At 68.5% G+C, this 56,621-nt stretch carries 51 protein-coding genes and 1 riboswitch (2 of these 52 only partly in view); of the genes, 17 read left to right on the top strand and 34 right to left on the bottom strand.

Annotated elements, in window-relative coordinates; translation table 11 throughout:
• Positions 1-569, bottom strand: partial view of a CGNR zinc finger domain-containing protein gene (locus tag OG474_RS35555; protein WP_405058016.1) — the 5' portion only. Its footprint begins 58 nt before the window's first position; only the first 569 of its 627 coding nucleotides appear in the window; it begins with the start codon at positions 567-569; the stop codon falls past the left edge of the window.
• A 59-nt stretch (positions 570-628) separates the two neighbouring features.
• Between OG474_RS35555 and OG474_RS35550 the strand changes: the two genes are divergently transcribed.
• The gene (locus OG474_RS35550; RefSeq protein ID WP_405058015.1) at positions 629-994 is read left to right on the top strand and encodes a nuclear transport factor 2 family protein; all 366 of its coding nucleotides are present in this window, start codon (positions 629-631) and stop codon (positions 992-994) included.
• Positions 994-1,398 (top strand): SRPBCC domain-containing protein, encoded by a 405-nt coding sequence (locus OG474_RS35545; protein WP_405058014.1) that lies wholly within the window; start codon positions 994-996, stop codon positions 1,396-1,398. Before OG474_RS35550 ends, OG474_RS35545 begins: the two co-directional genes overlap by 1 nt.
• Here OG474_RS35545 and trxA read toward each other — a convergent pair.
• Genes trxA through OG474_RS35530 form a run of 3 tightly spaced genes read right to left on the bottom strand, consistent with a single transcriptional unit; the run spans position 1,381 to position 2,639 of the window.
• Positions 1,381-1,719, bottom strand: coding sequence for a thioredoxin (gene trxA / locus OG474_RS35540; RefSeq protein ID WP_405058013.1), 339 nt, complete (start codon positions 1,717-1,719; stop codon positions 1,381-1,383). The two genes, OG474_RS35545 and trxA, sit on opposite strands and share 18 nt — an antisense overlap.
• On the bottom strand, positions 1,716-2,081 hold the full coding sequence (locus OG474_RS35535; protein WP_405058012.1) for a MerR family transcriptional regulator: 366 nt from the start codon (positions 2,079-2,081) through the stop codon (positions 1,716-1,718). The genes trxA and OG474_RS35535 overlap by 4 nt, the downstream gene beginning before the upstream one ends.
• Before the next feature lie 51 nt (positions 2,082-2,132).
• The gene (locus OG474_RS35530; RefSeq protein ID WP_405058011.1) at positions 2,133-2,639 is read right to left on the bottom strand and encodes a hypothetical protein; all 507 of its coding nucleotides are present in this window, start codon (positions 2,637-2,639) and stop codon (positions 2,133-2,135) included.
• A gap of 62 nt (positions 2,640-2,701) precedes the next feature.
• Here OG474_RS35530 and OG474_RS35525 point away from each other — a divergent pair, with 62 nt between their 5' ends.
• The gene (locus OG474_RS35525; protein ID WP_405058010.1) at positions 2,702-3,142 is read left to right on the top strand and encodes an NUDIX domain-containing protein; all 441 of its coding nucleotides are present in this window, start codon (positions 2,702-2,704) and stop codon (positions 3,140-3,142) included.
• Here the strand turns inward: OG474_RS35525 and OG474_RS35520 are convergent.
• From OG474_RS35520 to dxr, 4 genes are read right to left on the bottom strand one after another with little or no spacing between them, the layout of a single operon-like run.
• On the bottom strand, positions 3,114-3,671 hold the full coding sequence (locus tag OG474_RS35520; protein ID WP_405058009.1) for a nucleosidase: 558 nt from the start codon (positions 3,669-3,671) through the stop codon (positions 3,114-3,116). The genes OG474_RS35525 and OG474_RS35520 overlap by 29 nt on opposite strands.
• Before the next feature lie 15 nt (positions 3,672-3,686).
• Positions 3,687-4,838: a flavodoxin-dependent (E)-4-hydroxy-3-methylbut-2-enyl-diphosphate synthase gene (ispG, locus tag OG474_RS35515; protein ID WP_405058008.1), complete on the bottom strand. Its 1,152-nt coding sequence runs from the start codon at positions 4,836-4,838 to the stop codon at positions 3,687-3,689.
• A gap of 26 nt (positions 4,839-4,864) precedes the next feature.
• The gene (locus OG474_RS35510) at positions 4,865-6,175 is read right to left on the bottom strand and encodes a M50 family metallopeptidase (protein WP_405058006.1); all 1,311 of its coding nucleotides are present in this window, start codon (positions 6,173-6,175) and stop codon (positions 4,865-4,867) included.
• Positions 6,172-7,383 carry a 1-deoxy-D-xylulose-5-phosphate reductoisomerase gene (gene dxr / locus OG474_RS35505; RefSeq protein WP_405058005.1) on the bottom strand — a complete coding sequence of 404 codons (1,212 nt, stop codon included), beginning with the start codon at positions 7,381-7,383 and terminating at the stop codon, positions 6,172-6,174. The genes OG474_RS35510 and dxr overlap by 4 nt, the downstream gene beginning before the upstream one ends.
• A gap of 108 nt (positions 7,384-7,491) precedes the next feature.
• Between dxr and OG474_RS35500 the strand changes: the two genes are divergently transcribed.
• From OG474_RS35500 to OG474_RS35490, 3 genes are all read left to right on the top strand, one after another.
• Complete coding sequence (locus OG474_RS35500) at positions 7,492-8,070, top strand: DUF1707 domain-containing protein (RefSeq protein ID WP_405058004.1); 579 nt, start codon at positions 7,492-7,494, stop codon at positions 8,068-8,070.
• A gap of 45 nt (positions 8,071-8,115) precedes the next feature.
• Entirely contained in the window at positions 8,116-9,279 is a 1,164-nt protein-coding gene (locus tag OG474_RS35495) for an acyl-CoA dehydrogenase family protein (RefSeq protein ID WP_405058003.1), read from the top strand.
• A gap of 134 nt (positions 9,280-9,413) precedes the next feature.
• Entirely contained in the window at positions 9,414-9,713 is a 300-nt protein-coding gene (locus tag OG474_RS35490; RefSeq protein ID WP_405058002.1) for a DUF6458 family protein, read from the top strand.
• Here the strand turns inward: OG474_RS35490 and OG474_RS35485 are convergent.
• A complete protein-coding gene (locus OG474_RS35485) occupies positions 9,692-10,180 on the bottom strand; it encodes a GNAT family N-acetyltransferase (protein WP_405058001.1) in 489 nt (162 codons plus the stop codon). The two genes, OG474_RS35490 and OG474_RS35485, sit on opposite strands and share 22 nt — an antisense overlap.
• Positions 10,181-10,391: 211 nt before the next feature.
• On the opposite strand from OG474_RS35485, the gene OG474_RS35480 reads away from it, so the two are divergent.
• Positions 10,392-11,213 (top strand): PIG-L deacetylase family protein, encoded by an 822-nt coding sequence (locus OG474_RS35480; RefSeq protein WP_405057999.1) that lies wholly within the window; start codon positions 10,392-10,394, stop codon positions 11,211-11,213.
• 501 nt (positions 11,214-11,714) lie between these two features.
• On the opposite strand, the gene rny is transcribed toward OG474_RS35480, so the two are convergent.
• The 3 genes from rny to OG474_RS35465 all read right to left on the bottom strand — a co-directional run bounded on the left by rny (position 11,715) and on the right by OG474_RS35465 (position 16,747).
• Positions 11,715-13,415, bottom strand: a complete 1,701-nt coding sequence (rny, locus tag OG474_RS35475; protein WP_405057997.1) for a ribonuclease Y — start codon at positions 13,413-13,415, stop codon at positions 11,715-11,717.
• Positions 13,416-13,859: 444 nt separating this feature from the next.
• Complete coding sequence (locus OG474_RS35470) at positions 13,860-14,228, bottom strand: antitoxin (RefSeq protein ID WP_405057996.1); 369 nt, start codon at positions 14,226-14,228, stop codon at positions 13,860-13,862.
• 140 nt (positions 14,229-14,368) lie between these two features.
• Entirely contained in the window at positions 14,369-16,747 is a 2,379-nt protein-coding gene (locus OG474_RS35465) for an ATP-binding cassette domain-containing protein (protein ID WP_405057994.1), read from the bottom strand.
• Positions 16,748-16,809: 62 nt separating this feature from the next.
• Between OG474_RS35465 and OG474_RS35460 the strand changes: the two genes are divergently transcribed.
• Positions 16,810-17,772, top strand: a complete 963-nt coding sequence (locus OG474_RS35460) for a helix-turn-helix transcriptional regulator (protein WP_405057993.1) — start codon at positions 16,810-16,812, stop codon at positions 17,770-17,772.
• Here the strand turns inward: OG474_RS35460 and OG474_RS35455 are convergent.
• The 3 genes from OG474_RS35455 to recA all read right to left on the bottom strand — a co-directional run bounded on the left by OG474_RS35455 (position 17,730) and on the right by recA (position 20,825).
• Positions 17,730-18,140 carry a hypothetical protein gene (locus OG474_RS35455; protein ID WP_405057991.1) on the bottom strand — a complete coding sequence of 137 codons (411 nt, stop codon included), beginning with the start codon at positions 18,138-18,140 and terminating at the stop codon, positions 17,730-17,732. The genes OG474_RS35460 and OG474_RS35455 overlap by 43 nt on opposite strands.
• Entirely contained in the window at positions 18,140-18,661 is a 522-nt protein-coding gene (locus tag OG474_RS35450; RefSeq protein WP_405057990.1) for a regulatory protein RecX, read from the bottom strand. Before OG474_RS35450 ends, OG474_RS35455 begins: the two co-directional genes overlap by 1 nt.
• 1,081 nt (positions 18,662-19,742) lie before the next feature.
• Complete coding sequence (gene recA / locus OG474_RS35445; protein ID WP_405057989.1) at positions 19,743-20,825, bottom strand: recombinase RecA; 1,083 nt, start codon at positions 20,823-20,825, stop codon at positions 19,743-19,745.
• A gap of 261 nt (positions 20,826-21,086) precedes the next feature.
• Between recA and OG474_RS35440 the strand changes: the two genes are divergently transcribed.
• Together OG474_RS35440 and OG474_RS35435 are read left to right on the top strand one after the other, a co-directional pair.
• Positions 21,087-21,878 (top strand): hypothetical protein, encoded by a 792-nt coding sequence (locus tag OG474_RS35440; RefSeq protein WP_405057988.1) that lies wholly within the window; start codon positions 21,087-21,089, stop codon positions 21,876-21,878.
• Between the two features lie 35 nt (positions 21,879-21,913).
• A complete protein-coding gene (locus tag OG474_RS35435) occupies positions 21,914-22,480 on the top strand; it encodes a GrpB family protein (RefSeq protein WP_405057987.1) in 567 nt (188 codons plus the stop codon).
• Between the two features lie 12 nt (positions 22,481-22,492).
• Here the strand turns inward: OG474_RS35435 and OG474_RS35430 are convergent, their stop codons facing one another.
• Both OG474_RS35430 and OG474_RS35425 read right to left on the bottom strand, forming a co-directional pair.
• On the bottom strand, positions 22,493-22,687 hold the full coding sequence (locus OG474_RS35430; protein ID WP_405057986.1) for a DUF3046 domain-containing protein: 195 nt from the start codon (positions 22,685-22,687) through the stop codon (positions 22,493-22,495).
• The gene (locus tag OG474_RS35425) at positions 22,684-23,745 is read right to left on the bottom strand and encodes an LppM family (lipo)protein (RefSeq protein ID WP_405057985.1); all 1,062 of its coding nucleotides are present in this window, start codon (positions 23,743-23,745) and stop codon (positions 22,684-22,686) included. Before OG474_RS35425 ends, OG474_RS35430 begins: the two co-directional genes overlap by 4 nt.
• Before the next feature lie 90 nt (positions 23,746-23,835).
• Here OG474_RS35425 and OG474_RS35420 point away from each other — a divergent pair, with 90 nt between their 5' ends.
• Positions 23,836-28,434, top strand: coding sequence for an ATP-dependent helicase (locus OG474_RS35420; protein WP_405064647.1), 4,599 nt, complete (start codon positions 23,836-23,838; stop codon positions 28,432-28,434).
• Positions 28,427-29,227 carry an Fpg/Nei family DNA glycosylase gene (locus OG474_RS35415; protein WP_405057984.1) on the top strand — a complete coding sequence of 267 codons (801 nt, stop codon included), beginning with the start codon at positions 28,427-28,429 and terminating at the stop codon, positions 29,225-29,227. Before OG474_RS35420 ends, OG474_RS35415 begins: the two co-directional genes overlap by 8 nt.
• Positions 29,228-29,241: 14 nt before the next feature.
• On the opposite strand, the gene OG474_RS35410 is transcribed toward OG474_RS35415, so the two are convergent.
• The 9 genes from OG474_RS35410 to OG474_RS35370 all read right to left on the bottom strand — a co-directional run bounded on the left by OG474_RS35410 (position 29,242) and on the right by OG474_RS35370 (position 39,376).
• Entirely contained in the window at positions 29,242-29,535 is a 294-nt protein-coding gene (locus OG474_RS35410; protein WP_391541924.1) for a helix-turn-helix domain-containing protein, read from the bottom strand.
• Between the two features lie 163 nt (positions 29,536-29,698).
• The gene (locus tag OG474_RS35405; RefSeq protein WP_405057983.1) at positions 29,699-30,190 is read right to left on the bottom strand and encodes a CinA family protein; all 492 of its coding nucleotides are present in this window, start codon (positions 30,188-30,190) and stop codon (positions 29,699-29,701) included.
• Between the two features lie 37 nt (positions 30,191-30,227).
• Positions 30,228-30,842 carry a CDP-diacylglycerol--glycerol-3-phosphate 3-phosphatidyltransferase gene (pgsA, locus tag OG474_RS35400; RefSeq protein ID WP_405057982.1) on the bottom strand — a complete coding sequence of 205 codons (615 nt, stop codon included), beginning with the start codon at positions 30,840-30,842 and terminating at the stop codon, positions 30,228-30,230.
• Entirely contained in the window at positions 30,839-32,509 is a 1,671-nt protein-coding gene (locus OG474_RS35395) for a MiaB/RimO family radical SAM methylthiotransferase (RefSeq protein ID WP_405057981.1), read from the bottom strand. The genes pgsA and OG474_RS35395 overlap by 4 nt, the downstream gene beginning before the upstream one ends.
• A 48-nt stretch (positions 32,510-32,557) precedes the next feature.
• Entirely contained in the window at positions 32,558-33,310 is a 753-nt protein-coding gene (locus OG474_RS35390) for a helix-turn-helix domain-containing protein (RefSeq protein ID WP_405057980.1), read from the bottom strand.
• Positions 33,311-33,435: 125 nt separating this feature from the next.
• Positions 33,436-34,014: a hypothetical protein gene (locus OG474_RS35385; protein WP_405057979.1), complete on the bottom strand. Its 579-nt coding sequence runs from the start codon at positions 34,012-34,014 to the stop codon at positions 33,436-33,438.
• Between the two features lie 2 nt (positions 34,015-34,016).
• The gene (locus tag OG474_RS35380; protein ID WP_405064646.1) at positions 34,017-36,434 is read right to left on the bottom strand and encodes a DNA translocase FtsK 4TM domain-containing protein; all 2,418 of its coding nucleotides are present in this window, start codon (positions 36,432-36,434) and stop codon (positions 34,017-34,019) included.
• Positions 36,435-36,712: 278 nt separating this feature from the next.
• The gene (locus tag OG474_RS35375; RefSeq protein WP_405057978.1) at positions 36,713-38,803 is read right to left on the bottom strand and encodes a DUF6351 family protein; all 2,091 of its coding nucleotides are present in this window, start codon (positions 38,801-38,803) and stop codon (positions 36,713-36,715) included.
• Between the two features lie 54 nt (positions 38,804-38,857).
• Positions 38,858-39,376 carry a DinB family protein gene (locus OG474_RS35370; protein ID WP_405057977.1) on the bottom strand — a complete coding sequence of 173 codons (519 nt, stop codon included), beginning with the start codon at positions 39,374-39,376 and terminating at the stop codon, positions 38,858-38,860.
• Positions 39,377-39,470: 94 nt separating this feature from the next.
• Positions 39,471-39,584: riboswitch (SAM riboswitch) on the top strand.
• A 16-nt stretch (positions 39,585-39,600) separates the two neighbouring features.
• Between OG474_RS35370 and OG474_RS35365 the strand changes: the two genes are divergently transcribed.
• Positions 39,601-40,965 (top strand): aminotransferase class V-fold PLP-dependent enzyme, encoded by a 1,365-nt coding sequence (locus OG474_RS35365; RefSeq protein ID WP_405057976.1) that lies wholly within the window; start codon positions 39,601-39,603, stop codon positions 40,963-40,965.
• Positions 40,966-41,150: 185 nt separating this feature from the next.
• Here the strand turns inward: OG474_RS35365 and OG474_RS35360 are convergent, their stop codons facing one another.
• Together OG474_RS35360 and OG474_RS35355 are read right to left on the bottom strand one after the other, a co-directional pair.
• The gene (locus tag OG474_RS35360; RefSeq protein WP_405057975.1) at positions 41,151-43,199 is read right to left on the bottom strand and encodes a prolyl oligopeptidase family protein; all 2,049 of its coding nucleotides are present in this window, start codon (positions 43,197-43,199) and stop codon (positions 41,151-41,153) included.
• An 82-nt stretch (positions 43,200-43,281) separates the two neighbouring features.
• Positions 43,282-44,811: an alkaline phosphatase D family protein gene (locus OG474_RS35355; protein ID WP_405057974.1), complete on the bottom strand. Its 1,530-nt coding sequence runs from the start codon at positions 44,809-44,811 to the stop codon at positions 43,282-43,284.
• A 187-nt stretch (positions 44,812-44,998) separates the two neighbouring features.
• Between OG474_RS35355 and OG474_RS35350 the strand changes: the two genes are divergently transcribed.
• From OG474_RS35350 to OG474_RS35340, 3 genes are read left to right on the top strand one after another with little or no spacing between them, the layout of a single operon-like run.
• Positions 44,999-46,066 carry a fatty acid desaturase family protein gene (locus OG474_RS35350; protein WP_405057973.1) on the top strand — a complete coding sequence of 356 codons (1,068 nt, stop codon included), beginning with the start codon at positions 44,999-45,001 and terminating at the stop codon, positions 46,064-46,066.
• 50 nt (positions 46,067-46,116) lie between these two features.
• Positions 46,117-47,187: a fatty acid desaturase family protein gene (locus OG474_RS35345; protein ID WP_405057972.1), complete on the top strand. Its 1,071-nt coding sequence runs from the start codon at positions 46,117-46,119 to the stop codon at positions 47,185-47,187.
• A 10-nt stretch (positions 47,188-47,197) separates the two neighbouring features.
• Complete coding sequence (locus OG474_RS35340; RefSeq protein ID WP_405057971.1) at positions 47,198-48,052, top strand: hypothetical protein; 855 nt, start codon at positions 47,198-47,200, stop codon at positions 48,050-48,052.
• On the opposite strand, the gene OG474_RS35335 is transcribed toward OG474_RS35340, so the two are convergent.
• The 4 genes from OG474_RS35335 to OG474_RS35320 all read right to left on the bottom strand — a co-directional run bounded on the left by OG474_RS35335 (position 48,006) and on the right by OG474_RS35320 (position 52,670).
• The gene (locus OG474_RS35335) at positions 48,006-49,037 is read right to left on the bottom strand and encodes a LacI family DNA-binding transcriptional regulator (protein WP_405057970.1); all 1,032 of its coding nucleotides are present in this window, start codon (positions 49,035-49,037) and stop codon (positions 48,006-48,008) included. The genes OG474_RS35340 and OG474_RS35335 overlap by 47 nt on opposite strands.
• Positions 49,038-49,062: 25 nt before the next feature.
• Positions 49,063-50,757, bottom strand: coding sequence for a ribonuclease J (locus OG474_RS35330; RefSeq protein ID WP_405057969.1), 1,695 nt, complete (start codon positions 50,755-50,757; stop codon positions 49,063-49,065).
• Complete coding sequence (dapA, locus tag OG474_RS35325) at positions 50,754-51,668, bottom strand: 4-hydroxy-tetrahydrodipicolinate synthase (RefSeq protein ID WP_405057968.1); 915 nt, start codon at positions 51,666-51,668, stop codon at positions 50,754-50,756. Before dapA ends, OG474_RS35330 begins: the two co-directional genes overlap by 4 nt.
• Positions 51,669-51,863: 195 nt before the next feature.
• Positions 51,864-52,670: a metal-dependent hydrolase gene (locus tag OG474_RS35320; RefSeq protein ID WP_405057967.1), complete on the bottom strand. Its 807-nt coding sequence runs from the start codon at positions 52,668-52,670 to the stop codon at positions 51,864-51,866.
• A gap of 107 nt (positions 52,671-52,777) precedes the next feature.
• On the opposite strand from OG474_RS35320, the gene argG reads away from it, so the two are divergent.
• On the top strand, positions 52,778-54,211 hold the full coding sequence (argG, locus tag OG474_RS35315; RefSeq protein WP_405057966.1) for an argininosuccinate synthase: 1,434 nt from the start codon (positions 52,778-52,780) through the stop codon (positions 54,209-54,211).
• A 1,340-nt stretch (positions 54,212-55,551) separates the two neighbouring features.
• Here the strand turns inward: argG and OG474_RS35310 are convergent.
• Together OG474_RS35310 and paaE are read right to left on the bottom strand one after the other, a co-directional pair.
• A complete protein-coding gene (locus OG474_RS35310; protein WP_405057965.1) occupies positions 55,552-56,229 on the bottom strand; it encodes an alpha/beta fold hydrolase in 678 nt (225 codons plus the stop codon).
• A 27-nt stretch (positions 56,230-56,256) separates the two neighbouring features.
• Positions 56,257-56,621 carry the 3' end of a 1,2-phenylacetyl-CoA epoxidase subunit PaaE gene (paaE, locus tag OG474_RS35305; RefSeq protein WP_405057964.1) on the bottom strand. Its footprint extends 733 nt past the window's final position, so the window shows 365 of its 1,098 coding nt (coding positions 734-1,098); its start codon lies off the right edge, out of view; the stop codon is at positions 56,257-56,259.

The raw sequence follows: 56,621 nt of genomic DNA, 5'->3' as shown, positions 1-56,621 counted from the left end.
ATCGAGCACCAGCGGCGGTTGCCGGGGCGTGAGGTGTCGTAGAACATCAGGGCGCAGTTGCCGCCCTCGCACATGCGCAGGCGGGAGACCCGGCCGCTCCCGATGATCTCGACCAGGTCCTGGGCGGCCGCGCCCAGGACCTGTCGGGTCGTGATCGGTGTCTGCCAGCGGATCGCGCCGTTCTCGTCGAGCTCCGGGCGCGGGGTCTCCCCCACAGTGGCGTTCAGGTACTCACGGTCCGCCGACGTCAGCTGCCGCGCAGCGATGCCGGGGACCTCCTTGGCGTCGGCGATCAGACCCGGTACGACGTGCCACAGCATCGTGCGGAATTCCTTCAGCCGGGCCAGCTCCGCCTTGCTGATCCGGACGTCCTCGGCGGCGAACGGCAGCTCCGCGGCCAGGTAGGACTCGGCCAGCCAGGCAGCCGCGTCGTCCGGGGTCTCCAGCTGCTCGTAGCGATCCCAGGGTGGCGGTCCGCCGCTGAGGATCAGCTCGAGGGCGAAGCTGCCCGGATCGAACGTGTGCGTGACCCCGTCACGCGTCCGCAAACGTCTTGCGCCTGGCTTCATGTAACCACTATAGTCGGTGTTGCACACCGATATAACCGGTTACACGCTGAGGAGATGTCATGACCGTCACGGAGACCCTGCTCGAGCTCGAGGACCAGATGTGGCGCGCGAACCGGGAAGGCGACGGCTCCTTCTACGCGCAGTGGCTCCGCGACGACGCGCTCGCGGTCAGCAAGTACGGGATCATCGACAAGGCGACCGCCGTGCCGGGCATCCAGGCCAACCACAATCCGTACCTGAAGACGCCGCGCACCGACGAGAAGGTGATCATCGTCGACGACAACACGGCGATCGTCACCTACCGCGTCGAGGTGACGGTGCTGCTGGACGGGCAGGAGGCGCAGTTCCCGTCGTACGCGAGCACGGTCTGGAACAACGGCTCCGGCGAGTGGCGCGTCATCTTCCACCAGCAGACGGCCCTCTGATGCCGACCGGGCAGACGAAGGACGCCGGCTGGAACATCGGCGTCTCGAAGACCTTGGAGTACGACGTCAGCGACGTCTGGACGTTCCTACTCAGCCCGGCCGGCGTCGCTCTCTGGCTCGGCGGCGGTGCCACGCTGGCCGACGGAGCGCCGTACGAGACTGATGACGGGACTGTCGGTGAGGTGCGCAGTCTGCATGACAACAACCGGGTCCGGTTGACCTGGCAGCCGGCGGATTGGGCGCATGAGAGCACGGTGCAGGTCGCGGTCTCCGCGTCGGGCAACAAGACGGTACTGCGCTTCCACCAGGAACGGCTGGCGAACGCCGACGAGCGCGAACGCCAGCGAGTTCACTGGGAGCAGGTCATGACTGCCGTGGTGCAGGGACTAGACGGCGGCGAGTAGCGCGTCGTCCAGCTCCTTGACGAGCTTGGCCTTCGGGCGAGCGCCGACGACAGCCCAGATCGGCTGACCGTGATGGAAGAGCATCAGGGTCGGCAACGCCATCACGCGGTAGGCGGCGGAGATTGCGGGGTTCTCGTCGGCGTTGAGCTTTACCACAGTCAGCCGATCGTGGCGCTCGGCGCCGATCTGCTCCAGGATCGGCAGGATCTGGTGGCAGGGCCCGCACCACTGGGCCCAGAAGTCCACCAGCACCGGCTTGTCCGCGCGCAGTACCAGTTCCTCGAAGGTGGTCTCGTCGACCACTTGCAGGTCACTCATCATTGTCTCGTCCTCCAGCTCTCGGCATCGGTCAGGAGGCCGGACAACCGGCTTCGCAGCGCGGTGAGCTCAGCGATCCGCTGATCCACCTCGGCGATCCGGATCCGGTACGCCGTCAGCGAGGCCGGGCACACGTCGGCCCGGTCGTTGCCGGCCCGCAGGCACTCGATGAACGGGTACGTCTGCTCGGCGGTCAGCCCGAGGCTCAGCAACGCCTTCACCTCGCGCACGATCAGCACGTCTTCGGCGTCGTACGCGCGGTACCCGTTCGGCTCGCGATGCGGCTTCAACAGCCCCTGCGACTCGTAGTACCGAACCGCCTTCACCGTCACACCGGCCGCTGCCGCCAGATCCCCGATCCGCATCCTGCCTCCTTGCCTAGACGCTAAACCCTGCCCCCAGGGTCAAGGTCAAGCCTAGGCTTCGCCGTCTCCCGGATCGAGATAGCCGCAGCGCGTACAGCGGTCGCCGCGACCGATGTCGTGGTGCGGGCGATCCGACCAGACGTAGTCGCAGCGCGTGCAGAGGTCGACGGTGTAGCAACTGGTGCGCTCGAAATCCTCGTTCGAACTGCGTGGCCGCGGCAGCTTGTCACCTGAGTAGCTGACGGTGTCGTGCGCCATGACCACCTTCTGATCACCGCAGTCCAGACAGGTCACCCGCGCCCCGCACGGATGGGGACTCTCGCCGATTCCTTGCGGCTCTCCCCAGTTGTGCCAGATCGACGAGTCCAGTTCCTGGCCACAGGCGCGGCAGTGCTGGATCTGCCGGCAGGGAGAGTCGGCGGCGACCTTCCACTTGACCTCGGGACGGTGGAAGCGCAGGCGGCACAAGACCGGCCGGCTTGCCTGAAGTTGGGCCATCAGGCATTCTCCGTCGCACCGAGCAATCACGTCCAGATCCAGGAGGACAGCTGAGCGCACATCTCGGCACCTTCACCGCACCAGGCCTCCCGACCGACGGCCGCGTCGTCGAACGGACGGCGGTGCGTGGCGTGCTGTTCGACGGGCCTCGGCTGTTGCTGCTGAGTTCGAGGCACGGTGACTTCAAGTTCCCGGGCGGTGGAGTCGAGGCAGGCGAGTCGTTCACCGAGGCCCTGGTGCGCGAGTTCCAGGAAGAGTGCGGGTACGGCGATGTCGTGGTCGGCGCGGAACTGGGCACGACCCGGGAAGAGGTAGCGGCCGAGGAAGCGGCGTACGACGTGTTCGGGATGACGTCGTACTACTTCGCCTGCACCGGCGGTGCCGCCCTGGGCGCGCAGCAACTGGAGGGATACGAGGCTGACCTACAGCTCGTGCCGCAGTGGGTGACCATGGCGGAGGCGTTGGCGGCCAACCGCGCCGTACTGGCGAGTGGTGTCGGCGTGATGCGCTGGCTGGTGCGGGAAACCGCCGTACTCAGCTGGCTTGACGCACGAACTCCGTGAGCCACTCCCCCAGCGCCTTCGCGCTCGTATCGACCATGGTCGGCCAGTCGAAGGCAGCGCCGTCAGCTGCATCCGACACGTGCTTGATGACCTTGACCGGTACGCCGAACTCACGGCAGGCGTAGACGACGCCGTAGGCCTCCATGTCGACCAGATGCGCCCGCTCAGCCAGCCGATCCCGTACGGCGGGGTCGGCCACGAACACGTCGCCGGAAGCCAGCACCGTCCCGTCACCACCGTCGACCGGCAACTCCTCCTGCGGGTCGAGCCCGATCGCCCGGATCGCATCGGCGTTCAGGTCGTGGTTGATCACGCTGCTCGGCAGATAGATCCCCGACAACCCGTCGCGCAACGCCCCCGTCGTACCGGCGTTGAGAACCACCAGATCCGACGTGTCCCGCCCAGCCAACCACCGGGCCATGGACACTGCGGCCTGCGTCTTGCCGACCCCGGTGATCAGGACCGGCAACCCCTCCGGCACATATCGAGCTTCCCCGCGAACAGCACTCGCCACGACGTAGTCGGTCACGGGGAAAGGCTACCGTCAGCCGACGGTGACCGTGGGCTCGCCGGTGGCGGTGGTCTCGCCCATCTCCTCGGCGATCCGCATCGCCTCCTCGATCAGGGTCTCGACGATCTTGGACTCGGGGACGGTCTTGATGACCTCGCCCTTGACGAAGATCTGGCCCTTGCCGTTGCCGGAGGCAACGCCGAGGTCGGCCTCGCGGGCCTCGCCGGGACCGTTCACGACACAGCCCATGACGGCGACGCGGAGCGGGACCTCCATGCCCTCGAGGCCGGCGGTGACCTGCTCGGCCAGGGTGTAGACGTCCACCTGGGCGCGGCCGCAGGACGGGCAGGAGACGATCTCGAGCTTGCGCTCGCGCAGGTTCAGCGACTGCAGGATCTGCAGGCCGACCTTGACCTCCTCGACCGGCGGGGCGGACAGCGAGACCCGGATGGTGTCGCCGATGCCCTTGGACAGCAGGGCGCCGAAGGCGGTCGCGGACTTGATCGTGCCCTGGAACGCCGGGCCGGCCTCGGTGACGCCGAGGTGCAGCGGCCAGTCGCCGCGCTCGGAGAGCAGCTCGTAGGCGCGGACCATGATGACGGGGTCGTTGTGCTTGACGGAGATCTTGAAGTCGTGGAAGTCGTGCTCCTCGAACAGCGAGGCCTCCCAGACCGCGGACTCGACCAGCGCCTCGGGCGTGGCCTTGCCGTACTTCTTCAGCAGCCGCGGGTCCAGCGAACCGGCGTTGACGCCGATCCGGATCGAGGTGCCGTGGTCCTTGGCGGCGGCCGCGATCTCCTTGATCTGGTCGTCGAACTTGCGGATGTTGCCCGGGTTCACCCGGACCGCCGCACAGCCGGCCTCGATCGCTGCGAACACGTACTTCGGCTGGAAGTGGATGTCGGCGATCACCGGGAGCTGTGAGTGCTGCGCGATCTCGGCCAGCGCGTCGGCGTCGTCCTGCGACGGGCAGGCGACCCGGACGATGTCACAGCCGGCCGCGGTCAGCTCCGCGATCTGCTGCAGGGTGGTGTTGACGTCGGAGGTCAGCGTCGTGGTCATCGACTGCACCGAGACCGGCGCGTCGCCACCGACCAGCACCTTGCCCACCTTGATCTGGCGGGTCTTCCGGCGCGGGGCCAGGACTGGCGGCGGCAGCGCGGGCATGCCCAGGGAGATGCTCATGATTCCTTACTCGTTGGGTGAGAGGGTCAGCCGTTGAACAGACGGATCGGGTTCACGATGTCGGCGATGACGAGCAGCACACCCATCACCGTGATCACACTCGCCATCACGTACGCGATCGGGAGCAGTTTGGCGACGTCGACGTACCCGGGGTCGGGGCGGCCGAACAGCCTCGCGAAGCCGCTCCGGACGCCTTCCCAGATCGCGCCGATCATGTGACCGCCGTCGAGCGGCAGCAGCGGGATGAAGTTGAACAGGGCAAGGAAGAGGTTGAGCGAGGCAAGCAGTGAGACCAGGAAGGCGATCCGCTCGCCACCGGTCAGCTCCTGGTTCGACGCGATCTCGCCGGCCACCCGGCTGGCGCCGACGACACTCATCGGGCTGTTCTCGTCGCGCTCACCGCCGACGATCGACTTCGCCACCCCGACGAGCTTGGCCGGGAAGTTGCCGATCGCCTTCACGGTGGCGACGGTCAGCTCGCCCATCTTGTCCACCACGAACGCCGGGCCCTGCCGCTCGAGCTTCATCTCCGGGGAGACGCCGAGGAACCCGACCGAGACGAACTTGTCCGACCCGGCCTCCTTGGGAACCTGGTTCAGGATCGTGTTGGTCCGCAGGGTCTGCTGCGCACCCTTGCGCTCGACAACGATCGTGGCGGGCTTGTCGGTGTTCGCGCGGATCAGCGGGGTGAGCTGGTCCCAGCTGGAGATCTGGGTGCCGTTGAAGGAGACGATCCGGTCGCCGATCTGGAAGCCCGCGGTCTTGGCCGGCGACACCGCGTCCTGATCGGTGCACTTGCGGTCCGCGGTGGCCTGGCTGGCCGGGATCACGCAGTCGGTGACCGTGGACACGGTCGTCTGCGCGACATTGGCGCCGTACAGCATGAAGAGACCGCCGAACAGGAGGAACGCGATCGCGACGTTGACCAGCGGGCCGGACGCCATCACGATCAGCTTCTTCCACCACACCTTCTGGTAGAACAGCCGGCCGTTGTCGGCGGGGTCGATCGTCTCGTACTCCGCGTTGCGCGCGTTCTCGGCGATCGACTGGATCGGGCCGGTGCTGGCCTTGCGGACCTTGCCCGGATCCTCGCCCTTGGCGGGCGGCAGCATGCCGATGATGCGGACGAAGCCACCGGCCGGAATCGATTTGAAGCCGTACTCCGTCTCGCCGCGCTTGACCGACCAGACGGTCCGGCCGAACCCGACGAAGAACTGGGTCACCTTCATCCCGAAGGCCTTGGCCGGAAGCATGTGACCGACCTCGTGCAGGGCCACCGACACGATGATGCCGAGGGCGAACACGACGATGCCGAGGGTGGTGAGCAGTACGGTCATGCGTTCGTGGTCTCCTGTACTCCGGTGATCTCGCGCGCCCGGGTCCGCGCCCAGGCATCCGCCGCGAGTACGTCGTCGACGGACAGCTCCTCGTACGAGGGTACGTCGTGCTCGGTCAGCACCTGAGCGACTGTGTCGACGATCGCCAGGAACGGCAGCCGGCCGTCCCGGAACGCCTGCACGCAGACCTCGTTGGCCGCATTGAAGACCGCGGGCGCGGTGCCGCCGCGGGTGCCGGCCTCGCGGGCCAGGCCGACGGCCGGGAACGCCTCGCCGTCCAGCGGGAGGAACTGCCAGTTGCTCGCCTTGGCCCAGTCCCAGGGCGGCGACGCGTCCGTTATCCGGTCGGGCCAGCCCAGGCCGAGCGCGATCGGAAGCGTCATGGTCGGCGGTGAGACCTGCGCGATCGTCGAGCCGTCGTGGAACTCGACCATCGAGTGCACCGCCTGCTGCGGGTGCACCACGACGTCCACCCGGTCCATCGGGATCCCGAAGAGCAGGTGCGCCTCGATCAGCTCGAGCCCCTTGTTGACCAGGGTGGCCGAGTTGATCGTGACGACCGGGCCCATCGCGAAGTTCGGGTGGGCAAGCGCTTGCTCCACGGTGACGTCCGCGAGCTCGGACCGCTTCCGCCCGAGGAACGGGCCACCGCTCGCGGTCAGGAGCAAGCGTCGTACCTCATCGGGGGCGCCGCCTCGCAGGCACTGCGCGATCGCACTGTGCTCGGAGTCGACCGGCACGATCTGACCGGGCTTCGCCCGCCGGGTGACGACGGGGCCGCCGATGACGAGGGACTCCTTGTTCGCCAGAGCCAGCGTGTTGCCCGCGTCCAGCGCGGCGAGTGTCGGCCGCAGACCGACCGAGCCGGTGATGCCGTTCAGTACGACGTCGCACGGGGTCGCGGCCAGCTCGCTCGACGCATCCGGACCGGTGACGATCTTCGGAATGCGGAACTCGCCCTGCGCGTACCCGTGGCGCTGCGCCTCGGCGTAGAACGCGAGCTGCAGATCCTGCGCCACTGTGGCCTTCGCCACCGCGACCACCTCGACGCCGAACTCCAGCGCCTGCTCGGCCAGCAGCCCGACGTTGTCGCCACCGGCCGACAGCCCCAGCACGCGGAACCGGTCGCGGTTGCGCCCGATCAGCTCGAGCGCCTGGGTGCCGATCGAACCGGTCGAGCCGAGGATGACGACGGTACGCGGGTTCACACCGCCATCATCCCAGGTGCCGCCCCGAGGTGACGACCCCGGTGTAAGTGACGACCCCGGACTATTGAACTCTCCGCCGGCACCCCCGTACGGCGTACCGTGGCCTGCATGAGTCTGGAGCAGCCGCCGCCCGGTCAACGGGCCTCTGACAACGACCGGGAACGCGCGGCGAGCGTGCTCCAGGAAGCCCACACCGACGGCCGCCTCGACTTCCAGGAACTGGACGAGCGGCTCACCCAGGTCTACGCGGCCAAGACCCAGATCGAGCTGCGCGACGCGACCGCCGACCTGGTCCCGGTCCGGGACACCAGCAAGCCGGCCGAGGTGATGATCCGGGCCACCCACAGTTCGCAGAAACGCGAAGGCGCCTGGCATGTCCCGGAGCGCGTCGCCGCCGAACTGGTGCACTCCTCGGCCCGCCTCGACTTCACCGACGCCGCGGTGCACTGGCCCGAGGTGACCGTCACCGCCAACCTCACCCACAGCTCGATGACGATGATCGTCCCGGTCGGCTGGTCGGTCACCCTCGACGACGTCGAGCTGCACGGCGGTTCAGCCAGCAACAAGACAGTCGGCGCCGGACCCAACGCCGTACACCTCATCGTGAAGGGCGGCGCCCGCTACAGCTCCCTGACCGTCCGCCACCCCCGCAAACGCCACTGGTGGTGGCCCTGGTACCGCAAGTGATCTAAACCTCGTTCGCGGTGGTCTGGTTGCCGATACCGTGAGCGCATGACCGTTTCGTTGGATCTGGTGGACGTCGACTCGTTGCTGACCGCTGAGGAGGTCGACGTGCGGGCGGCTGCGCGGCGGTTCGCGGACGAGCGGTTGCGGCCTTCGTTGCCGGAGTGGTTCGAGAGCGCGAGTATTCCGGCGCGGGAGCTGGCCAAGGAGCTGGGGGCGCTCGGGTTCCTGGGGATGCACCTGACTGGGTACGGGTGCGCGGGGCTCGGGCCGGTGGCTTACGGGCTGGCCTGCCTGGAGATCGAGGCTGCCGACTCGGGGATGCGGTCGCTCGTGTCGGTGCAGGGGTCGCTGGCGATGTATGCGATCTGGAAGTACGGCAGTGCTGAGCAGAAGGAAGAGTGGCTGCCCCGGATGTCCGCGGGTGAGGCGATCGGGTGCTTCGGGCTGACCGAACCCGACTTCGGCTCCAACCCCGGCGGGATGCGCACCAACGCGCGGCGCGACGGTGACGACTGGGTGCTGAACGGCTCGAAGATGTGGATCACCAACGGGTCGGTCGCCGACGTGGCGGTGGTGTGGGCGCGGACTGACGACGGCGTGCGCGGCTTCGTCGTACCGACGTCGACGCCGGGCTTCTCTGCCCCGGAGATCAAGGTGAAGATGTCGCTGCGCGCGTCCGTCACCTCGGAGCTCGTGCTGGAAGACGTCCGGCTGCCTGCTTCGGCTGTGCTGCCTGAGGCACGTGGACTGTCAGGCCCCTTGGGCTGTTTGAACGAGGCGCGCTTCGGCATCATCTTCGGCGCCATGGGTGCGGCCCGCGACTGTCTGGAGACAGCAATCGCGTACGCCGGTGAGCGGACCGTCTTCGACAAGCCGTTGTCCGGCTACCAGCTCACGCAGGCGAAGATCGCCGACATGGCCGTCGAGCTCAACAAGGGCATCCTGCTCGCCGTCCACCTCGGCCGGCTGAAGGAGAAGGGCACGCTCCGCCCCGAGCAGGTCAGTGTCGGCAAGCTGAACAACACCCGCGAAGCCATCGCGATCGCCCGCGAGTGCCGGACCATCCTGGCCGCCAACGGCATCAGCGGCGAGTACCCGATCATGCGGCACGCCAACAACCTCGAGTCCGTCCTCACCTACGAGGGCACCTCGGAGATCCACCAACTGGTCATCGGCCAAGCCCTCACCGGCCAGAACGCCTTCCGCTGACCGCATGCTCGCAGAACCCGCAGTCGACCGAGAAGCCACGACGCACTACGCATGCGGGGGTGACGCGATGGGTACTGGGAGTGAAATCCCATTACTCCACGTCACGGGGCCAGGAGTTCCGAGAGGAGTCAGGCATGCGTATCGGAGTCGGAATCGCGCTCGTCACGGTCGGGGCCATCATCGCGTTCGCTGTCCGGGACACCTCGGACAGCCTGAATCTGCACGCGCTCGGGATCATCATCATGCTCGCCGGCGCCGTCGGCATCTGGTTGTCGTACCGGCTGGCGAACCCGCGCAGCCGCGACGAGGCCACGATGCTCAAGCCGGAGGTCGAGAAGCAGTACAGCGTCGCGCCGCACGAGAAGGTCGCCGAGACCGTGATCGACGTGACCCCGACGCACCTCCGCGAAGGTCACAACGGCTTGAGCAAGTAGTCACACTCATCCGCATGTGACCGTACGACGGACCCGTCCGCAGCCTGCTCGGTCCAGCGGTCGATCACTCGCGGCCCGGACCACAGGTGGTAGCCCAGCCGCTCGTACAGCCGGCGGGCGCCGTCGTTCTCCGGTCCGACGCCTAGGCCGATCCACGCCCGCCCCCAGTCCCGCGCCAACACCTCGGCGGCGCGGACGAGCGCCGTACCGATCCCCTCGTTGCGCACGAACGCGTCCAGCCCGTTGATCTCGGCGGGGTCCTCGGCGGCCTGCAGTTCGGCGTACTTCGAACGCTTCAGGACCACCGTCTGCCCGACGATCACGCCTGCACGCCGCGCCAGCAGGTAGGCACCGTCCCCGGCCCGCTGCACCTCCCAGCGGCCCAGCACATGATGCTGCGCAGCCGGCGAGTCCATCGACCCGATCAGCTGGTCGACGTCTCCACGTGTAGCCGGCCCGATCTCCATCACCCGACCGTACGACGTACCGGCGGCGGGCGCAGCCGAGTTTCAAGGCTGGATGCGCTGATGGGCCACCGCGGATCGGCCGATGGGGCATCGTTGGCGCGGCGTCCGGGTGATCTCTTCGCTGCGGACCGGGTTCAGGCACTGCCACCGGATCAACTGGAAAGAAACCTTCCAGTTGCCGGAGGCATCGATGCACGCCGATAGACCGATCATGGTGATTTCACCTCATCTCGACGACGCTGTACTAAGCGTCGGTGCGAGCTTGGCTGCGCTGACCGCGCAGGGCCGCGACGTCACCGTCTGCACTGTGTTCGCCGGTGAACCGACGCCGCCGTTCTCGGAGTTCGCCCGCGAGCTCCACAGCATCAGCGGGCTGGGCGACGATGCGGTGGCGCAGCGACGTCAGGAGGACCGTGAGGCCACAGAGATCCTCGGGGTCCGGTCACTGCACCTGCCGTTCCTGGACGCGGTCTATCGGCAGGACGAGACCGGCTGGATCGTGGAGTCGTTTGATTCCTTGTTCGAACGCCGGACCGACGACGCACTGGTCGAAGAGATCGCTCAGGCCATCCACAAAGCCTTCGGCGACGAGTGGCCGGCCGAGCTGTGGACCTGTGCGGCCTTCGGCGACCATGTCGATCATCGGATCACCCGGGATGCGGTGGCCCGGCTGGCGCACGAGCACAACCTGAAGCTGGTGTTGTGGGAGGACTTCCCCTACGCGGCCGGGCAGGCGCACGCTGCAGTTGGCCAGCCTGCGTGCGTGCCCGACGTGACGCGGGCGCACCTGCAACAGAAGGTGGAGGCTGTCGCGCGGTACCCGTCGCAGCTCACCATGCTGTACGGCGCGGAGCGGGAGTGGCGCGACGGCAAGAGTCTGGACTGGCGCTCAGAGCTGCTCGACCACGCTGCCGACCGGGCCGAGCACGGCGGCTACGAGCTGCTCTGGCACGTTGCTCTTGGGCCGCCGAACTCAAGCGCCGTGGGACCGGCGGGCGTCGACCAATCGCAAGAGTTCCGGCCGCTGCCGTGAGTTGCGCCGAGGTGGCGATTCACGGAGTTGTGCGTCGTCTGCCGGCCTGTGGCATTTGGCTGGCTATCCGTTGAGATTGACCGTTCTCTGCTCAAATTTTGAGGGGAGAAGGGTCAACTTGCGGGGAGATCCCCTCGTTTTCTGGACGGCAACCGAAGCCCGGAAGCTCAGGCGACGGGCACCCGGGCGCCGACCTCGCCATCCACCTCAGCCACAGGATCGGCCAGCCACCCTGCTCGTTGACACCGGCCACGGCGGCGGACAACCACCGGGTACGCCGCCGGCCGCATCGCGACGCGCGGAAACGTGGTTTGCGGGGGTCTGCTGCCACCCAGCGGCAGCAGGTCCCCGCAAAGACGTCCGTGGATCGGTGGCTGGGCGGGATGGTGCGGCCGGTCGCCGAGGTTGCGGTTGCTTGGGCTTCCGGGCTGTGGTTGGTCCCGACGATCAGGAGGCTTGGTGGGTGACCCGACGCGGTAGTTGCTGACGCCGGACCAACTGCTACTTAGCGACCTCGGTCGCCCGCGACTCCCGTACGACGGTGACGCGGATCTGGCCCGGGTAGGTGAGCTCTTCCTCGACCTGCTTGGCGATGTCGCGGGCCATCACCTGGGCCGCGATGTCGTCGACGGCGTCCGGCAGCACCATCACGCGGATCTCGCGACCGGCCTGCATCGCGAAGACCTTCTCCACGCCGTCGTGGTGCATCGCGATCTCCTCGAGTCGCTCGAGGCGCTGCACGTAGGCCTCCAGCGATTCGCGGCGGGCGCCCGGCCGGCCACCGCTGACCGCGTCCGCGGCCTGGGTGAGCACGGCCTCGACCGTCCGCACCTCGACCTCGTTGTGGTGCGCCTCGATGCAGTGCACGACATCGTCGTTCTCGCCCCATTTGCGGGCCAGCTCGGCACCGACGATCGCGTGGCTGCCCTCGGACTCGTGGGTGAGCGCCTTACCGATGTCGTGCAGGAACGCGCCACGCTTGCACAGCTTCGGATCCAGCCCGAGCTCGGCCGCCATCATCCCGGCGAGGTGCGCGGACTCGATCAGGTGCTTGAGCACGTTCTGCCCGTACGACGTCCGGTAGCGCAGCAGACCCATCGTCCGGATCAGCTCCGGGTGCAGGTCGGTGATCCCCACCTCGGCCATCGCGTCCTCGGCGGCCCGCTCACACAGCTCGGCGACCTCGCCCTTGCTGCGCTCGTAGATCTCCTCGATCCGGCTGGGGTGGATCCGCCCGTCCAGCACCAGCGAATCCAGCGTCAGCCGCGCGGTCTCCCGGCGTACCGGGTCGAAGCAGGACAGGAGCACGGCCTCGGGGGTGTCGTCGATGATCAGGTTCACGCCGGTGGTCTGCTCGAAGGAGCGGATGTTGCGCCCCTCGCGACCGATGATCCGGCCCTTCATGTCGTCGCTGGGCAGATGCACCACCGACACGACGGACTCGCTCGTCTGCTCACTCGCCAGCCGCTGGACCGCACCAGTGATGATCTTGCGCGCCTTCGTCTCACCCTCGTCGAGCGCCTGCCGCTCGATGTCGCGGACGATCGTGTGCGCGTGCCGCTTCGCCTCGGCCTCGATGGCGGCGACCAGCTCGGCGCGGGCCTGCTCGGTGGTCAGATTCGCGACGCCTTCCAGGATCCGGCGGCGTTCGTCCTCGAGGTCCTTGATCTCCGCCTTGCGCTGGTCGAGCTCGGCCAGCTGGGCGGTCAGCTCGAGCTGCCGCTCCTCGCCCTGCCGGTGCTGCTCGTCGAGCCGCTCCTCGCGCTCGGTCAGCCGGTGATCGCGCCGCTCCATCTCCAGCCGCTGCTCGCGCAGGTCGTCGCGGATCGACTGCGCCTCCGCCTCGACCTCCCGCCGTACCTCCGACGCCCGCTGCTCGGCATCACGCCGCACCTCCGAGGCGCGGTCCTCCGCGGCCCGGCGGATCTCCTCGGCGCGCTGCTCCGAGGTCTCGGCCCGGACCCGCAGTACGGCGGCCTCCTCCTCGGCCTGGCGCTTGATCAGCTCGGCCTGGGACTTGGCGCCGGACGTGATCGTCGAGGCCTCCAAGGTGGCGGTCGCCGCGGCCGCGGTGTTGTCGGCGGCCTTGCGGCGCGACAGCGTGAAGCCGATCCAGGCCAGCAGGCCGGCGATCACCAGGCCGACCACAGACAGGCCGATCACGGTCGGCCCGGCGGAGCTCGCCAATGCCACGAGTGCCATCGGCCTCTCCCCTCGTCGAGTCACGCACCAGGCGGGACTGTGTCAATCGGTCGGAGGGGTCACTCTGTGTCACCAGGTACGGCGATTTCCGTCGGCAACCGGTCCGGCTGCGACGGCTCGGCCTCCAGGCAACGGGGGCATCGTCACCAAGGCCGCCTGAGCACCGTCGATCCGACGGCAGTACAAGTCGCCGTCGTCCCGTTCAGCTCGTGAGAACTGCCAGCTCGCTATAACCGCCACCGTGAGGTGGAGTGATCCCTTCGTATTCCCGAGGCTAGGCGTGCCCCATCACCCGGTCAAGACGGACACTCCCCCGGGGACCCACCACATCCGCGACCCGATCGCAGGAACAGACCAGGGGCTCCACTGGTCCATCGATGACGGGCGCGCGCCGCGGTCGCGGCGCCGCCCACAACGCTACCTACCGATTACTCTCCGCAGCGATTACTCGCGCGGGCCGGGCAGGCCGGTCGCCGTACCGCCGGTCTCCGCACCTTCGGCGGACGAGCCGGCCGAGGCCGCGTCGGACGGCTCGGGAGTCTCGCCACCGACCGTCCGGCTCTCGGGAGCATCAGCGGCGGCTTCTGGGGTGCTCTCAGGCGCGGTTTGGGGCGTTTCGGTGGATTCACCGGTCTGCTTGTCGACGAAAGTGCCGACTTTTTCCTGTACCGCGTCGACCTTGGCCGCGTACTTCCCACCGGTCTGCTTGTCGATCAGATCGCCGGCCTTCGCTACGCCGTCCTTGATCTTGTCCGGGTTCTGCTTGACGACGTTCCGGAGCCAGTTCTTAGCCTGTTCCTGGAATTCGTTCATTGCACCCTCCGCGGTGTGTCAGGGGCGGATCGACGGAAAATCCCCAGCGTACGGACTCAGCCAAATACTGAGCCCTCTTCGGATAACACACCGTCGCAACCGACCCGTCAACGCCCCTCGCCGCCGACAGCGCCACGGATTCACCCGCCGGAGCCTGCCAGCGCCCGGCTCGTCGGCGTCTCGTGGCCCAAATAGTCCGCCGGCCGCCCCTCGAACAGCACCCTTCCACCGTGCCGCCCCGGGCCGGGACCGAGGTCGATCAGCCAGTCGGCCCGCCGGATCACCTCCAGATTGTGCTCGACCACGACCACGCTGTGTCCGTGCTCGACCAGCCGGTCCAGCACGCCCTGCAGCGTCTCGACGTCGTCCAGGTGCAGCCCGGTCGTCGGTTCGTCCAGCACGTACGTCGTCCGCTCCCGCGCGACCCGTAGTTCCTTCGCGATTTTCACCCGCTGGCATTCACCACCGGAAAGCGTGTTCAGCGACTGTCCCAACCGCAAATATCCCAACCCGACCGCCGCCAACTGCCGCAGCCCGCGCGCGATCCCGGCATCGGGCAACTCGGTGATCGCCTGCTCGATCGTCAACTCGTCGACGTCGGCGATCGAATACCCGTTCACCAGGTAGGTAAGGGATTCCGGCGAAAAACGCCGCCCGTCACACGCCGGGCAAACAACCTCCTGCCCTTCCATGAATGCCAGATCCGTGTGCAGCACACCAAGTCCCCGGCACTCCGGACACGCCCCCGCCGAATTCGCACTGAACATCGCCACCGGCACCCGGTTGCGCTCGGCAAAAAGCTTGCGCACGGCCGGCGCGATCCCGGTGTACGTGAGCGGCGTCGAACGCCGGCTCGTCCCGACCGCCTTCTGGTCGATCACCACCGCCGAGCACTGCGCCACCAACTCAGCCGCCAAACTCGACTTCCCCGACCCCGCCACCCCCGTCAGCACAGTCATCACCCCACCCGGAACCCGCACCGTCACATCCCGCAAGTTGTTCCGCCCAGCCCCAGCCACCACCAGCCACCCACCCGGCCCCTCCTGCCGCTCACCACGGGCCTCCTCACCCGCCTGCCCAACACCCCTCGCAACCACCCCCACCTCACGCCCCACACGGCCGTCCGCTCCCGCCTTCCGCGCTGCCCGCCCGTCCGAGTCCGCAGCCCAACCGCCTTGCTTCGCTTGGCGTTGTAGGGCGCGGGCGGTTGGGGTTTGTGCTTTCAGGAGTTCGGCGTACGTGCCCTGGAAGACGATGCGCCCACCGGCGGCGCCGGCACCCGGGCCGACCTCGATGATCTGATCCGCGTGCCGCATCACCGCCGGGTCGTGTTCGACCACGAGCACGCTGTTTCCGCTGTCCCGCAGTTGCTCCAGCAACGCGATCATCGAATCCACGTCGGTCGGATGCAGACCGACGGTCGGCTCATCGACGACGTACGTGAGTTCGGTCAGGCTCGACCCGAGTTGCTTCACCGTCTTGATCCGCTGCGACTCACCACCCGACAAACTCGTCGTCGCCCGCGCGAGCGCCAGATACCCGAGCCCGATGGTGACCATCGCCTGCAGCCGCACGGACAACGCCGACACCACCGGTGCAACGGCCGGCTCCTCGATCCCCCGCACGAACTCCAGCAGCTCAGTGACCTCCCACTGAGCAAGCTCACCAATCGTCCGGCCACCCACAGTCGCCGTACGCGCATCCTTCGCGAGCCGATCCCCATCGCACTCCGGGCAAACGCCCGAACGCGTGAACCGCTGGATCGCCGCCTGCTTCCGCTCCGAGAGGTTGTCCGCGGTGTGCAGGTAGACACGCTCGAACCGTTCGACGACACCCTCATAATCCTTCGGCAGTTTGCGTCCGAGCTCAGCCGCCGCGCTCCCGCCGTACAGCAACGCCTCTCGCTCACCGTCCGACCACTCGCGCAACGGAGTGTCGACGTCGAACGAACCGATGTCGGCGTACTGCGAGTACCAGTACTTGCCCGGCCCGAAGCCAGGCAGCCGGATCGCCCCCTCCACCAGCGACTTGTCGAGATCCAGGAACCGATCGACCGCGCTCACCACGACCTCCCCCAGCCCCGAACACACCGGGCACATCCCCGTCGGGTCGTTGAACGAGAACCGGTTCGACTCACCGACCTGCGGCTCGCTCAGTCGCGAGAACATCAGCCGCACGTACGTCCACGCGTCCGTGACGGTCCCGACCGTCGACCGCGCGTTGCCGCCGATCCGGCGCTGGTCGATCACGATCACCGGCGTCAGCCCGTCGATGTGCTCGACCTCCGGCCGCGCCCACTTCGGCAACCGGTTCCGCGCGAACGGCGGAAACGTCTCGTTCAGCTGGAATCCCGCCTCGGCGGCGATCGTGTCGAACACCAGCGACGACTTGCCCGACCCCGAGCGCCCCACGAACACGACCAGCTGATTCCGCGGTACGACGAGGTCGATCCCGGCGAGATTGTTCGTCCGGGCCTGGCGCAGGGTGATGGCTCGTTCGTTCATGGCTTGTTCGTTCATGAGAGCGACGCTATGAGCAGATGTGGCCTGATTCTGGCCACATCTTTTGCCATCATGGGGAGATGGCCGACGTCACCGCACGAATGCTCGCGCTGCTGTCGACGCTGCAGACCGGGCGCTCGTTCACCGGCGACGAGCTGGTGCAGCGGCTCGGCGTCAGCCCGCGCACCCTGCGCCGGGATGTCGACCGGCTGCGCGGCTACGGGTACCCGGTGGAGACCCAGCCCGGCCCCGGCGGCTACTACCGGCTGACGGCCGGGCGGTCGATGCCTCCGCTCGTCCTGGACGACGACGAGGCGGTCGCGACCCTGCTTGCCTTGGCCTCGCTCGGCTCGATCGGATCCTCGGCGGAGGGCGGGATCGACGATGCTGCCACCCGCGCGTACGGGAAGGTCGACCAGTTCCTGCCGGCACGGCTCCGATCCCGGGCCGTCGCGGTCCGGGCGAGTGTCGAGACCAGTCATCAGGAGGCGCCGAGCGTCCCCGCAGGCCAGCTCGGCGAACTCGCGGAAGCCATCGGCCGCCAGGAACGCATCTCGTTCGCCTACCGCACCGCTCGCGGCCCGGAGACGACTCGCCGCGTCGAGCCGTACCGGCAGATCCACCACCTGCTGCGCTGGTACCTGCTGGCCTGGGACCTCGATCGCGACGACTGGCGCGTGTTCCGCGTCGACCGCATCGACGATCTACGTCGCAGTACGACGCGCTACACCGCGCGCCCGCTTCCCGCGGACTCCGCGACGGACTATCTGCGCGCGGGACTACAGAAGGCGAAGCATCCGATTCGGCTCGTCATCGACGCTTCGGCCGAGTCCGTCATTGATGCGTTCAAATACCAGGACGCAGAGATCCAAGCGATTGATGCGAGCCGCACCGAGATCGCTGTTGCACTGGACAGCTGGCACTGGCTCCTTCTGCCGCTGGCTTTTCTCGATGCCGACTACCGCATCGTACAGGCGCCGCCGGAGTTTCTCGCGGGCTTTCAGTCCTTCGCTCGGCGTCTCCGCGACGCGAGCATTTCCTGAGCCGAGGCTGCCGGAGCGAACACCAGCCAGCCGTCGAGCAACGCGTCTCGCAACACCTGCTCCGGGACCTGGTCCAGCTCGATGAGCACGGCGGGGTAGTTGTCGAAATGCTGGATCGTGAAGAACCCGTCTCCCGACCGTGCCGTCAGGACCGCTTCTCTCTCGCCCAGGTCCTCGAGCCGGACCGCGAGAATCGGTCCCTCCGGCGGTGTCTCGTCACCGAACCGTTTCAGATCCGCCTTGCTGAACGGACGTTCCCAGGCATACGCCTTACCTTCGACCACCCAGGTGCGATAGCCGTGCCGCGTCGTCTCCTCGGTCCCCGGCAGCTCCGCGACCAGCCGCTCCACGTCGTCCAGGCTCGCCATCACTCGACCTCGATTCCCGATGAATCCAGCAACGGAAACTCTTCGTGGGAAGCGTCGAGCTCCTGCTTGATGATGCTCATCGCCATCCCGCCCGGATACCCCTTGCGCGCCAGCATCCCGAGCAGCCGCCGCATCGCGACCTGTCGGTCGAGCGAACGCATCGACCGCAGCTTCTTCCGCACCAGGACCCGAGCCGTCTCCTCCTCCTGCCCAGGATCAAGCTCCTCCAGCGCGTCCCGCGACAGCTCGTCGTCCACGCCACGCCGCCGCAGCTCCTGCGCCAGCGCCCGCTTGCCGAGCCCCCGCCCACGATGCCGCGACTCCACCCATGCCGTCGCGAACGCCGCGTCGTCGATCAGCCCGACCTCGGTGAACCGATCCAGCACCTCATCGGCCACCTCATCCGGAATGCCGCGCTCCGCCAGCACATCCGCCAGCTCCGCCCGCGTCCGCGGTTGCCCCGACAACTTGTCCAGCAAGATCGTTCGGGCCAGCTGCGCCGGATCCGACCCGTCCGCCACCGCAGACTCCGCCGACTCGTCCGCCGCATCCCGCCGCCGGCGCCCACTCCCTATTGGCCCCCGAGACGCCAGCCCGCGCTTCTTAGTCCGCTCCCCGGAACCAGCACCCCAACCCCCGCCAGTCCCCTCTGACCGACCAGCTCCACGCGAACCACGACCGCCCTTCGAAGCCTTGGCCGATCCGCGAGCCTCCACATCGTCACCGCTCTGACGCGCAGTAAGCCAGCTACGCCGCTCCGGCTCAACAACCTCAGCCTCGCCGTCCACCACGGCATCCCGCCTGCGGGGTACCGCTGGAACCTCAGGCTCCACGGCTGCCTCACGAGCGGACACATCTATCTCGGCGTCGGCTGTGCTCGCAGCAGCAGCTTCAGCTACCTCGGGCCCCCACACGCCGGCGGCATCATCTCTGACACGCCGCTTCGGCTTGGGGCTAGGGACAGGAGCATCATCACTCCACGGATCAAAGCTCCCGGCAGCACCCTCGACCGACGGTGCGGCACCGTCGCCACCGGACTCGTCGCCTCCGGCAAACGCCTGAGCCTCAGCCCAGTAGTCAGCAGCCACACTCCGGCGAATCCCCGTACTGGCCCGCCGCACACTCCCCGGGTCGTCCCCGGCAAACTCCTCATCCAGCTCGCCCCAGGGATCAACCATCTCGCCACCCGTCTGGCGGCCACCCTTCCGTGCTGGCACCGGACGCGACTCAGCCGCCCGCTGGCCAGCTTCAGCTCCAGGAGTATCGCCTTCGCCGAGCTGTTCGTCCGACACCCTCGTCTGCCGACCACGGCCGACCGCATCACGCGCTCGGCCGGACTCCTCCGCAGACCCGTCAGCCGTCGTACGACGTCCGCTCGCTGCTCGCGCACCACCTGGGCTCGCCGAACCGGCTTCCGTCGGCCTGGCTGCTCGCTTCGTCTTGCCGGCCGACTGGCCGCCCACGTCATCGAGGGCCGCCGCGCCGCGGGCCAGCAGTTGGCGGGCGAGGGCGAGGCGCTCTTCATGGGGTAGGGACAGAGCCGCGGGGGCAGGCTCATCGGCGGGTGAGTGCCGAGGAGCGCTGCCGCCCACGGTGGGTCGATCAGAAGTCGACATCGACCTCGGCCGTGGCCTTGGCCTTGTCGTCGGCCGGCTGGTCCAGGGTCGGACCGATGCCCATCTTCTCCTTGATCTTCTTCTCCAGCTCGTTGGCCAGATCGGGGTTGTCGCGCAGGAAGTTCCGCGCGTTCTCCCGGCCCTGACCGAGCTGGTCGCTCTCGTAGGTGAACCACGCACCGGCCTTGCGGACGAAGCCCTGGTCGACACCGAGGTCGAGCAGGCTGCCCTCACGGCTGATGCCCTGGCCGTAGATGATGTCGAACTCGGCCTGCTTGAACGGCGGGGCGACCTTGTTCTTCACGACCTTGACGCGGGTGCGGTTACCGACCACGTCGGTGCCGTCCTTCAGCGACTCGATCCGGCGCACGTCCAGTCGCACCGAGGCGTAGAACTTCAGCGCCTTACCACCGGTCGTGGTCTCCGGGGAGCCGAACATCACGCCGATCTTCTCGCGCAGCTGGTTGATGAAGATCGCGGTGGTGTTCGTCCCGCTGACCGCACCGGTCATCTTCCGCAGCGCCTGGCTCATCAGCCGGGCCTGCAGACCGACGTGGCTGTCACCCATCTCGCCCTCGATCTCGGCGCGCGGCACCAGCGCGGCCACCGAGTCGATCACGACGATGTCGATCGCGCCGGAGCGGACCAGCATGTCGGCGATCTCCAGCGCCTGCTCACCCGAGTCGGGCTGCGAGACCAGCAGCGCGTCGGTGTCGACGCCCAGCTTCTTCGCGTAGTCCGGGTCGAGCGCGTGCTCGGCGTCGATGAAGGCCGCGATCCCGCCGGCGCGCTGGGCGTTCGCCACCGCGTGCAGGGCGACCGTCGTCTTACCGGAGGATTCCGGGCCGTAGATCTCCACCACGCGACCGCGCGGCAGACCACCGATCCCGAGCGCGATGTCGAGCGCGATCGAACCGGTCGGGATGACCTCGATCGGCGGCCGGTTCTGCTCACCCAGACGCATCACCGAGCCCTTGCCGCAGGCCCGCTCGATCTGCGTCAGCGCAGTCGCAAGCGCCTTCTCGCGATCCGCTTCCTTGCGCTCCGCGCTTGCTGTTGCACCAGCCATCTGACTGCCACCTGACCCATCTGGTAATCGGGCGAACTTCCTGGCCGCCCGGAGGATTTCTATGTCGCCAGAGAAGATATTCGGCGCCACGGACAGTTTTCGCCGTCATCACGAATCTGTACGAATCTGTGGACAACCAGACCGTCCGCCGCCCTTCCCGGAAGCACAAACTATCCCGAACACCTGTTCGAATCACAAACTGACACGCCGAAGTCCGGCGAGGCAACCGAACTGGCCCGCCCGGTCCCTACTCTTGCGGGCGTGACCGACCGTCCGGACGTCCCCGATTCCGCCGTCGTCCTCGCCTTGAGCCGGGTCGAGTTCGGCATCGACTCCGTCCTGGACGCGCTCCGGACCCAGGATCCGTTCGGCATCCGCAGCCTGCTCACCGAGTACTCCGAGCAGGAGCGCCCCAACCTGGCCGAGAAGGGCCTGATCCTCGCGATCGACCGGTTGCTGCGGATGAAGGTCCCCGGTCATGCCGAGTGGCCGACGCTGCCGCTGGCCGATCGCTGCGACTGGTGGGTCGAGCGGCTCGGCGGGTTCGCCGCTGTGATCGCGGGCCTGCCCCGGATCAGCGGCGCCGCGGCCGACCGGCTGCCGATCAAGGACACGCTGGGCGCGTCCGTCCAGGCGATGGTGATCGGTGCGGTCTGCCGCGAGTACGGCGTCGAAGCGCACGCCGACCGGACCGCGGTCATCGCCCGCGTCCTCACCAACCGCCCGATCACCCCGGACGACGTCCTCCGGTACGACGACCCGACCGCCGCGGGCCAGGACGTCGCCAAGCAACTGGGCTTCGGCGACGACTCCGAAGAGGCGGGACTGCGCAAGGGCGTCCGGCTGGTCTGGCGGATCAGCAAGCTGCTTGTCGGGCTCGGGGACGTGTTCGAGGATCGTCCACGCGGCAGTCTCGGCGCACGGTTCATCGGCCAGCTGCCCGCCATCGGCGTGGTCGGCGGGTTCTTCGACGAACGCAAGGGGATCCGCAGGGCGGCGTACAAGGCGGCGGATCTGCTCACCACCGGCACCTTCCGGGTCAAGCCGATCTGATCGACCCGAGCCTGCAAGGCTGGAATGATCACCCCATGAACGCGATCACCGTCGTGCGACCCGACGAGACCTGGCCGGCCCAGTTCGAGAAGACCGCGCAGGTGGTCCGGGAAGTCCTGGGCGAGCTGGCCCAGCGCGTCGACCACATCGGTTCGACCTCGGTGCCCGGACTGCCGGCCAAGGACATCCTCGACATGCAGGTCACCGTGTCCGCGGAGTCCGAGCTGGACGAGGCGGTCGAGCGGATGACGGCCGCGAGCTGGGACTTCCGCCCGAAGGCCCAGCGCGACCACCAGGTGCCAGGGTTGCCCGAGGACGAGCAGCAGTGGGTCAAACGCCTGGTGGTCGAGCCCATGTACCGCCGTCGGGTGAATCTCCACATCCGCGTGGCCGGCCGTGCCAACCAGCGCTACGCGCTGCTGTTCCGCGACTACCTGCGCAGCCACCCGGCGACAGCTCAGGCGTACGGCGAGTTCAAGCGCCGCGCGGCCGCCTTGCCGTTCGACAACGTCGGCGACTACGCGGAGCTGAAGGATCCGGTCTGCGACCTGATCTATCTCCCCGCCGAGGAGTGGGCCGACCGCACCGGCTGGACCGCCTGACCTTCGATGCGCTCAGCGCTCGCTGGGTGGTAGGCGCAGGTGGGCCCAGACGGCCCGCCAGACCGTCTTGGCGGCCTCACCGTCGGCCAGTGCCTCGATGACTGTGCGGCCCTCCAACTGCTCGACCACCTGGGTCTCGGCCCAGGTGCGTGCATACGCAGGACCGAGATGGTGGTCCATCCGCGACCAGAATTCTGTCAGTCTCATGCGGGCCCGTCGTTGTCCTTCGGAGGCTGCTGGCTCCATCCACCGTGCTGAGGCGGCTGCTGCCCGTACTGCGGGCCTTGAGGAGGCGGTGGCCCCCACTGCCCCGGCTGCGGCTGGCCCGGGTACTGCGGTTGTCCGGGCTGTTGCTGACCCGGCTGCGGCTGTCCCGGCTGCGGCCCCGGGTACGGCGCCGGTCCGCCCGGCTGGCCACCGTACGGCCCGGGCTGGCCCTGCCCCGGCTGACCGCCGTACTGACCTGGCTGACCCTGCCCCGGCTGACCGCCGTACTGACCTGGTTGACCGTATGGCCCCGGGCCCTGCGGCGGGTACTGCTGGCCGGGGCCGTAGCCCGGCTGGCCGCCGTACTGCGGGCCCCACTGACCTGGCTGCGGTTGCCCCGGATACTGCCCGTAGCCCTGCTGGGCCTTGGCCTTGCGCCCGCGCAGCACGAAGAAGGCGCCGCCGCCCGCCAGCAGCAACAGCACCACGATGAGCACGATCGCCCAGATCGGGAACCCGCCACCGGCCTTGGAGGTCAGCGAGATGCTGCCCAGCTTGTCGAGGCTGTCGTACGTCGCCGTCCGGCCGTCGACCTTCGCGCCGTTGTCGTGCTCGAGAATCGTGCCCGGCATGGTGATCTTGAAGTTCACCTGCGGCTGCTGACCACCGCCCGCGAGCGCGCTGAGGTCGGGGGCCTTCACCGTCACGGTGACCTTGCCGTCCGCCTTGCGGAAGGCGACGCCGTCCCCGGTCGACTGGCCCATCTTCTCGAACGGCACGCTGTCGAAGGTGCACTTCGAACCGACGTACTGGGAGTCGTCGAACGGGTCGCAGGCGATGCCGTCCGTCGTCAGCTCCTTGATGCTGCTGTCGACGCGCTCACGGATCTTGTCCAGGGACTGGCCGCTGGCCTCGAGCAACTGCTTGTCGATGCCGATCTGCATCGTCCCCGAGACGGTCTCGTCCGAGCCGACCTTCAGGTCGCCGTCGAACTTCCCACACCCGGTCAGGGCCAGCAGACAGGCCACGACGATCGCGGCACGGACGCGTTTCATCATGTCTGCGATCATCCCAGACCGTTCCGACAACCTTCACATCGGACAGTGACGAAATCATCGTGCTCGAAACTGTCGGAGGCACCCGGCAAGATGGTGGTCGTGAAGAAGACCAGCGCGTTGAGCCGGTTCTCGCCCGCGACCCGGGCGTGGTTCGGCGACGTCTTCGAGGCGGCCACCCCGGCCCAGCTCGAGGCGTGGGACGCGATCACCGCGGGCCGGGACGCGCTGGTGGTCGCCCCGACCGGCTCGGGCAAGACGCTGGCCGCCTTCCTGTGGGCGCTCGACCGGCTCGCGACGACCCCGCCGCCGGAGGATCCGAAGCTGCGCTGCCGCGTGCTGTACGTGTCACCGCTGAAGGCGCTGGCCGTCGACGTCGAGCGCAACCTGCGCGCGCCCCTGATCGGGATCCGGGAGACCGCGCGGCGGCTCGGCGACGCGCCGATCGACGTCGAGGTCGCGGTGCGTTCCGGCGACACCCCGGCGGCCGACCGGCGGCGTTTCGCGACCCGGCCCTCCGACATCCTGATCACGACGCCGGAGTCGCTGTTCCTGCTGCTCACCTCGCAGGCGCGCGAGTCCTTGCGCGGCGTCGACACGATCATCGTCGACGAGGTGCACGCGGTCGCCGGGACGAAGCGCGGCGCGCATCTGGCGCTCACTCTCGAGCGGCTCGACTCGCTGCTGCCGAAGCCCGCGCAACGCATCGGGCTGTCGGCGACGGTGCGACCGGTCGAGGAGGTCGCGCGGTTCCTCGGCGGTGAGCGGCCGGTGACCGTGGTCCAACCCAAGTTCACCAAGCAGTGGGATCTCAGCGTCGTGGTGCCGGTCGAGGACATGGCCGAGCTGGCGAGCACGGAGCTGGAGACGTCCGGCTCCGCGGCCGGGCCGCCGCAGCATGCCTCGATCTGGCCGCACGTCGAGGAGCAGGTCTTCAACCTGATCGAGCAGCATCGCTCGACCATCGTCTTCGCGAATTCGCGCCGCCTCGCCGAGCGCCTGACCGCCCGGCTCAACGAGATCGCCGCCGAGCGTGCCGAGCTCGCGCTGCCGGAGGAGGGATCGCCGGCACAGGTGATGGCGCAGTCCGGTGCGTCGCTGGCGGCGCCGCCCTTGATCGCCAAAGCGCACCACGGTTCGGTCAGCAAGGAGCAACGCGCGCTGATCGAGGCAGATCTGAAGTCCGGCCGGCTGCCGTGCGTGGTGGCCACCAGCAGCCTCGAGCTCGGTATCGACATGGGCGCGGTCGACCTCGTCGTGCAGGTCGAGGCCCCGCCATCGGTCGCGAGCGGGCTGCAGCGGGTCGGGCGCGCCGGTCACCAGGTGGGTGCCGTGTCGCGCGGCGTGCTGTTCCCGAAGTTCCGCGGCGACCTGATCGACACCGCGGTCGTCGTGCAGCGGATGCGGGACGGGCTGATCGAGAGCCTGCACATCCCGGCCAATCCGCTCGACGTGCTGGCCCAGCAGATCGTCTCGATCGTCGCGCTGGACACCGTCGACGTCGACGAGCTGTTCAGTCTGGTACGTCGCTGTGCCCCGTTCGCGACGCTGCCCCGCTCGGCGTACGACGGGGTGCTCGACATGTTGTCCGGCCGCTACCCGTCGGACGAGTTCGCCGAGTTGCGGCCGCGGATCGTGTTCGACCGGGTCAGCGGCGAGATCAACGGCCGACCGGGCGCCCAACGACTAGCGGTGACCAGCGGCGGCACGATTCCTGATCGCGGGCTGTTCGGCGTCTTCCTGGTTGGCGAATCGACCAACCACCGCGTCGGTGAGCTCGACGAGGAGATGGTGTACGAGTCGCGGGTCGGCGACGTCTTCACCCTTGGCGCGTCGAGTTGGCGGATCGAGGACATCACCCACGACCGGGTGCTGGTCTCCCCCGCGCCGGGCCAGCCGGGGCGGCTGCCGTTCTGGAAGGGTGACGCGGTCGGCCGCCCGGCCGAGCTGGGCGCCGCGACGGGAGCGTTCGTCCGGAAGATGGCCTCGCTGCCGGCCGCCAAGGCGATCGAGCGGGCGCGCGCCGCCGGCCTCGACGAGTATGCGGCGAACAACCTGGTCTCCTACCTGGCCGAGCAGCGCGAGGCCACCGGCCGGGTGCCCGATGACGTGACGATCCTCGTGGAGCGTTTCCGCGACGAGCTCGGCGACTGGCGAGTCTGCATCCACTCGCCGTATGGCGGCCAGGTGCACGGACCGTGGGCCCTGGCGATCGCAGCGCGGCTACGCGAGCGGTATGGGATGGATGCCCAGTCGGTGTCCGGCGACGACGGGATCGTCCTGCGGCTGCCGGAGACCGATGAGGCGCCGCCGGGTGCCGACCTGGTGCTGTTCGATCCGGCCGAGATCGAGGATCTGATCACCACGGAGGTCGGTGGATCGGCGCTGTTCGCCGCGCGGTTCCGCGAGTGTGCCGCCCGAGCTCTGCTGCTCCCCCGGCGGAATCCGGGACGCCGGTCGCCACTGTGGCAGCAGCGGCAGCGATCCGCGCAGCTGCTGAGTGTCGCCAGTAAGTACGGTTCGTTCCCGATCGTGCTCGAGACCCTGCGTGAGGTGCTGCAGGACGTCTACGACCTGCCTGCGTTGAAGGATCTGCTGACCGGCATCAGTGAGCGCCGGGTCTCAGTCGTCGAGGTGGAGACCTCGGAGGCCTCGCCGTTCGCCAAGTCACTGCTGTTCGGCTACGTGGGCGCCTTCATGTACGAGGGCGACACACCGCTGGCCGAGAAGCGGGCGGCAGCTCTGTCGCTGGACCAGAGCCTGCTGTCGGAGCTGCTCGGGCGGACCGAGCTGCGTGAGCTTCTCGACGCCGAGGTCGTGCTGCGGACCGAGGCCGAGCTGCAGCGCCTCGCCGAGGATCGACGGGCACGGGACGCGGAAGGCCTGTTCGACGTGCTGCGTCTGGTCGGCCCGCTCTCGGTCTCCGAGGCGTCGCAACGCTGTGTCGAGGACGCGGATGCCGAGTCCTGGTTGACGGATCTGGCCGCAGCGCGCCGCGTGGTGCGAGTCCGGATCGCCGGTGAGCATCGCTGGGCGGTGGTCGAGGATGTGGCCCGGCTGCGCGACGCGCTTGGTGTGCCGCTGCCGCCCGGGATCGCGGAGGCGCACGCCGAGCCGGTCGCGGATCCGCTCGGTGATCTCGTCTCCCGGTATGCCCGCACGCACTGCCCGTTCCGCGCGATCGATCTGGCGACCCAACTCGGGATCGGCGTTGCCGTTGTCAACGACGCGCTGCGCAGGCTGGCTGCGGCCGGCCGAGTCGTCGAGGGTGAGTTCCTGCCCGGTGGCATCGCGATGGAGTGGTGCGACAGCGAGATCCTGCGGCTGCTCCGCCGCCGTTCGCTGGCCGCGCTGCGCAAGGAGGTCGAGCCGGTCGATCCGTCGGCGCTCGCCCGCTTCCTGCCGGCATGGCAGGGCATCACGAGCAGTCGCGGCCGTGGGTACGACGTATTGCTCGGAGCCGTCGAGCAGCTGGCCGGATGCGCCGTGCCGGCGTCGGCGCTCGAGTCGATCGTGCTGCCGTCGCGGGTTCCCGGCTATCAGCCGTCGATGCTGGACGAGCTGACGGCGACGGGTGAAGTGGTGTGGGCCGGAGCCGGGTCGCTGCCGGGGACCGACGGCTGGGTGTCGTTGCATCTGGCCGACAACTGCGATCTGACTCTGCCTGATCCAGACCCGGCATTCGAGATCGGCGAAACTCACCAAGCCGTGCTCGACGCCTTGGCCACCGGCGGTGCGTTCTTCTTCCGGCAACTGAGCGACGCGGTGGGCGCTGCGACTGGAGCGGTCGACGACGAGACCATGGTGAGCGTGCTGTGGGATCTGGTCTGGGCCGGGCAGCTCACCAACGACACTCTGACGCCTGTCCGGGCGTTGGTCGGCGGTGGCCGAGGCAGCCATCGGACACGGCGGGCAACCCCGCGTGCGCGGCCTGGACGCCCGCTGCGGCCAGGCCGACCGGCAATGCCCGCGCGCAGCGGACCGCCGACGGCCGGCGGGCGTTGGTCGTTGCTTCCGGCCCGGAACGAGGACCCGACCCGCAGAGCGCACGCGGCGGCCGAGACGTTGCTCGACCGGTACGGGATCGTCACGCGCGGTTCGGTGATGACCGAGCGGACTCCGGGCGGGTTCGCGGCCGTGTACAAGGTGCTGAGTGCGTTCGAGGACTCCGGCCGATGCCGTCGTGGCTACTTCGTGGCTGGGCTTGGCGCTGCGCAGTTCGCGCTACCCGGCGCGGTCGATCGGCTTCGCGCGCTGGCTGAGCTGCCTGGATCGTTGACCGGTGCACCGACCGGGCGTGGGCGACGCGACGAGGAGCCGGCCACGCGGGCCGTCGTACTGGCGGCCTCCGATCCGGCGAACCCGTATGGTGCCGCGCTCCCCTGGCCCGAGCGTGACGGTGCCAGTGGGCATCGGCCAGGGCGCAAGGCGGGCGCGCTGGTCGTCATGGTCGACGGTCGCCTCATCGTGTACGTCGAGCGCGGCGGGCGGACCGTGCTGAGCTTCACCGAGGATGTCGAGCTGCTGCAGCCCGCGGTTGACGCGCTGGCGTTGTCGATCCGGGACGGTCAGCTGGGGAAGCTCAGCGTCGAGACCGCGGACGGCGAGCAGGTTCGGCATACGGCGTTCGGGGATGCGCTGGCCAAGGCAGGCTTCCACGCCACTCCTCGCGGGCTGCGGCTCCGTGCCTGAAGGCGACACCGTCTGGCGAGCCTGCAAGCGTCTCCACCAGGCGCTCGGCGGGCACGAACTGGTGCTGACGGACTTTCGGGTCCCGGCCCTCGCGACGACCGACCTCAGCGGCCGGACGATGCTGGAGGTCGTTGCACGAGGCAAGCATCTGCTGATGCGCGTGTCCGGCGGCGTGACGATCCACAGCCACTTCCGGATGGACGGGAGTTGGCACCTGTATCGGCCCGGCGAGCAGTGGCGGGGCGGACCGGCGCATCAGGTGCGTGCGGTGCTTGAGACGACGTCCTGGACGGCGGTGGGGTATCGGCTGCCGGTGCTCGAGCTGCTCGCGACAGAGGCTGAGGACACCGTCGTCGGCCACCTCGGGCCGGATCTGCTGTCCCCCGGCTTCGATCGGGCGCAAGCGATCGCGAATCTCCAGGCCGACCCGGAGCGCACGATCAGCGAGGCGTTGCTCGATCAGCGCAATCTGGCCGGGATCGGCAACTTCTACCGCACCGAGGTCTGCTTCCTGCTCGGCCTGCATCCGTGGCTGCCGGTCTCCGCGGTCAACCTCACGGCAGCCGTAGATCTGAGCCGCCGGCTGCTGAAGGCCAACCTGCGCAACGGCACCCAGGTCAGCACCGGCGTCGACCGGCCCGGGCAACGCACCTGGGTGTTCGAGCGGGCCGGGCAACCCTGCCGCCGCTGCCGGACCACGATCAGTACGGCGATGATCGGTGCGCCACCGCGGGATCGGGTCAGCTACTGGTGCCCGGTCTGCCAGCCCGCGGCGGACTCCCGCACAGACTGACCTGTGGACAACGGTCAGGCCGCGGAGGCCACGACCTCCGCCTCGATGGTCGTCGGATGTGCCAGGACCAGGGCCTCTTCACGGGCCAGGTCTTCACTCACCTCGGCGAACACGGCCGACAGCGGCACCTCGAGGGCCATGCAGATCGCCGCCAGCAGCTCGCTGGAGGCCTCCTTCTGGCCGCGCTCGACCTCGGACAGATAGCCGAGACTGACGCGCGCGTCGGCGGACACCTCGCGAAGAGTGCGCCCCTGGCGCAGCCGCTTACGCCGCAGGACGTCGCCCAGCAGGCCACGAACCAGCACCATGAGGTTTCTCCCTTCCGCCTGTCCGGTCGTCTCTACTCGCACCGTAGCCCGACCGTGGGAACCAACGGTACCCGTTGCCGGGTCACTACTCCTCGCAATGTCCACCTTCGGTGCGCCGTGCCAGTCTGCCCTACCTGTCGCCATGCTGGTCTCAACACCCCGTTCATTCGAGTTCTTCCGTCACAAGTGTCGCCACAAGCTCCAATGCGGCCTCCACGGTCGCCTGCCGCACCGCAGCGCGGTCACCGCTCAGCTGTAGCTTCCGCACCTGCACAGACTCCGGTCCGGCCGCCGCGACGTACACGGTGCCCGCCTCGACCCCGGCTTGGGGGTCAGGTCCGGCCACACCGGTCGTGGCAAGCCCGTAGGTGGCCTCCAGACGCTCCCGGACGCCGCTGGCCAATGCTGCCGCAGTGTCGGGGTGCACCGGCCCCACAGCGTCCAAAAGGTCCTGCGGAACGCCCGCAAGCTTGGCCTTCAGGTCAGTCGCGTAGACCACCACACCTCCCCGGTAGACCGCAGACACCCCCGGCACGTCGGTCAGAGCCGCACCGACCATCCCCCCGGTCAACGACTCAGCGGTAGCCAAAGTCTCGCCCCGCGCCTTCAAAACTCCGACCAACCACTCGACGCTGCCCGACCCGGTGCTCTCCATTGCCCTATTCCACCCCATTCCCGCGGGTGGTGCGGGGCTACGGGAGGGGGTGTTTGGCGGCGGCGCGGAGGCGGAGGGCGCGGACCAGGTAATCGCCGCCGGTGATGAGGGTGACGGCCACAGCCGCGGTCATGACGATGATGGCGCTCCAGTGCAGCAGCCCGAAGGACTGCCACGGGAGGAGGTAGAGACCCAGGGCGATCGCCTGGAGGACGGTTTTGAGCTTGCCACCGCGGCTGGCGGGCATGACGCCGTGGCGGATCACCCAGAAGCGGAGTGCCGTGACTCCCCACTCGCGGACCAGGACGACGACAGTGACCCACCACGGGAGTTCGTGGAGAAGGGAGAGGCCGATGAAGGCGGCTCCGGTGAGGGCCTTGTCGGCGATCGGGTCGGCGATCTTGCCGAAGTTCGTGACCAGGTTCCAGCGGCGGGCGATGTCGCCGTCGAAGCGGTCGGTGACGATCGCGACGACGAAGGCGGCGGTCGCGAGCAGGCGGGTGCCGGTGTCGAGGCCGTCGTGCCGCAGCAGCAGCCAGACGAAGAGCGGGACCAGGGCGAGCCGCAGCACGGTGAGCGCGTTGGGGACGTTCCAGGCGCTGGGCGCGTGGATCCGCCCGGCCTGCGGAACCGGGTTCGGCGGGTTGGTCACGCGGTCAGGTTAGCGGCCGAACGGTCGTCCTGGGGACTCACCACCGCGGCGAACTCCGCGATCAGGTCGACACCGTCGCTGCCGACCACCTTCGCGGAGACCAGATCACCGATCCGGACACCCTCAGGAAGGCCGATCAATGTCGTCGAACCGTCCACCTCAGGCCCTTGGTGCGCAGCGCGCCCCTCGCCCGTCTGACCGACCGCCGGTGCGTCCCCCGGAGACTCGTCCTGGGAGTCGGCCTCGGGCGTGCCGAGGGACTCCACGAGGACCTCGACGAGCTCGCCGATGCGGGACTCGGCGCGGGCGGAGGTCAGATCCTCGGCGAGCCGGGTGACGCGGTCGAGGCGGGCCGCGATGGTGTCCTCGTCGAGTTTGCCGTCGTAGGTCTCGGCCTCGGTGCCGTCCTCGTCGGAGTAGCCGAAGACGCCGATGGCGTCGAGGCCGGCCTGGGACAGGAAGTCGCAGAGGATGTCGACGTCTTCCTCGGTCTCACCGGGGAAGCCGACGATGACGTTGCTGCGGACCCCGGCGGCGGGGGCCGCGGCGCGGACCTGGGCGATCAGCTCGAGGAAGCGCTCGGAGTCACCGAAGCGGCGCATCCGCCGCAGGAGCGGGCCGGAGGCGTGCTGGAAGGAGAGATCGAAGTACGGGACGACTCCGGGGGTCGAGGTCATCGCGGCGAGCAGCGTCGGGCGCATCTCGGCGGGCTGCAGGTACGAGACGCGGACGCGGGTGATGCCGGGGACCTCGGCGATGTCGGCGACGAGGGTCTCCAGCAGACGGAGGTCGCCGAGGTCCTTGCCGTAGGAGGTCGAGTTCTCGGAGACGAGGAAGAGTTCGCGGACACCGTTCTCCGCGAGCCAGTGGGCTTCGCCGAGCACCTCGGTGGGGCGACGGGAGATGAACGCGCCACGGAACATCGGAATCGCACAGAACGCACACCGGCGGTCGCAACCCGACGCCAGCTTCAGCGGAGCCATCGGTCCACCGTCGAGACGACGCCGGACGACGCGCGGTCCGCTGGCCGGGGCGGACATCAGGTCGGGCGCGTCGATCTTCAGCTCGTCCCGGGCACCCGACGGGCCGACCATGCGGCCCTTCAGCGGCTGGCCGCCCATGCCGGAGGTGGTCTCCGGCGTGCCGGTGGCACCGAGCGGCTTGAGCGCCGAGGGGATGTGGTCGGTGCCGTGATCGCCGTGGCCGGGTGTGGCTACGGAAGGCGCGGACTGCCGGGCTGCCGGCGAGAGCGGCAGGAGCTTGCGACGGTCGCGGGGAGTGTGCGGGTGGTGCTTGGTGCCCGAGAGGATGGAGCGGAGGCGGTCGGAGATGTCCGCGTAGTCGTCGAAGCTGAGGATCGCGTCGGTCTCCGGGAGGGCCTCGGCGAGCTGGTCGCCGTAGCGCTCGGCGAGGCAGCCGACGGCGACGACGGCCTGGGTGCGGCCTGACTCCTTGTAGTCGGCGGCCGCGAGCAGCGTGTCGACGGAGTCCTTCTTGGCGGCCTCGACGAAACCGCAGGTGTTCACCACCACGGTGTCGGCGTCGGCGGCGTCGTCGACGAGGCGGAAGCCGCCGGCCTCGAGACGGCCGGCGAGCTCCTCGGAGTCGACGTCGTTGCGGGCACAGCCCAGCGTGACCAGGGCAACAGTGACGGGTGGCGTAGTCATCACAACGAGTATGACGCGCGGGCCAGCCTCACACCTAACCGCGTCGGGCTACTTCTTGGCCAGCGTTCCGTCGGGATGGGCAACGAACCGGTAGAGCTTGGTGGCCTGGGCTTTGCCGTTCACCTTGATCACGAGGTTGCCCGGGGCACCGGCGGAGACACGGATATCGCCTACCGCGGTCACGGTCTGCACCGACCCCGGACCGACCAGTCCCTGGAAGAGACGCGTGCCCGACTTGTCGCGAAGCGTGACGTACGAACCGTTGTTCTTCGCGGTGAGCATGAGCGTGGTCCTGGTCGGGACGACCGGCGGCGGAGTGGTCTTCCGCTTGGTCGGGGCAGCCGTCGGCTTCGGGGCCGGCTTCGACGGCTGGGTGGTGATCGTCGTGGTGGCGGTGGTCTTGGAGGCGTTGGCCTCGACGTCGCTCGGCAGCGTGAACAGCCGAACCATCCCCCAGCCCAGCAGCCCGACCAGGATCGCGCCGAGCACGATGCCCCAGCGCGGGCGGGCCGGATGCAGAGTCGGGCCCTTGACGGCGGCACGCTCCTCGCGGCGGGACTTCTCCTCCTCCGCGGCGTGTTCGGCGTCGAAGGAGGCGACCAGTGGCGCCGGGTCGGCCTTGACCACGCGGGCGATCGACCGGATGTGCCCACGCGCGTAGAAGTTGCCGCCACAGCGGGAGAAGTCGTCGGCCTCCATGGCGGTGAGCAGCCCGGTTCTGATCCGGGTGGCGGCACTCAGCTGCTCGATCGTCATGTCGGCCCGTACACGGGCCGCCGTGAGCTCGCTACCGATGCTCACGTGGTCACCGTCCTCTCCGTCGCCCGATCCGAAGTGCGGGCCATCAGCATCCAAAGTCATCGATGCCGGCAGCCGGACCGCCGACACCAAGTCAACGGTCGTCGCCCGATGGGGTCACGGCCAAGTCAGAGTTGCTCGCGCACCGGACATCTGGCGTCCGCGAGCATATGCAAAGCCTGTACCACTTCCCCGTTCGACGGCCGCGCCGTCAACCCGAACGGTACCGCGAGTGAGGACCCGGTCAGGCGACGGTTGGCATCTGTGGTCTTGCGCGTCGCCGCCGGCATCGCCGCCAAGGTCGGCCCCGGATCCAGCAGATGCACGGCGATCCGGCCGTCGTCGAGCGGATGCCGGCGTTTCAGCACCGTCACCTCCTCGATCTCCTGCCACCGGGTTCCGATCCATTCGTTGCGGATTCGCAACCGGATCCCGACGTCGTCGGCCACCAGCATGTCCCCGACAGTCAGCGCCCGGGCACACACCACAGCCAGTACGGCGAACGCTGCCGCCGCGAGCCAGCGCAGTACACCGGTCGGGGTACCCGATGCGGACGCGGCGAAACCGACGGCCACCAGGCCGGCGCCGAGGGCGAGCCCGCCGTGCACCTTCTGGGAGGCGCGGATCGTGAACGGAACGGGTTTGCCGTCGACGTCGAAACCGTCCTGACGTGCCTGATTACGGGGCAATGCGCTCGCTTCGGTCACGGTCACTCTCCTCGGAGGGTGGTGATGAAGTCTTCCAGGTCGTCCGGCTTCACCAGGACGTCGCGTGCCTTGGACCCCTCGCTGGGACCGACCACGCCCCGGCTCTCCAGGATGTCCATCAACCGGCCGGCCTTGGCGAAGCCGACCCGGAGCTTGCGTTGCAGCATCGACGTCGAGCCGAACTGGGTCGAGACGATCAGCTCGGCGGCCTGGACCACGAGGTCCATGTCGTCGCCGATCTCGTCGTCGATCTCCTTGCTCGGAGCGGCGACAGCGGTGACGTCCTCGCGGTACGTCGGCTCCAGCTGCGTCTTGGTGTGCTCGACGACCGCGTTGATCTCTGACTCGGTCACCCAGGCGCCCTGGATCCGCATCGGCTTGCTCGCGCCCATCGGCAGGAACAGCCCGTCACCCTGACCGACCAGCTTCTCCGCGCCGGGCTGGTCCAGGATGACCCGGCTGTCGGCCAGCGACGAGGTCGCGAACGCGAGCCGCGACGGGACGTTCGCCTTGATCAGACCGGTGACGACATCGACCGACGGCCGCTGGGTGGCCAGCACCAGGTGGATACCGGCGGCCCGGGCGAGCTGGGTGATGCGGACGATCGAGTCCTCGACGTCCCGCGGCGCGACCATCATCAGGTCGGCCAGCTCGTCGACGATCACGAGCAGATACGGGTACGGCGTGAGCACGCGCTCGGACCCCGGTGGCGGCTTCACCTTGCCACCGCGGACCGCCTTGTTGAAGTCGTCCACGTGCCGGAAGCCGAACGCCGCGAGGTCGTCGTACCGCATGTCCATCTCGCGGACGACCCACTGCAGCGCCTCGGCCGCCTTCTTGGCGTTGGTGATGATCGGCGTGATCAGGTGCGGGATGCCCTCGTAGCTGTTCAGCTCGACCCGCTTGGGGTCGACCAGGATCATCCGCACCTCGTCGGGCGTGGCCCGCATCAGGACCGAGGTGATCAGCGAGTTGATGAAGACCGACTTGCCCGATCCGGTCGCACCGGCGACCAGCAGGTGCGGCATCTTCGCCATGTTCGCGACCACGAAGCCGCCCTCGACGTCCTTGCCCAGGCCGGCCACCATCGGGTGGTGGTCGTTGCGGGCGGTCGCCGAGCGGATCACGTCGCCGAGGCTGACGATCTCCTTGTCGGTGTTCGGGATCTCGATGCCGATCGCGGACTTGCCCGGGATCGGGGACAGGATCCGGACGTCGGCCGAGGCGACGGCGTACGCGATGTTCTTCGACAGCGCGGTGACCTTCTCGACCTTCACCGCCGAACCGAGCTCGACCTCGTACCGCGTCACTGTCGGGCCGCGGGTGTAGCCGGTGATCTGGGCGTCGATGCCGAACTGGTCGAACACCTCGGTGAGCCGGTCGACGACCTGGTCGGACGCCTTGGTGCGGGCCTTGTGCACCGAACCCGGCTTGAGGATCTGCCCGTCGGGCAGCGTGTAGGTGATGTCGCCGGACAGGCTCAGCTGCTCGACGCGCTGCGGCAGCGGGGTGTGCGGCGGCGGCTCCGGCGGCGGCGCGTCGTTCACCTTGAAGGTCGGCTTGGCGGGTGCCGGGGCAGCTGCGGCCTCGGAGTCGACGTCGTACGCGTCTTCCTCGTCCGGGACCGGCGCGGCCTTGGGCTTGCGGCCGCGCTTGGAGATCTCGCGACCCTCCAGCACCGGCGAGTCGTAGGGCTTGATCGTCGGGTCGCCGTCGTCCTCGAGCGCGGCCTTGGCGCGGCGCTCCTTGCGGGTCAGCCGGACGGTGTCGTCGGTGGGCGCCTCGGTCGCGGGCGCGGCCTCCTCCGGCAGTTCGGTCCGGCCCATCAGTACGTCGAACGCTGCCCGCACCCGGAGCGGGATCGCGTAGATCGCCGTACCGGTGATGATCAGCAGACCGAAGATCGAGAGCAGCACGAGCAGCGGAGCCGCGACGTACTGACTGAGGAGGTCCGAGAGCGCTGCGGAGATGACGTAGCCGATCGCGCCGCCGGCGTCGTGCAGCGGAGCGTCGGAAGGGTTACTGGGCCGCGGGATGCCGTTGGCGATGTGCACCAGACCGAGCACGCCGAAGGACAGCAGCGTCCAGCCGATGACCTGGCGACCGGCCGGGCCGTTGCGTTCCGGATTCCGCAGGGTGCGCATGGCCATCGCCAGCAGCAGCAGCGGGACCGCCCAACCGATCATGCCGACGCTCTCGCCGACGACGGTCCGGATGCCCTTGCCGACCGCGCTGGGCATGTGCCACCAGATCGAGGCGGCGACCACGATCGCCAGCCCGATCAGGAACAGGCCGGCGCCGTCGCGGCGGTGCTCCGGATCGAGGTCACGGGCACCGTTGCCGATGCCGCGGACCATCTTGCCGATCAGGTGCGCGACGCCGATCCAGAGCTTGATGATGCCGCGGCCGATCGCGAGCATGGCGGCCGCGAAGGGCCCCGGTCCGCTGTTTTTGGGTGTGCTGGTCCGCGCAGCGGTGGTACCACCGCGCTTTGCGCTCTGCCCACGCTTCTGGGCGCCTGACGAACGGGTGCGTCCGCCGGCAGCGGTCCGGGCCGTACTCGGCCGTTTCGCTGCCGCCTTCTGCGCCCGCGCCGGGGAAGACGTGCGGGTCGCCATATCTAGCAGGCTACCTCCAATACCACTCGAGTCCCTCGTGTCACACGCCGATCACGCTGCCCCATCCGTAGCGTCACGGCTCAGAAGGTGGGCCACGTCCCAGTGGGACGCTGCTGCCCCGCGCCCGGTGCCGTCCAGTCACAAACCCCCTGTGGGAAGGCCTGCTGGAGGGCCGTCCACTGCTCCGCTGTGAAGCCGGTCCGGTAGTCAGACGGTGACAGTGGGCGCAGGGTGCACTTGATGACGTCGTTGGCAACGGATGCCCCCGCGACCTGTCGCGGTGCCGGCCAGACGGGGTAGAGCGTGTTGCACCGGGTCGTACGGATGCCGTTGACCTGCTTCTCGACGATCTTCGTACCCTGCGGCGTCCAGCACGCCTCGACGAGTGAAGACGGCCTGTTGCGGATCAGCCGAGCGTGCGCCGAGCCAGAGCCGGTGTCAGCGTCGACAGCGTCCATCCACTGATCCAGCGCCTTCAGCGCGGACAGCACGACCGGATTGCCGGTGGTGAACCCGGCGGTCGAGTCACCGGACTGCACCAGCATCACGTGGTTGTCCGCGTCTCCGTTCGCCTTGACCAGCCGCTCCCGTAGTGAGAACGAGTGGAACATCAGGTGGATGTCCCCGTCGGGCTGTTCGTCGAGGTATTGCCGGTAGTCGATGATCGGCGTGCTCGCCAGTCCCCCGCCGCCGTTGATCAACTGCCCGGTCCGGTACGCCGTACCGATCGCATCCGCATCGGCCATCGTGCGACCGGGGACGAAGTTGGCGTCGGCGTCGAAGCCGCCGACCGCTCGATTCAGGTCGACGAACTGCGCAGCGGTGATCTTGCCAGCCTTCAGCGCTGCCAGGCCGTACTGGATCCCCACGTTGTCGAGCGGGCGGCGCAGCACACCCGCCGCGTCCTTGCCCCAGATGTTGACCTGGTGGTCGTAGACATCGCAGCGCGCGCCGCCCGGATTCGTCACCGGGTGGTAGCGCCGCGCCACGGGTAGTTGCGCAGGGCAATAAACCCGCGGGTCGATCCGGCGGCCGGCACCGGCCAGGTTGGCGATCGCCCCGACCTTGCCGAACCCGGCCACCGCCTGCTTCGCGGCATCGGACCAGCCGGTTGCCGACCGGAAGTAGTGATCGAGCAGCAGCGCGTCGGTGATCGTGTGCAGGGTGGCGAAGCCGACCTCGGGGAACACGCACGACGCCATGATCCCGTCGAGCAGTCCGGGATAGTTGTCGGCGATCTGGAAGACCTGGTACGAACCGCCCGAGCAGCCCCAGCCGATCGTTTTCCGCGGTACGCCGATCGTCTCGGCGATGTGCTCGCGGGTCATCGACATCGTCTCGGCGGCGAGCACCCCGTTGCAGTTCACCCCGAACACGTTCAGGGTCGAGGAGGCAACGGCGTACCCGCGACCCAGCAGGACGTCGTCGTTGATGCCGCCGGTGGTGCTCCCCTGGTGGTACCACCCGCCCGGGCAACCGCCGCCGAACGTGTAGACCAGCCGGCCGTTCCAGCCCGACGGCGGCCGGCGCACGCTCGGTGAACCTTCGGCGCGGTCGTGCAGTACGGCGTACTCGTAGATGGACCGGTTGATCACGCCGGTCTCGACCCGGACGATGTACGGCACCCGCCGGCCGTCCGACGTGGTCGTCGTGGCCAGGTCGGCGGGTTTCGTTGCCGGAAGCACCTTCAGCGACCGGTCGGCCTTCGAGCGGTACAGGTAGTCGACGCGGGTCTTCACAAAGCAGTTCGGCCCGGTCGCCGGACCGAGCTCGACCTTCGCCAGGGTGGTGAAGGCGGCGGTCCCGCAGATGTACGGCGCCTCGTGCGGACCGGCGAGCATCGGCCCGGAGCGCGGGAAGTTGGTGATCCCGAGCCGGGCCTCGCCGGCCGTGACCGTGTTCCGGCCGATCTCCAGTCCGCGGACCAGGCCGATCAGCCGGTCCGCGGTCCGGGTGAACACGGGGGTGATGTCGCGGCCGTTGAGCCGGACGACGACGTTCTCGAGGTTCTGGCCGGTGATCCCGACCAGCGCGTCCCCGTCACTGACGAAGTCGGGCCGTGGACTCGACAGCACCTCGATCCGGACGCCGTACGCCGCACTCGCAGGCGCCACCAGGAACGCGGTGAGCACCGCGAACACAAGCGCGACGAAGGCGGCCGGACGCTTCATGGCAGGAAGTTGACCACAGCGACCGGGCCATCGGAAGGCTTGTTACCAGATCGATCAGGCTCCGGTGACGCCGTCGAGCTGTTCCCGCAGCAGATCGGCGTGACCGCAGTGCCGCGCGTACTCCCCCACCAGGTGGATGTAGATCATCCGCAGCGTCGACTCGGTGCCGCCGAACTCGAACCGCTCGTCGAACGACCGTCCGGCCGCCGCCTCGTCGGACAGCTTCCACTCGGCGATCAGACCGTCGTACGCCGCCTCCGCCTCGGCCGGGTCGATGAGTTCGAAGTCGGCATCCTTGCCCAGCTCCGGTGCGAACAGCGGCTCGGCCGGAGTCCCGGAAGCGAAGTGGATCCGGAACCAGATCCGCTCGACCTTGGTCAGATGCCGGATCAGGCCGAGCAACGAGAGGTTCGACGGCGGCGACGGCCGGGCGGCGAGCTGTTCCGCGGTCAGGCCGGCGCACTTGTGCAGCAAGGTGCTCCGGTAGAAGTCCAGATAACCGCGCAGGAGCTCGGTTTCCGGGGCGGTCAGCGAGCCGTCCGGCCGCTCGGCCTCGGGGGCGTGCCAGGTCATACGTTCCTCACTTCATCTCAGCATCTGTTCGGTTATCTCATAAAGCGAGATAGGGGCTGGCGTCTTCGTGGCCCGTTCGTTACCGTTCTCGGCAGGTCATGAGCGCCAGCGTCAAGCCCCGGCTCGCTGGCCGGCAACCCTCCTCCGCGGCGGGGTGCCCCGGGTGAAGACCAGGCCGTGCGGATACCCCGTTCGGCAAGTGCGGACTTCCCGGGAGCGAAGCCATGTCGATCCTCTCAATCCTCGAGCCGGCCACCACGAGCACCCCGCGTGCGGCGGTCACCCGGCTCACCAACGGCACCATCCCCGCCACCGTCGGCTCGGACCTGCTGGTCCCGCTGGCCGACGGGCGTGTGACGGACTACGCGAACTTCGACCACGGTGCGAGCGCCCCCTGTCTGGAGTCGGTGCGCGCCAGCGTCGAGGCGGCCCTGCCGTCGTACGCGTCGGTCCACCGCGGCAACGGCTACGCCTCCCGCATCACCACCCAGTGGTACGAGCGGGCCCGCGCCGAGGTGCACAGCTTCGTCGGCGCCCGTGCGGACGACCAGGTCATCTTCACCCGGCAGACCACCGACGCGCTGAACCTGCTGGCCCACGCTGTCCCGGCCGACGCGACGGTGATCGTCTTCGAGTCGGAGCACCACGCTGCGCTGCTGCCGTGGGGCGAGGAGCGCACTGTCCGCCTGGCCGCGCCCGCTTCGGCCGGTGAGGCTGTGACGGCCGTCGCCGACGCGCTGCGGACCGCTCCGGAGGGACCGCGCCTCGTCGTCGTCACCGGCGCCTCCAACGTGACCGGCGAGATCTTCCCGATCGCCGAGCTCGCCGCCGTCGCCAAGGCGCACGGTGCGCGGATCTGCCTGGACGCTGCGCAGCTCGCGCCGCACCGGGTCGTCGACATCGCCGACCTGGACGTCGACTGGGTCGCGCTGTCCGGCCACAAGCTCTACGCGCCGTACGGCGCCGGTGCGCTGATCGGTCGCGCGGACTGGCTCGACGCGGCCGACCCCTACCTGTACGGCGGCGGCGCGACCACCTCGGTCACCGGCGACGGCGTCGTGTGGGCGACCGGACCGTCGCGGCACGAGGGCGGCTCCCCCAACGTCATCGGTGCGATCGCGCTGGCCTCCGCCTGCGCCACCATCAGCCGGAACCGGGACGCGATCGAGCAGCACGAGCGCAGCCTGCTCGCCCGGCTCCGCACCGGTCTCGCGCAGATCGCCGACGTCACGACGTACTCGATCTTCGGGGCCGAGGCCGACCGCGTCGGCACGGTCTGCTTCACCATCAACGGTCTGAGCTCGACCCTGGTCTCCGCGGCGCTCAGCGCGGAGTACGGCATCGGCGTCCGCGACGGCAAGTTCTGCGCGCACCCGCTGGTCGGCCACCTGCTCGCCGACGCACCGGAGCACGGTACGGCGGTCCGCGCCAGCCTCGGTCTCGGCACGACCCGTGAGCACGTGGACCGGCTCGTCAGCGCGGTGCGCTCCCTGGCCACCAACGGGCTGCGCGGGGAGTACGAGGACACCGACCACGGCTGTCAGCCGACCGATGACCCTCGTGACCTCCACGCGCCCCGCATCTGGTGACGCAGTCCTGAAACGCTCCTACTGCTCAGGAGTCGAGTGCTCTGAGTTAGATCTGCGGCGAGTGCTGGAGGTGTCCAGGTGCGTGCATCGCAAGGCGGAGGGGCGTCCTCGATGCGGGGTTCATCGTGGACGCCCCTCCAACGCCGCGAGGTGCGTGCCTGGGCGCCTCCAGTGCCGTCGCAGATCTAACTCAGAGCACTTAGACCTACATGGTGAGCAGCGAACGCCAGTAGGTCCGCCCACTCCGCCGCGATCATGGCGGCGGGTTTGCCGAAGCCGTGACCGGTGTTGACCTCCACTCGGGTCAAGACAGGTTCGGCCGCGGACTGGGCATGCTGCAACGCAGCGATGAACTTGTGACTGTGCAACGGGACTACCCGGTCATCGTGGTCACCGGTGACCACCAGCGTGGCCGGGTACGCCGTACCGTCCTGCACTCGGTGCAGCGGTGAGTAGGCCAGCAGATCCTCGAACTGCTCCGGGTTGTCCGGATGCCCGAAGTCGGACGCCCACGCGGCACCCACTGTGAAGAGGTGGAACCGCAGCATGTCCAGTACGCCGACGCCCGGCAGCGCGACCTTGAACAGGTCTGGGCGCTGCGTCATGGCTGCTCCGACGAGCAGTCCGCCGTTGCTGCGGCCGTGAATGGCCAGCTGCTCCGGAGTGGTCACTCCCTTGTCCCGCAGGTGCTCAGCGACCGCGATGAAGTCGTCGAACACCTGCTGCTTGTTCTTGAGCCGTCCGGCGTCGTGCCACTCGCTCCCGTACTCACCGCCGCCCCGGAGGTTGGCGATCGCCAGCACTCCCCCGGCAGCGAGCCACGCCGGCCAGCCCGGCTTGTAGTCGGCCAGGATCGAGATGCGGAAGCCGCCGTACCCGTAGAGCAGCGTCGGGCGTGGGCTGGCGAAGTCCAGGTCGGCACGGGTGATCAGGAAGTACGGAACGTCGCCGGCCGTCTTCCGAGTAACCAGTACCTCGGGTGACGTGTAGCCGCTGACTCCCCGGACCAGCTCGGGCAACGCACGCGCCTGCGTGGTCGACGCCGAAACGACGTACGAGACGGTGGGGTCAGTTGTGGTGGACAGTCCAATGAAGAGCTCGTCGTGCTTGGTGCTGGCGTTCAGTGCGAGCACACCACCACCCTGTACGTCGACTACGCGCTCCCGGGAACCGTCCAGGTCGTAGAGCGTCAGCACGGGCTGAGCATCGACCAGCGTGACGGTGGCCAGACCGGACGCCGTACCGCGAACGGCCTGCAGGGCGTGCGGTCCTTCGGGGATGAGGTCGGTGAAGGTGCCATCGAGGTCCGCGAGCACCACGCGGCCGAGGGACGCGTCACGGTCGGTCTGCAGCACCAGCTGGTCACCGGACATCCGGATGAAGAAGATCTCGTCGGCGAGCTCGTCCACCACCTTGATCGGCTCGCCGAAACCGTCGGAGGTGATCGGGTAGACCCACAGGCGGGACGCGGGGTCAGTGCCCGCGTTGATGTGCACGATGACGTACCTGTCGTCCTCGGACACCTCCGGGGCGATGAACAGCCGGTCGTCCTCGGGGAAGTGCAGGACCAGCTCGTCATCCGACTGCAGGGTGCCCACTCGGTGCAGCTTCAGCTGCCCACCGGACAGAGTCTTCGTCTCCGTGCCCTCACTGCGCCCACTCGACGGGTAGTGCAGATACAGGTACGCCGAACTGTCCGGAAGCCAGGTGGCCTCGCAGAACTTGGCCTCGGTCACCACGTCGTTCACGGGATCACCGGTGGCGATGTCGAGCAGCCGGAACGTCGTCCAGTCGCTACCGCTCTCGTTGATGCCGTAGGCGAAGTACTTGCCGTCAGGACTGACGGTGAACGAGCCGAGGGAGTCGGTGCCGTCCTCGGACAGCTTGTTCGGGTCGATCAGCACCCGGCCGCTGTCCAGCAGTTCCTCGAGGGACTCCGCGACGTACACGACGTCCTGGGCCTGGGTGCCGTCGTTGCGGCCGACGAAGTACCAGCCGCTCTTCCTGGCGGGCACTCCGGCGCGTGGTCGGGCCAGGATCGCGGAGAGCGTGGTCTGGAACCACTCTCGCTCCGGATAGCCCGCCAGCTCGGCCTGGGTGTACACGTTCTGCCGGTTGACCCAGTCCTGGGTCTCGACGGAGTCAGGGTCTTCCAGCCAGCGGTAGGGGTCGGCGATCGCGTGCCCATGCAGGGTTTCGACCACATCGTCGCGGCGGGTGTCCGGAGCAGTCATGTGACAAACCTACGTCGTACTCACCGCCTCCGGTGGGCGGCATCCCGCACAGGCGCCGGAGGCCGGTGAGTACGACGGTGCCCTACCTGCGGGCCGGATTGATGTCCTTGGTCCAGAGGACCTTGCCGAACAGGTCACGCAGTGACGCGGTGAACACACCCGTGCGCGGATCGATCTCCACGTGGCCGAAGAACTGGTTGCCACCACTCGGCGGCTGGTTCGGGAAGTCGGCCGCCTTGACGAACTCCGCCTTCGGTCCGAACGTCGGGTCCAGCGTGTTCGGGCCGAACGTGCCTGCGTTCACCGGACCGGCCACCAGCTCCCAGAACGGGTCGAAGTCGGTGAAGGCCGCCCGCGACGGGTCGTAGTGGTGTGCGGCGCAGTAGTGCACGTCCGCAGTCAGCCAGACCGCGTTACGTACCTTGCGCTTCTTGAACTGGCTCAGCACCCACGCGATCTCGTGCTCCCGGCCACCCGGCGCACCGCCGACGCCATTGGCGACCGCCTCGATCAGGGGGCCGTCCGGCACCAGCAGTCCGAGCGGCATGTCGCTGGCGATCACCTTCCAGGTGGCCTTGGACGCGGCCGCCTCACGGACCAGCCACTCCGCCTGCTCGGTGCTGAGCATCGCTACCGGTCCGGCCGTCGCCGGGGTCGGGTTGGCGCCGCGGTAGGTGCGCATGTCGAGGCAGAAGACGTCGAGCAGCGGACCGTAGCTCACCTTGCGGTAGATGCGGTTCCGGCCGGCGGTGTGCACCATCGGGAGGTACTCGAGGAAGGCTTGCCGAGCTCGGGCCGCCAGGACGTCGACCCGCTTCTCGGTGTACCGGTTGTCGTCGACGAGGATCTCGCCGGGGTACCAGTTGTTCAGCGTCTCGTGGTCGTCCCACTGGCTGACGATCGGTACGTCGGCGTACAGGTCGCGGACGTTGTGGTCGAGCAGGTTGTACTTGTAGCGGCCGCGGTACTCCGCCAGCGTCTCGGCGACCTTGGAGACCTCTTCGGTGACCACGTTCTTCCAGACCGTGCCGTCCGGGATGGCTACTGTGGCCGCGATCGGGCCGTCGGCGTAGATGTTGTCCCCGGAGTGCAGGAAGAAGTCCGGCCGGGTGTCGTGCATCGCCTTGTACGCGATCATGCCGCCGAGGTCGGGGTTGATGCCGTACCCCTGGCCGGCGGTGTCCCCGGTCCAGACGAAGGACAGTCCGCGGTTGCGGCCCGGCGTACTGAAGGATCCCTCCCGGGACTCGCCGCGGCGGCCGTACGCGTCCTCGAACGCGATCCGGTAGTCGTAGCGCTGGCCGGGGCGCAGTCCCTTCAGCGGCACCTGCGCGGTGAAGTCCTGGTCCGGCCCGGTGACCGGTCCGCAGAGCCGGACTGCCCGGTCGAAGCGGCCATGGCTGGTCAGGTCGACCACCATCCGCGCCTTGCGGTCGGTGCGCGACCAGACGACGGCAGAGTTCGATGACACGTCGCCCGACATGATCCCGGACGGCAGTGCGGGCCGGTCCCGGCGTACGACGTTGGGGGCCGCAGCGGCGACCCCTGGCACAGCCAGGGAGGCACCGGCGACGGTGGATGCAGCCAAGAGTTGGCGGCGACTCAATTTCATACCGCAAGCCTGATCCGCCCGGATGGCGTCCGAGTGAACGACCGATGATCGCTTGGCACGGGATGGCGCACCTTGCGAAGGGTTGCCTTACGTGGTTCCGTTGGGGGCACCAGCCACAGTTGTGGCGCTGCCCGGGACCCCGGTGGCGCATCGACGCGATGTACCACCGGACCGGGGTGTTTCCCACTTGTCACAGCTCGTCGCGGACAGTAATCCGCAACAGCGCTTCACGAACCTCTACACCGATCTCGCGCGCACCATCCGCGAGCTCGGTCTGCTGCGGCGGCGCCCCGGCTACTACTGGACCCGGATCGGCCTGGTGCTCGCCGCCTTCGCCGGGGTCTGGGTGGGTGTCGGCCTGCTCGGCAATTCGTGGTTCCAGCTCCTGATGGCCGGTGCCTTCGCGCTCGTGCTGACCCAGGTCGCGTTCCTCAGCCACGACAGCTCCCATCGGCAGATCTTCAAGTCCGCGCGCTGGAACGACTGGACCGCGCGGCTGCTCGCCGGCGGCCTGATCGGGATCAGCTCGGCGTGGTGGAAGTCGAAGCACAGCCGCCATCACATGGCACCGAACCAGTTGCAGCACGATCCCGACATCGACATCGGCGTGGTCGCCTTCACCCCGGAGCACGCCGCCAGCCGGACGGGCTTCCAAGCCTGGCTGACCGCTCGCCAGGGCTGGCTGTTCTTCCCGCTGCTGACACTCGAAGGCCTGAGCCTGTACGTGTCCAGCGTCGGTCACGTCTTCCGCCGCGGCGCGAGCAAGATCGAGCGGGTCGAGGGCGCACTCGTGCTGACCCGGATCAGCGCCTACCTGGGGCTGCTGTTCTTCCTGCTCCCGCCCGGCAAGGCCTTCGCCTTCCTCGGTCTGCAGCTCGCCGTCTTCGGCGTCTGCCTCGGCGGATCGTTCGCACCGAACCACACCGGCATGCCGTTGGTGCCCGCGACGATGAAGGTGGACTTCCTCCGCCGCCAGGTGCTGATGTCGCGCAACATCCGGGGCGGTCTGTTCATCGACTTCGTGATGGGCGGGCTCAACTACCAGATCGAGCACCACCTGTTCCCGAGCATGCCGCGGCCGACGCTCAAGGCGGTCCAGCCGATCGTCCGCGAGTACTGTGAACGGCACGGCGTGGCCTACACCGAGATGTCGCTGCCGGCGGCGTACAAGGTCATCGTGGACTATCTGAACAACGTCGGGCTGCGGGCGCGCGACCCGTTCCAGTGCCCCCTCGTCACCGCTTACCGGAGTTAGTCCTTTGCCCATCCGACCTTGCTGGTCCACCTGAGCGCACACGGAGTGTCATGAGAGATGTCAATCCTGAGAGTGTGCGCCCACAGCAGCGGTACGCCAGCCTGTACACAGACCTGCTCCGGACCGTGCAGGAGCTCGGGCTGCTGCGTCGACGGCAGGGGTACTACTTCACCCGGATGGGTGCGGTAGCCGCTGCACTGATCGGTGTCGCGGTCGGCGTCGTCCTGCTGGGTGATTCCTGGTACCAATTGGTGCTGGCCGTCGTACTGGCGCTGGTGCTGGTTCAGGTCGCGTTTCTGAGCCATGACAGCGCCCACCGGCAGATCTTCGAGTCGGCCGCGCGGAACGACTGGACCGCGCGAGTGCTCGCCGGTGCGGTCGCCGGCATGAGTGTGACGTGGTGGCGGAACAAACACTCCCGACACCACGCCGCACCGAACCAGGTGGACAAGGACCCCGACGTACAGCTCAAGGCGGTCGCCTTCACACCAGATGCGGTCCTGAGCCGCGGACCGCTCGGGCGGTGGATCGCAGCGCGACAGGGCTGGCTCTTCTTCCCTCTGCTCACGCTGGAGGGTCTCGGCCTGCATGCGTCGAGCCTGCGGCACCTGTGCCGTCGTGACGCGAGCAAGCTGGAGCGGGTCGAGCTAGCAGTCGTAGCGTCCCGTCTCAGCCTGTACGTCGCCGCGCTCTACGTACTGCTGCCGCCGGGGAAGGCCACCGCCTTCCTGGGACTGCAGCTCGCCGTCTTCGGACTGTTCCTGGGTGCTGCGTTCGCCCCGAACCACAAGGGCATGCCGCTGGTACCGGCCGGGATGAAGCTCGACTTCCTCCGCCGCCAGGTGCTCACCTCACGCAACATCCGGGGCGGCATCCTGACCGACTTCGCCATGGGCGGGCTCAACTACCAGATCGAGCACCACCTCTTCCCCAGCATGCCCCGGCCGACCCTGCGCCGCGTCCGCCCGATCGTCCGCGAGTACTGCGAACTGCACGGCATCGACTACACCGAGGTCGGACTGTTCCGGTCGTACCAGATCGTCATCGACTACCTCAACAACGTCGGGCTCAAGGCCCGCGACCCGTTCCAGTGCCCCTTGGTGGCGACCTACCGCAAGTAGGGTGGCGGGCATGGTGCTGGGGTTGGTGTGTGCGTTGGCTGCGGCCGTTGCCTACGGATTGGCGTCGGTGCTGCAGGCTGCGGCAGCGCGGACCAGTCCTGATGTCAGTGCGCGCGGAGTGGTCCGCATCGTCGGGCAGTGGCGGTTCCTGGTCGGCATCGGGATGGATCTGCTGGGCTTCGGGCTGCAGATGGTCGCCTTGCAGTCGCTGCCGCTGTTCGTGGTGCAGGCCGCACTGGCCGCGAGCCTGGCAGTGACCGCGGTAGTCTCGCGGATCCTGGGCCTGCGGCTGGGCGCGAAGGAGTGGACCGCTGTCGCAGCGGTCTGCGGTGGGCTTGCCCTGCTGGGGATCTCAGCCGGCAGCGAAGGCGGTACGGCGGTCAGCCACGGATTCCGGATGTGGTTGATCGGGGCAACGATCGCACTCGGGCTCGCGGGTCTCGCGACGCAACGCGCTCCGCAGCGACTGCGGGCTCCGCTGCTCGGGCTCGTCGCCGGACTGGCGTTCGGGCTGGTTGCCATCTCGGGCCGGATCATCTCCGACTTCCACCCGTTGAAGCTGCTCGCCGACCCGGCCCTCTACACCGCTGTGGTGAGCGGTGCGCTGGCGATGTTCTTCTACGCCTCAGCACTCCAGCGCGGCGGTGTCACGATGGCCACGGCCATGCTGGTGGTCGGCGAGACCGTGTTCCCGGCCTTGGTCGGGCTGCTGGCGCTCGGCGATCACTCCCGGCCGGGCTTCGGCGCGATCGCGGTCGGCGGCTTCCTCATCGCGGTCGCCGCCGCCGTCGTACTGGCTCGTTTCGGTGAACCGCCGGCTACGAAGCTGGCGGAATCTCCCCCGAGCCACGAATCGTCAGTTTGACCGGGACCCGCACGGTGCGGCCCGGCCGGTGCGGCTCGGGGAGACGCTCGGTCATCAGCTGAATCGCGGTCCGGGCCATCACGTCGGCCGACTGCGCCACCGCGGTCAGACCGGGCTTGAGCAGGTCGCCGAGAGCCAGGTCGTCGAACGAGACGAGCGCGACCTGGTCACGCCGGCCCGCCAGACCCCGCAGTACCTCGGCGGTTGTCATGTTGTTGGCCGACAGCAACGCCGTCGCAGGCTCCGGACGATCGAGCACGGCGGAGAGCGTGATGCCGATGCCCTCCGTGGTCGGCTCGGACAGGTGCACGAGGTCTTCGTCGACGTCGATGCGGTGCCGGGCCATCGCGGCCCGGTAGGCGACCACGCGCTCGCGCGCGGTGAAGATCCGCTCGTCGTCGCCGAGGTAGGCGATCCGCCGGTGCCCCTGCCGAACCAGGTGGTCGATCGCCTGGTCGATACCGCCCGCGTTGTCGGCCAGCACCGCGTCCGCCTCGATGCCGTGCGCCGGACGGTCGATCGTGACGACCGCCATCCCCGCGTCGACATGCGGAGCCAGATAGTCCTGGGTCTCCCCGATCGGCGCCATGATCAGCGCGTCCGGCCGGCGGGCGACGAACTCGAGACAGACGTCCCGCTCGCGCTCCGGGTCCTCGTCGGTCAGACCGATCATCACCACCGAGCCCGACGAGCGGGCCCACAGCTCGACCGCGCGGCCGAGCGAGGCGAAGAACGGGTCGCCGATGTCGCGGATGACGACCGCGATCGTGCCGGTCTTGCCGCGCCGCAGCATCCGGGCCGACTCGTTCGGCGTGTAGTTCAGTTCCTTGATCGCCGCCTGGACCTTCGCGGTCAGCTCGGGGCTGACGTTCGGCTCCTCGTTGACCACGCGTGACACCGTCTTGAGTGCCACCCCGGCCCGGGCTGCGACCTCCTTCATCGTGGGCCGGCGCTGGCCCGTGCCGTTCACACCGTTGATGCTCATCGCCGGCCCACTCTCATCGTTGTTGTCAGCTCTGGACGACGATCGGGATGATCATCGGGCGCCGGCGGTGGGTGTCGCTGACCCACTTGCCGACCACCCGGCGGATGATCTGCTGCAACTGGTAGATGTCGTCCACCCCGCCGCCGATCGCCTTCGCCATCTCCGCCTCGATCTTCGGCTTCAGGTCGTCGAAGACAGTGTCGTCCTCGGCGAATCCGCGGGCCTGGATCTCCGGTCCGGCGGTCAGCTTCCCGGTGACGGAGTCCATCACGGCGATCACCGAAATGAAACCCTCGTCGCCCAGAATCCGCCGGTCCTTCAGCGAGGTCTCGGTGATGTCGCCGACCGTCGAGCCGTCCACGAAAACGTAGCCGCACTCGACCTTGCCCGCGATGACGGCCTTCCGGTCGATCAGGTCGACCACCACGCCGTCCTCGACGACGACCACGTTCTCCCGCGGTACGCCGGTCTGGATCGCCAGCTCGGCGTTCGCGTGCAGGTGCCGGATCTCGCCGTGCACCGGCATCACGTTGCGCGGCTTCACGATGTTGTAGCAGTAGAGCAGCTCGCCGGCACTCGCGTGACCGGAGACGTGCACCAGGGCGTTGCCCTTGTGGATCACGTTCGCGCCGTGCCGGGTCAGGCCGTTGATCACCCGGTAGACCGAGTTCTCGTTGCCCGGGATCAGCGAGGACGCCAGTACGACGGTGTCACCCGGCTGGATCTGGACGACGTGGTGGTCGTTGGCCGCGATCCGCGACAGCGCCGACATCGGCTCGCCCTGGGACCCGGTCGAGACCAGCACGACCTGCTCGGGCGGGTAGTTCTCCAGCTCGCGCATGTCGATCAGCGTGTCCCCGGGCACGTTCAGGAAGCCCAGGTCCCGGGCGACGGCCATGTTGCGGACCATCGACCGGCCGACGTACGCGACCTTGCGGCGGTGCTTCACGGCGGCGTCCATGATCTGCTGGACGCGGTGCACGTGCGAGGCGAAACAGGCCACGATGATGCGCTGGTTCTTCGCCTTGGTGAAGACGCCGTCCAGCACCGGGGCGATGTCGCGCTCGTGGGTGGTGAAGCCGGGGACCTCGGAGTTGGTGGAGTCGACCAGGAACAGGTCGACCCCTTCCTCGCCGAGCCGCGCGAACGCGTTCAGGTCGGTGATCCGGCCGTCCAGCGGCAGCTGGTCCATCTTGAAGTCGCCGGTGTGCAGCACCATGCCGGCCGGGGTGCGGATCGCGACCGCGAGCGCATCGGGGATGGAGTGGTTGACCGCGACGAACTCGCAGACGAACGGGCCGATCTGGAGCTTCTCGCCCTCGACCACGGTCTGCTGCGGCACATTGCGGTGCCGGTGCTCCTTCAGCTTGCCCTCGAGGAACGCGAGCGTGAGCTGAGACCCGATCACCGGGATGTCGCCGCGCTCCCGCAGCAGGTAGGGCAACCCGCCGATGTGGTCCTCGTGGCCGTGTGTCAGAACGACCGCGACCACGTCGTTCAGCCGGTCCCGGATCGGCTGGAAGTCCGGCAGGATCAGGTCCACGCCGGGCTGGTTCTCGTCCGGGAACAGTACGCCGCAGTCGACGATCAGCAGCTTGCCGTCGTACTCGAACACGGTCATGTTGCGGCCTACTTCACCGAGGCCGCCGAGCGGGATGACCCGCAAAGCGCCCGGAGCCAGCGGTCCGGGCGCGTCGAGATGTGGATGGGGATGGCTCATGCAATCAGTCCTGCCGTTTTCAAGTCGGTGGTGAGCCGGTCCACTTGCGCGGGCGTCGCCTCGACCAACGGCGACCGGAGGGTCGCGTGGTCGATGACGCCGGCCAGCTTCAGTGCGGCCTTCACCATGATGGCGCCCTGGGTAATGGTCATAATCGCTTCGACGGCGGGCACCAACCGTCGATCAATCTCTTGGGCGGTGGCGAGGTCGCCGGCCACCACGGCGTCGATCAGCTGCCGGTACTCCGGGCTTGCGACGTGTCCGACGACACTCGCGATGCCGACCGCACCGATCGCCAGCATGGCGAGGTTCAGCTCGTCGGCCCCGCAGTAGTAGAACAGATCCGTGTTCGCGAGCACCTTGGTGGTCGCGGCCAGGTCGCCCTTGGCGTCCTTCACCGCGACGATCCGCGGGTGCTCGGCGAGCGCGATCAAGGTCTCGGTCGCGATCTCCACCCCGGCGCGGCCGGGGATGTCGTACAGCAGGTTCGGCAGGCCGGTCGCGTCGGCGACCTTGGTGAAGTGCTGACGCAGACCTTCCTGCGGAGGCTTGTTGTAGTACGGCGTCACGACCAGCAGCCCGTCGGCGCCGGCGGCCTCGGCCTGCCGGGCGAGCTCGACGGTGTGGGCGGTGTCGTTCGTCCCGACGCCGGCCACGAGCTTGGCCCGGTCCCCCACGGCCTCGCGGACGGCGCGGATCAGCTCCGCCTTCTCCTGGTCCGTGGTGGTCGGGGACTCGCCGGTCGTCCCGTTCAGGATGAGGGCGTCGTTCCCGCCGTCGGTGAGATGCGTGGCCACCTTCTGCGCCGCGGCGAGATCCAGGGATCCGTCCGGCGTGAAGGGTGTGACCATGGCCGTCGTCAGGCGGCCGAAAGGCAGCACCGGAGCGGCGTTCGTAGCTGGCGAGGACATGGGGTTCAGATTACCGCCCCGACGCCTGAAGAAATGAGTAGGCCTGGTAGCTGTCCGCTCGGGGGTCCGGGCAGCTACCAGGCTCACTCGTCCTATCGGGTGAGCCTGGGGAGTCGTTACAGGTTCCCCGAAAAAAGTCTGGAAAAAATTCTCTGAACACGATAAGTAGCGTCTCCGTAGCTCTCTGTCGATAAATCAGTGATCTGCGAGCCAGATCGAGGTGCTGTTGAAGAGTTGTTCAACGATTTCGAGTGCCCCGGGCAGGAGCAGGACACCGCCGGCCAGTAACACCGGTACGACGACGAGTCGCTCGACCCAGCTGTTCGTGCTGAAGCGGAGCATCCGGGGCAGACGGATCTCGTACCAGGTCTCGCCGCGGATCGGGAGCGGCCAGAGCCACGGGCACCCGGAACGCGTCAGACTGTCGCCCAGGCAGTGCGTGAACATGCCGAGGCCTACCGCCACCCCGATCCAGCCCCCGATGCCCGACAGGCCCGCCTGGAGCGCGTCAGCGGGCGTCGTACCGGGGAGCGCCGTACCGAGGACGGAGTAGGCGGTGGCGCCGAGCACGGCGATCAGGATCCAGTCGCCTAACACGTGGGCTGCCAGGAGTAGTCCGGTTGCTGCGACGGCCAGGACTGCCCACTTGCCACGGTCACCCAAGCTGGCGGCCAGCATGCCGAGGCCGATCGCTGCGGCGAGGGTGTGCGTGGCGTGGCGATGCTTGCCCGTGCTGTCTTCGTCGCGTGGACCCTTGGTCAGGTTGTAGAGCACGCCGGAGAACGTCCGGATCGCGCTGGAGATCAGACCGGTGACCGGCCCGAGCAGACGCGACGCACTCCCGCCTGGATGATCCAGATCCGGCACCAACGCGTAGCCCGCGGTCGCCGCCGCGAACGGCACCACCTCGGCCACCGAGGTCAGTCCGACCATCGGCGCCACCGCCAGCCCCACGACCCACCCCGACAACGCATGCGACCGCCCCATCATGGTGCGCCTCACTCCCCTCCAGCAGACGGCCATCTTCTCAATTCCGTCTCAGCAGTCACAGTAGCCACTCCCGTCACCGACGTTTTGCATAATCATTCAGAGGCATGCATACTCTTCCTATGTCCAAGGTGCTTACGTCGTTGCCGGTTGGTGAGCGGGTCGGGATCGCGTTCTCGGGAGGTCTCGACACGTCGGTCGCGGTCGCGTGGATGCGCGACAAGGGAGCGGTGCCCTGTACCTACACCGCCGATCTGGGTCAGGCCGACGAGCCTGACATCGCGTCGGTCCCCGGGCGGGCGACGGCGTACGGCGCCGAGCTCACGCGACTGGTGGACTGCCGCGCGGCGATGGTCGAGGAGGGGCTGGCCGCGCTCACGTGCGGCGCCTTCCACATCCGGTCCGGCGGGCGGACCTACTTCAACACCACGCCGATCGGGCGGGCCGTGACCGGCACGCTGCTGGTCCGGGCGATGCTCGCCGACGACGTCCAGATCTGGGGCGACGGCTCGACCTTCAAGGGCAACGACATCGAGCGGTTCTACCGCTACGGCCTGCTGACCAACCCGAATCTGCGGATCTACAAGCCGTGGCTGGACGCCGACTTCGTCACCGAGCTCGGTGGCCGCAAGGAGATGAGCGAGTGGCTGGTCGCGCACGACCTGCCGTATCGCGACAGCACCGAGAAGGCGTACTCGACCGACGCGAACATCTGGGGCGCGACGCACGAGGCCAAGACGCTGGAGCACCTGGACACCGGGATCGAGACCGTCGACCCGATCATGGGCGTGAAATTCTGGGACCCCTCGGTCGAGATCGCGACTGAGGACGTCAGCGTCGGCTTCGTCCAGGGCCGGCCGGTCACGATCAACGGCAAGGAGTTCGGCTCCGCGGTCGACCTGGTCCTGGAGGCCAACGCGGTCGGCGGCCGGCACGGGCTCGGGATGTCGGACCAGATCGAGAACCGGATCATCGAGGCCAAGAGCCGCGGCATCTACGAGGCGCCGGGGATGGCGCTGCTGCACGCTGCGTACGAGCGGCTGGTCAACGCCATCCACAACGAGGACACGCTTGCGGCGTACCACAACGAAGGCCGCAAGCTCGGCCGGTTGATGTACGAAGGCCGTTGGCTGGACCCGCAGGCGCTGATGATCCGCGAGTCGCTGCAGCGGTGGGTCGGCTCGGCGATCACCGGCGAGGTCACCCTGCGGCTACGGCGGGGCGACGACTACTCGATCATCAACACCACCGGCCCGGCCTTCAGCTACCACCCGGACAAGCTCTCGATGGAGCGCACCGAGGACTCCGCCTTCGGCCCGGTCGACCGGATCGGCCAGCTCACCATGCGGAACCTCGACATCGCCGACTCCCGCGCCAAGCTCGAGCAGTACGCCGGCCTGGGCCTGTTCGGTACGTCGAACCCGGCGCTGGCCGCGTCCACCGACCTGATCGGCCCGATGCCGACCGGCGGCGCCCAGGCCATCGCCTCCCGCGGCGAAGCCTCCGAAGAGGACCTCCTCCTCGACCGCGCCGCCATGGAATCCGGCACCGACTGACCCGCCGTACCCAACAGCCCGGCCCTCTTCAGGTGGAGAGAGCCGGGCTGTTCGCCGTCGCGCCACCCGGTGGGTAGTACGGCACGACCCCGTCGCCACCCGCGCGTCGTCGCCACCCCGCCGAGCCGGTCCCCGCGGCACTACTCGGGGCCGTGAACAAGAACTGGTGGGCGTGAACAAGGAATGACTTGTTCACGGCCCCCGCCGGGTGTGCAGACCCCCTGATTGTGGCCGGGGCGACTCCGGGCCGGCGGCGTAGGCGGTGGCTGGTCGCCGCTGCGGCCGGTTTGCCTGAAGCGGGTGGCTGAGGTGGTCTTCGGCTGGCCCGGATGGTTCGGTCGGTGACCGCGGTTCCCCGTTGCCTTCGGCTGACGGGCTATGGCTGAGGCCGCTGTTGACGAGGCTTATTCACTGACCCGCCGCGGTGGCTGAGCACTTTGCTTGGTGCGGTCGGTGCGGAGGCTTGGTGGCTGACCCGTCGCGGTGGTTGCTGCCAGCAAACAGTTGGCCGAGGTGATCCCGTCGGCGAGTGAACCCCAGTGCCAGCCGCCAGCGAACCCTCCGCGCTGCCCGAGTGAAGCCCCCGTACTGCCCGCGAGTGAAGCCATCGTACGAGTGTGAGGAGTGGGGCGTCGAGTGTGAGGAGTAGGTCGCTGGAAATCGATATCCGGCGGCACGGTCCCCCCACTCGGGAGCTGATCGCACGGTGGCGCCACCCGCCGGGGGCAGTCACGGCGGACTGGGGAACCTAACCTCCCGAAAACGACCAGCAGAACTCCCCAGACCCCCGCCGACGCCGCCGGCCCGCGCCACCACTGGCGGCCGGAGACAACAAGCCGGGGCCGGAGACAACAAATTGGGGCCGGAGACCTATGGCAACAGGTCTCCACCCGTCACAAGGTGTCTCACGCCACCAGTCGTGGCGCGAGACCAACCACCTACCCGATTCGTTGGCCGTACTTTTTTCTCGGGAAAGCAACCGAAACTTGCCCGGCTACCGTCACCCGCCGGCCTCAGCCGTAGCCCGGAACCTCAAACAACCGGAACCTCGGTCACCGGCCTCGCCATCCCCCTCAGCCGTAGAACCGCTCAGCCACCCGCCTCAGTCATACCGGCCGTAGCGACGACCAGCCACCGCCTACCCCGCCGGCCGCATCACAGCGATCGGACGGGACGAGCACATTCGGGGAGGCGGGGTTACTGGCCAGCCAAAGACCCCAGCCACCGCATTCGATCAGCCACAAGTCCACGTGATCGTCGCGAGCAACCAAAGCCCGGAAGCTCAAGCAACCGGGCCCCGGTCACCGGTCGCAGTTGGTTGAGCAGGTCGAGGCGAGGGGTCAGAGGGGGAAGCGGAGGGCGAGGGCGGCGAGGAGTTCGATGGGGCGGGTTTGGTGGATGTTGTGGCCGGCGCCTTCGATGGTGGTGAGGGTGCAGTCGGGGATAAGGGCCGCCGCGTCGGCGAGTTTTTGTTGTGGGACTGGGCTGGTGGAGCCGCCGCCGAGGATCAGGGTGGGTACGGCGATGTTGCGGAGGTCGGAGAGGTAGGACGGGTCCGGGGCTGTCAGCTGGGCGAAGATCGCGGGTAGGCAGTTCCAGTCGAAGCCGGGGTCTTCGGTGGGGCGCGGCGGGATGGTCCAGTCGCCATCGCCGTCTGGCGGTGGCGCGTCGACGAGGACTAGGCCGGTGAGGCGGTCGGAGTGGTGCTCAGCGAAGAGCGCGGCGACCGTGCCGCCCATGGAGTGGCCGACCAGGAGGAACGTTTGCAGGCCGAGAGCGTCGACGAACTCCAGGAGGTCGTCGCGCATCGCCTCGAACGAGTACGACGCTGCCCGGACGCTCGCGCCGTGGCCGCGTTGGTCGAGGGCGAGCACCCGGCGATGCTTGGCGAGTTCGGGAGCAACCAGGTCCCAGCGACTCGAGTTGCCGCTGAGACCGTGCAGGAGGACGACCGGCGGAGCCGCCGGGTCGCCGGTGTCGGCGTACTCGAACTCTCCTGCAGACAAAGAGATGCGCATACCTGCACTACTAGCGCTGCAAGGGGGTCAGGCGTCGAAATCTACGGTCACGGCCGACGTGGTCGGGTGGGACTGGCAGGTGAGGACGTAGCCGGCGCGGATCTCGTCGGGTTCGAGGGCCCAGTTGGTATCCATCCGGACCTCGCCGTCGAGGACCTTGGCGCGGCAGGTGCCGCAGACGCCGCCCTTGCAGGCGAAGGGGGCGTCGGAGCGGACCGCGAGGGTGGCGTCGAGGATCGGCCTGGCGTTCTCACCGAGGGGGAAGGTGGAGCGGCGGCCGTCGAGGATGACGGTGACCTGTGCGGCGTCCGCGTCGGAGGTGGTCTCCTCGACCGGCGCCTTGGGGGCCTCGTCGCCGACGTGGAACAGCTCGGCGTGCACGCGGGCGCGGT

This window comes from Kribbella sp. NBC_01505 (genome assembly GCF_045040285.1).
GTDB lineage: Bacteria > Actinomycetota > Actinomycetes > Propionibacteriales > Kribbellaceae > Kribbella.
This window is presented reverse-complemented; position numbering and strand designations above follow the sequence as displayed.

What these genes read in the sequence shown, in the direction of transcription:
- OG474_RS35550 (WP_405058015.1), top strand. Translation starts at nt 629, where the DNA reads ATGACCGTCACGGAGACCCTGCTCGAGCTCGAGGACCAGATGTGGCGC.
- OG474_RS35545 (WP_405058014.1), top strand. Translation starts at nt 994, where the DNA reads ATGCCGACCGGGCAGACGAAGGACGCCGGCTGGAACATCGGCGTCTCG.
- trxA (WP_405058013.1), bottom strand. Translation starts at nt 1,719, where the DNA reads ATGATGAGTGACCTGCAAGTGGTCGACGAGACCACCTTCGAGGAACTG.
- OG474_RS35535 (WP_405058012.1), bottom strand. Translation starts at nt 2,081, where the DNA reads ATGCGGATCGGGGATCTGGCGGCAGCGGCCGGTGTGACGGTGAAGGCG.
- ispG (WP_405058008.1), bottom strand. Translation starts at nt 4,838, where the DNA reads ATGAGCATCTCCCTGGGCATGCCCGCGCTGCCGCCGCCAGTCCTGGCC.
- OG474_RS35510 (WP_405058006.1), bottom strand. Translation starts at nt 6,175, where the DNA reads ATGACCGTACTGCTCACCACCCTCGGCATCGTCGTGTTCGCCCTCGGC.
- OG474_RS35500 (WP_405058004.1), top strand. Translation starts at nt 7,492, where the DNA reads ATGAGTCTGGAGCAGCCGCCGCCCGGTCAACGGGCCTCTGACAACGAC.
- OG474_RS35495 (WP_405058003.1), top strand. Translation starts at nt 8,116, where the DNA reads ATGACCGTTTCGTTGGATCTGGTGGACGTCGACTCGTTGCTGACCGCT.
- OG474_RS35490 (WP_405058002.1), top strand. Translation starts at nt 9,414, where the DNA reads ATGCGTATCGGAGTCGGAATCGCGCTCGTCACGGTCGGGGCCATCATC.
- OG474_RS35485 (WP_405058001.1), bottom strand. Translation starts at nt 10,180, where the DNA reads ATGGAGATCGGGCCGGCTACACGTGGAGACGTCGACCAGCTGATCGGG.
- OG474_RS35480 (WP_405057999.1), top strand. Translation starts at nt 10,392, where the DNA reads ATGGTGATTTCACCTCATCTCGACGACGCTGTACTAAGCGTCGGTGCG.
- rny (WP_405057997.1), bottom strand. Translation starts at nt 13,415, where the DNA reads ATGGCACTCGTGGCATTGGCGAGCTCCGCCGGGCCGACCGTGATCGGC.
- OG474_RS35470 (WP_405057996.1), bottom strand. Translation starts at nt 14,228, where the DNA reads ATGAACGAATTCCAGGAACAGGCTAAGAACTGGCTCCGGAACGTCGTC.
- OG474_RS35465 (WP_405057994.1), bottom strand. Translation starts at nt 16,747, where the DNA reads ATGAACGAACAAGCCATGAACGAACGAGCCATCACCCTGCGCCAGGCC.
- OG474_RS35460 (WP_405057993.1), top strand. Translation starts at nt 16,810, where the DNA reads ATGGCCGACGTCACCGCACGAATGCTCGCGCTGCTGTCGACGCTGCAG.
- OG474_RS35455 (WP_405057991.1), bottom strand. Translation starts at nt 18,140, where the DNA reads ATGGCGAGCCTGGACGACGTGGAGCGGCTGGTCGCGGAGCTGCCGGGG.
- recA (WP_405057989.1), bottom strand. Translation starts at nt 20,825, where the DNA reads ATGGCTGGTGCAACAGCAAGCGCGGAGCGCAAGGAAGCGGATCGCGAG.
- OG474_RS35435 (WP_405057987.1), top strand. Translation starts at nt 21,914, where the DNA reads ATGAACGCGATCACCGTCGTGCGACCCGACGAGACCTGGCCGGCCCAG.
- OG474_RS35430 (WP_405057986.1), bottom strand. Translation starts at nt 22,687, where the DNA reads ATGAGACTGACAGAATTCTGGTCGCGGATGGACCACCATCTCGGTCCT.
- OG474_RS35425 (WP_405057985.1), bottom strand. Translation starts at nt 23,745, where the DNA reads ATGATGAAACGCGTCCGTGCCGCGATCGTCGTGGCCTGTCTGCTGGCC.
- OG474_RS35420 (WP_405064647.1), top strand. Translation starts at nt 23,836, where the DNA reads ATGGTGGTCGTGAAGAAGACCAGCGCGTTGAGCCGGTTCTCGCCCGCG.
- OG474_RS35410 (WP_391541924.1), bottom strand. Translation starts at nt 29,535, where the DNA reads ATGGTGCTGGTTCGTGGCCTGCTGGGCGACGTCCTGCGGCGTAAGCGG.
- OG474_RS35405 (WP_405057983.1), bottom strand. Translation starts at nt 30,190, where the DNA reads ATGGAGAGCACCGGGTCGGGCAGCGTCGAGTGGTTGGTCGGAGTTTTG.
- OG474_RS35395 (WP_405057981.1), bottom strand. Translation starts at nt 32,509, where the DNA reads ATGACTACGCCACCCGTCACTGTTGCCCTGGTCACGCTGGGCTGTGCC.
- OG474_RS35380 (WP_405064646.1), bottom strand. Translation starts at nt 36,434, where the DNA reads ATGCTCGCGATCGGCCGCGGCATCATCAAGCTCTGGATCGGCGTCGCG.
- OG474_RS35375 (WP_405057978.1), bottom strand. Translation starts at nt 38,803, where the DNA reads ATGAAGCGTCCGGCCGCCTTCGTCGCGCTTGTGTTCGCGGTGCTCACC.
- OG474_RS35370 (WP_405057977.1), bottom strand. Translation starts at nt 39,376, where the DNA reads ATGACCTGGCACGCCCCCGAGGCCGAGCGGCCGGACGGCTCGCTGACC.
- OG474_RS35365 (WP_405057976.1), top strand. Translation starts at nt 39,601, where the DNA reads ATGTCGATCCTCTCAATCCTCGAGCCGGCCACCACGAGCACCCCGCGT.
- OG474_RS35360 (WP_405057975.1), bottom strand. Translation starts at nt 43,199, where the DNA reads ATGACTGCTCCGGACACCCGCCGCGACGATGTGGTCGAAACCCTGCAT.
- OG474_RS35355 (WP_405057974.1), bottom strand. Translation starts at nt 44,811, where the DNA reads ATGAAATTGAGTCGCCGCCAACTCTTGGCTGCATCCACCGTCGCCGGT.
- OG474_RS35345 (WP_405057972.1), top strand. Translation starts at nt 46,117, where the DNA reads ATGAGAGATGTCAATCCTGAGAGTGTGCGCCCACAGCAGCGGTACGCC.
- OG474_RS35340 (WP_405057971.1), top strand. Translation starts at nt 47,198, where the DNA reads ATGGTGCTGGGGTTGGTGTGTGCGTTGGCTGCGGCCGTTGCCTACGGA.
- OG474_RS35335 (WP_405057970.1), bottom strand. Translation starts at nt 49,037, where the DNA reads ATGAGCATCAACGGTGTGAACGGCACGGGCCAGCGCCGGCCCACGATG.
- OG474_RS35330 (WP_405057969.1), bottom strand. Translation starts at nt 50,757, where the DNA reads ATGAGCCATCCCCATCCACATCTCGACGCGCCCGGACCGCTGGCTCCG.
- dapA (WP_405057968.1), bottom strand. Translation starts at nt 51,668, where the DNA reads ATGTCCTCGCCAGCTACGAACGCCGCTCCGGTGCTGCCTTTCGGCCGC.
- argG (WP_405057966.1), top strand. Translation starts at nt 52,778, where the DNA reads ATGTCCAAGGTGCTTACGTCGTTGCCGGTTGGTGAGCGGGTCGGGATC.
- OG474_RS35310 (WP_405057965.1), bottom strand. Translation starts at nt 56,229, where the DNA reads ATGCGCATCTCTTTGTCTGCAGGAGAGTTCGAGTACGCCGACACCGGC.